This is a genomic window from Streptomyces sp. NPDC047000 (assembly GCF_040644295.1).
In the GTDB taxonomy this organism is placed as follows: Bacteria; Actinomycetota; Actinomycetes; order Streptomycetales; family Streptomycetaceae; genus Streptomyces.
On sequence record NZ_JBEYWE010000019.1, the window covers coordinates 115,344 to 167,090 of the forward strand.

Here is a 51,747-nt window from a genome sequence, read left to right on the forward strand (position 1 = left end):
CGGGACGCCGACGGCGTACGCCGGGGGTGTGAGGCGGCGTCCGTAAAACGGACCCGCGATCCGCATAGTGCACTTGTCCTGTGCAAGTCAAGGTCTGTCTTTTCTCCTAAACGTCTAGTCAAATATCGGCACTTGACTATCACGCGTTACCGCGCGCGGACCCAGCGCACCCGCAGGCCCCCTTCCGCGCGGCAGGTGCGTCAGGGGAGGACATCAAGTGACCAGCAGACCCTGGACGTTCAGAGCGGCAGCGATCACCGTCGCGTTCGCCGCGGCGACAGCCATGTTCTCGGCGGTCCCGGCCACCGCCGCCGGTACGACCGCGTCCGCGGCCGCGGACCGGCACGACCCGCAGCCGGTGAAGCAGCAGGACCACGACCTGGACGGTCCGTTGAGCCGGACCCAGGACGCCCAGCACCAGGAGGCGCTCAGCCAGGTCATATCCGGCCAGGCCGCCGTGCAGGACCGGGACGGCTCGCAGGTCGTCCGGCTCAAGGGCAAGGGCGGCCACAGCAAGTACGTCGAACTGGGCCGTGAGAAGACCGACAAGATCTTCACCATCCTGGTCGAGTTCGGCGACCAGGTCACCCCGGAGTTCGGCGGCACCCCCGGCCCGCTGCACAACCAGATCGCCGCGCCGGACCGCACCCAGGACAACTCCACCGCCTGGCAGGCCGATTACAACCAGCAGCACTTCCAGGACCTCTACTTCGGCACCGGCAGCGGCACCGAGTCGATGAAGAAGTTCTACGAGAAGGAGTCCTCGGGCCGCTACTCGGTGGACGGCAAGGTCAGCGACTGGGTCAAGGTCCCCTACAACGAGGCCCGTTACGGCAACGACGCGTGCGGCGACACCAACTGCCCCAGCGTGTGGAACGTCGTCAGCGACGGCGTCACCGCCTGGGTCGCCCAGCAGAAGGCGGCCGGCCGCACCGACGCCGACATCAAGGCGGACCTCTCCCAGTTCGACCAGTGGGACCGCTACGACTACGACGGCGACGGCAACTTCAACGAACCCGACGGCTACATCGACCACTTCCAGATCGTGCACGCCGGTGAGGACGAGTCCGCGGGCGGCGGCGTCCAGGGCGAGGACGCCATCTGGGCGCACCGCTGGTACGCCTTCGGCACCGACGCCGGTGCCACCGGCCCCGCCGGCAACAAGCTGGGCGGCGCGCAGATCGGCGACACGGGCATCTGGGTCGGCGACTACACCATCCAGCCGGAGAACGGCGGACTCGGCGTCTTCGCCCACGAGTACGGCCACGACCTCGGCCTGCCGGACCACTACGACACCTCCGGCGGCGGCGAGAACTCCACCGGCTTCTGGACGCTGATGTCCTCCGGCTCCTGGCTCGGCACCGGCAAGCAGGCGATCGGCGATCTCCCGGGCGACTTCAGTGCCTGGGACAAGCTGCAACTGGGCTGGCTGGACTACGACACCGCGCAGGCGGCCACGCGGTCCACGCACAAGCTGGGCGTCGCCGAGTACAACACCCGTGACAAGCAGGCCCTGGTGGTCACCCTGCCGGACAAGGCGGTCACCACCACCGTGGTCACCCCGGCGCAGGGTTCCACCCAGTGGTGGAGCGGCAGCGGCGACGACCTCAAGAACACGCTGACCCGTTCGGTGGACCTCACCGGCACGTCCTCCGCCACCCTCACCCTCGACGGCTACTACGACATCGAGGCGAACTACGACTACCTCTACACCGAGGTGTCCACCGACGGCGGCGCCGACTGGACCGCGCTGGACGGCACGGTGGACGGGCAGCCCGTCCCGCGCGACGCCAGCGGCAGCCCGGCGCTCACCGGCACCGCCGACGGCTACACGAAGCTGTCGTACCCCCTCGACGCCTACGCCGGCCAGAAGATCCAGCTCCGTTTCCGCTACCAGACCGACGGCGGGGTGGCCCAGAAGGGTTTCGCGGCCGACGAGATCACGGTGACCGCCGACGGCGCGCCTGTCTTCGCCGACGACGCCGAGAGCGCGGACCCCGCGTGGACCGCGAACGGCTTCTCCCGGGTCGGCGCGTCCTTCACCAAGGACTACGCGCAGTACTACATCGCCGAGAACCGTCAGTACGTGTCGTACGACAGGACGCTGAAGGTCGGCCCGTACAACTTCGGTTTCAGCACCACCCGTCCGGACTGGGTGGAGCACTTCCCGTACCAGAACGGCCTGTTGATCTGGAAGTGGGACACCTCCCAGGCGGACAACAACACCAGCGCCCACCCGGGCACCGGTCTCGTCCTGCCCGTCGACTCGCACCCGGCCGCGCTGAGGTGGTCCGACGGCACCGCGATGCGCAGCCGCATCCAGACCTTCGACGCGCCGTTCAGCCTCTTCCGCACGGACGGCATCACGCTGCACAAGGCGGATGTCGCGACGCGGATCCCGTCGTCGGGGGGAGTGCCGGTGTTCGACGACCACACCGGCGACTACTACGATCCGGCGACCCCCACCGCGGGCGTCAAGATCACTGACACCAACACCAAGATCCAGATCGTGCGGGAGGCCGCGGACGGCTCCACGATCCTGATCAAGGTCGGCCCCGCAGTGAAGTAGACAGGGTTATCGCAGGTCACACCCGTATCGGCGGCGACCCCCTGGCGGGTCGCCGCCGATCGTGTTTAGGTGCGTGCTGTGGATCGCTTATTGACACCGACCTCGACACCCACGCCGACGGGGGTATGACCGCATGGCCGCAGGAGGTTTCTGCAAGCTGCTGAACGGCACGGTGGTGGTGGCGCTGAACCTGCCGAGCCCCGTCGGCGGCGGCGCGGGCGGCGTGCGCGTCCTCGTCCACGCCCGCAACCGGGCACGTGCCCTGACCCGGCTGCGCAACCTGGGCCTGCGGGCCGTCTATCTGCGGGGCAACGCGGCCCCGCCGACCCCGGACGAGGTCACCGCGGTCCTGCATCACCCCGACGGCCTGGTCTGGCGCACCGCCCCTGACGGCGGCGCCCCGGTCCTCGAGCTGTGGCGCCCCATCCGCGCCCTCCTGGGCACCCCGGCCCACCAGCCCTGACGGCCCGCCCGCCGGGCTGAGGGGCGTGCCGAGTGGCCGGCGGCCTACTGCACGACGGGCTTGCCGGTCAGTTCCACGCCTGCCTCGAGCATCTCCTCCAGTGCCCGCTCGGTGGTCTCCGCCGCGACCCCGGCGGTGAGGTCGAGCAGCACCTGGGTGCGGAAGCCCTCGCGGACCGCGTCCAGCGCGGTGGCCCGGACGCAGTGGTCGGTGGCGATGCCGACGACGTCCACCTCGTCGATCTCCCGGGCCCGCAGCCAGTCGGCCAGCCCGGTGCCGCTCTCGTCGGTGCCCTCGAACCCGCTGTAGGCCGCCGAGTACGCCCCCTTGTCGAAGACGGCGTCGACGGCGCCCGAGGCGACGGTGGGCGCGAAGTTCGGGTGGAAGCCCACCCCCTCCGTGCCGGCCACGCAGTGCGCGGGCCAGGAGCGCACGAAGTCGGGGTTGTCGGCGAAATGGCCGCCGGGCGCGATGTGACGGTCGCGGGTCGCCACCACATGGCGGTACCCGGCCGGGGCCTGGGCGATCAGCTCGGTGACGGCGGCGGCCACATCGGCACCGCCGGACACCGCGAGGCTGCCCCCCTCGCAGAAGTCGTTCTGCACATCTACGACGATCAAGGCGCGGCGCATGACGGTGTCCTTCGACGAGGGGACGGGTCTCGGATCGGCGGAAGGCGCCGGTCCGGCGGAAGGTGCCGGCCCGGCCGTGAACTTCCGAGCCTACGGAGTTACGGCGGCGTAGGGGAGAGGGCGAGGGAGCCGGGACGGCACCCCTCTAACCGTCCGACCGCCCCTCCAGGTACTCCGTCGGGATCACCGGCTCCCCGCGGGACAGCTGGGTCGCGGACAGCGGCAGGCCGTCGCGGGCGGTGACGTGGCGGGTGCGGGCGGCCTCGAGGGGCTCACGGCCGACGACCTGGCCGCCCTTGACCAGCTCGACGAGCAGCTGCCGGTCCACGAGCTCCGGCGGGACCTGGCCGGTGCCGACGACCTCGGTCTCCGCGACGCCGTCGGCGTCCAGGCGCCGGGCGGCCCACTTGCGGCCGCCGACGGAGGTCTTGCCGCCGCTGGACCGTTTCGCCACCGGCAGCAGCGGCGCCTCCGGATCTCCGGACCCGGCACGCGCGACCAGCTTGTAGACCATGGAGCAGGTGGGGTGCCCGGAGCCGGTGACCAGCTGGGTGCCCACGCCGTAGGCGTCCACGGGCGCCGCCGCGAGCGACGCGATGGCGTACTCGTCGAGGTCCGAGGTGACGACGATCCGGGTGTGCGCGGCGCCCAGCTCGTCCAGCTGCTGCCGCACCCGGTGCGCGACGAGCAGCAGGTCGCCGGAGTCGATGCGCACGGCGCCCAGGTCGGGCCCGGCGACCTCGACGGCGGCCCGTACGGCCTCGGCGACGTCGTAGGTGTCGACCAGCAGCGTCGTGTCCCGGCCCAGCGACTCGACCTGGGCGCGGAAGGCGTCCCGCTCGTTGTCGTGGAGCAGGGTGAAGGCGTGGGCGGAGGTGCCGATCGTCGGTATGCCGTAGCGGAAGCCGGCGGCGAGGTCGGACGTGGAGGAGAAGCCGCCGACGTAGGCGGCGCGGGCGGCGGCGACCGCGGACAGTTCATGGGTGCGGCGGGCACCCATCTCCATCAGCGGGCGGTCCCCGGCGGCCGCGGACATCCGGGAGGCGGCGGCCGCGATCGCCGAGTCGTGGTTGAGGATGGACAGGATCACGGTCTCCAGCAGCACGCACTCGGCGAAGGAGCCCTCGACCCGCATGACCGGCGAGCCCGGGAAGTACACCTCGCCCTCCGGGTAGCCCCAGATGTCGCCCGAGAAGCGGTATCCGGCCAGCCAGTCCAGGGTCGCCCCGTCGACGACGCCGCGCTCCCGCAGGAAGTCCAGGACGGCCGCGTCGAAACGGAAGTTCTCCACCGCGTCCAGGACCCGCCCGGTGCCCGCCAGGACGCCGTAGCGCCGTCCGCCCGGCAGCCGGCGGGTGAAGACCTCGAACACGCTGCGCCGTCCGGCGGTGCCCGCCTTCAGCGCGGCTTCCAGCATGGTCAGCTCGTAATGGTCCGTGAAGAGCGCCGTCGACGGCACGCCCACCCGTCGCCCACCACCACCCTTCTGAGGAAGCGCCGCGCGCTCTTCTTCTTCCGGCAGCCCAAGGTCCGCTGTGCTCATGCCACGCATGCTACCCCACATTTCGTCAGTGTGACGATTTCCCGGGGGCGTGGCAGCATGGGCTGTGTGACGTCACCCGCTCCCGTAGAGATCGAACGAACCGAGTCGGCGGAGGAGGTCTTCGCCGTACCCGAGCCGGACGTCCCCTGGGTCACCATCGTGCACAACGACCCCGTCAACCTGATGAGCTACGTGACCTACGTCTTCCAGACGTACTTCGGCTATCCGAAGGACAAGGCCACCAAGCTCATGCTCGACGTCCACCACAAGGGCCGGGCGGTCGTCTCCAGCGGCTCGCGCGAGGAGATGGAGCGCGACGTGCAGGCCATGCACGGCTACGGTCTGTGGGCCACCCTCCAGCAGGACCGCAAGTAGCCCCTGTCGCGGGGCGGCCCCTTCCGCGGGGCCCGCTCGGCGCCCCCCAGCAGCGAAAAGACCCATGCCCGGACACTTCGAACCGCTTCCCGGCGGCGGCGCGGCCGTCGCGCTCGACGACGTCGAGATCTCCATCATCCGCTCGCTGGCGGTCCAGCTCCTGGAGCTGATCGGCCCCGGCCCGTCGGCGGACACGCCGGAGGACCCGCTCGCCGAGCTGTTCGCCGAGGGGCCGAGCGAGCCGCCCTCCGACCCGGTGCTCAAGCGGCTCTTCCCGGACGCCTACCGCGATCCGGAGTCGGAGCCCGACTCCCCGCTGGAGGCCGAGGAACGGCGGCAGCACTCCGCCGAGTTCCGCCGTTTCACGGAGAACGATCTGCGCGCCGGCAAACGGGAGAACGCCCTCGCGGTGATCCGCTCGCTGGACGCGCTCGGCTCGCCCGGGGACGGCAACGTCGTGCTGGAGCTCGATCCGGGCGAGGTGCGGCGCTGGCTCGGCGCCCTCAACGATCTGCGCCTGGCGATCAGCACCCGGCTGGACATCACCGGCGAGGACGACACCGACGTCCTCTACGGGCTCCCGGACGACGACCCGCGCAAGCCGCTGGTCATGGCGTACCTCTGGCTGGGCGGACTCCAGGAGACCCTGGTCACGACCCTGATGCCCTGACCGGGCCACGACCTTGACGCCCTTGACGCCCTGATGCCCCGACCCGGTCGCGGCGCCGGCGCCCCGGGCGGCGCCCCGGGTGGCGCGCCCGTGCCCCCCGTTGCGTGCGTTCCTACGACCGCGGGCGCCGTGTTCGCTCAGAGGATGCTCAAATCCGGATAACGATCGCGTTATCGATCCGGCCTGTTCTGTCCTTCGCGGACATTTTCCGTCCTTTATGTCCGTGCCGTGTGCCACAGCCGCTGGGGACGATCACGAATGCGACCGTGGTAAACCTTCACGATCACTCGGCACGGACACCACCCAGGTCCGGCCGGGTGCGCCTGTCGTGCCGGTGACCGCCGGCCAGGCACCGCTCCAGCAGTCCGGGGGGATCGAGATGCGGTCCGGAGCCGTTCGGCGGTCCGGTCCGGCATGGATGGAGAAAGGGCCACACACATGACCTCGGAGAAGGTCACCGAAAGAGCCGCGGCCACGCCGGAGGCGGGCACCTCGGAAGAGGGCTACGAACGCGGACTCGGCAGCCGCCAGGTACAGATGATCGCGATCGGCGGAGCCATCGGCGTCGGTCTGTTCCTCGGAGCCGGGGCGAACATCGCCAAGGCCGGTCCCAGCCTCATCGTGATGTACGCGGTGGCGGGCGCGATCGTCTTCTTCATCATGCGGGCCCTGGGCGAACTCCTGCTCTACCGCCCGGTGTCGGGCTCGTTCGCCGAGTACTCCCGGGAGTTCTGCGGCCCGTTCTTCGGCTTCTTCACCGGCTGGACGTACTGGCTGATGTGGGTCGTCACCGGCATGGCCGAGCTGACCGCCGCCGCGATCTACGTCAACTACTGGTTCCCGGGCATCCCCCGGTGGGTGACGGCCCTGGTCTTCCTGCTGGTCCTGTTCGCCGTCAACCTGATCTCCGTGAAGCTCTTCGGCGAGCTGGAGTTCTGGTTCTCGATGGTCAAGGTCACCGCGCTGATCGGCATGATCGTGATCGGTCTCGGTGTGCTGACCTTCGGCTTCAGCGCCGCCGGGGACACCGCCCACGTAGCCAACCTCTGGCAGTTCGACGGCTTCTTCCCCAAGGGCGTCGGCTCCTCCCTGATGACCCTTCAGGGCGTCATGTTCGCCTACCTGGCCGTCGAACTCGTCGGGGTGACCGCCGGGGAGTCCGAGGAACCGGAGAAGACGCTCCCCAAGGCGATCAACACCCTGCCCTGGCGCATCGCGCTGTTCTACGTCGGCGCCCTGACCGTCATCCTCTGCGTGGTCAAGTGGACCGAGTTCGCGCCCGGCGTCAGTCCGTTCGTGAAGGCGTTCGCCGTCATCGGCATCCCGGCCGGCGCCGGCATCGTCAACTTCGTGGTGCTCACCGCGGCGCTGTCCTCCTGCAACTCCGGCATGTACTCCACCGGCCGGATGCTGCGCACCCTCGCCGACAACGGTGAGGCCCCGGCCGCGTTCAAGAAGCTCTCGGCGTCCAGGACCCCGGCGTTCGGCATCACCGTCTCCGTCGGCTTCATGGCCATCGGCGTGGTCCTCAACTACGTCGTCCCGGAGAAGGCGTTCGGCTACGTCACCTCCGTCGCCACCGCCGCCGGCATCTGGACCTGGCTGATGATCCTGGTCAGCCACATCCTCTACCGCCGGGCGGTCAAGGCCGGCCGGCTGCCCGCCTCCGCCTTCCCGGCGCCCGGCGGTTCGGTGTTCAGCTGGGTCGCCGTCGCCTTCCTGCTCTTCGTCACCGGCGAGATCGCCTACGACGCCGACGCCCGCGTCTGCCTCTACGTCATGGCGGGCTGGGCCGCCGCCCTCGCCGTCGGCTGGGCCGCCCTGCGCGTCCGTCACCCCGAGGCCGCCGCCCGCCGGACGGCGCCGCTCCCGGCCGAGGTGGTCGTCAGGCCGGACGCCACCGACGACACCGTGACCGGCGCGGACGCGACCGCGACCGGGGCCGACGCCGGCGCGGAGGCCGCTGCCGAGATCCGCTGACCCCGTCGGCGCCGTCCGTCATCCGGGCCACCCCGTACCACCTGTCGGTACGGGGTGGCCCTCTGCTTATCCTGAGCGCATGCTCACCATCACCCGCGACCTCTACGACAGGATCGTCGCCCACGCGCGCAAGGACCACCCCGACGAGGCGTGCGGCGCCATCGCGGGTCCCGACGACGGCAGCGACCGCCCGGAACGTTTCATCCCCATGCTGAACGAGGCCCGCTCGCCCACGTTCTACCAGTACAGCTCGGACGGCCTGTACGCCCTGTACGAGGAGATGCGGGTCCGCGACGAGGTCCCGGTGGTCTTCTACCACTCCCACACCGGCACCGAGGCGTACCCGTCCCGCACCGACATCTCGTACGCGAACGAGCCGTACACCCACTACGTGATCGTCTCCACGGCCGACACCGAGGGCCTCGGCGAGTTCCAGTTCCGCTCGTTCCGTATCCAGGAGGGCGAGGTCACCGAGGAGGAGGAGGTCAAGATCGTCGACGCGTACTGATCCGTACCGGCGCCCACCGCGAAGCGCCGATTATCAGATCCCGTACGCCCCCGCAAGGGCCGGTCGTCTCGAACCGCGGATGAAAACCGTCCGAAGAATGAGATCACATTCCAGTACCCGGACCGGGAATCGATACGATGAGCCCATGGTTCTTCACGACGTGAGCGAGAACGCGCCGGGCATGCTGCTCGTGGCGCGGCTGCACGTCGATCTCTGCAGGATGAACAGCGCCATTTGACGTCCCTGCCGCCGTGCCGCCGTGAGGCCGCGGCGCTCCCCCGTGCCCGAGTCCGCGCCAGAATCCGTGCCCGTGCCCGCCCGGGTCCCCGGGGAACCCCGCACGCGCGCCCCAGAACCGCCGACGACCAGACGCCGCAGACGCCACAGACGACACCGGCGACACAGCCGAAACATCCGACAGGAGCCCGACACCATGGCCATCGAGGTCCGCATCCCCACCATCCTCCGCCAGTACACCGAGGGCCAGAAGGCGGTGGAGGGCACCGGTGCCACCCTCGCCGATCTCCTCGCCGACCTCGAGACCCGGCACGCGGGCATCCAGGCGCGCATCGTCGACGACGGCGAGCTGCGCCGCTTCGTCAACGTCTACCTGAACGACGAGGACGTCCGTTTCCTGGAGGGCATCAACACCAAGGTGGCCGACGGCGACAACGTGACGATCCTGCCCGCCGTCGCCGGCGGCATGGCCTGATCGGCCGCTGATCCCCGATGCGCTACGACTCTCCCCTGGCCGCGGTGGGCAACACCCCGCTGGTGCTCCTGCCGCGGCTGTCGCCGTCCGCCGACGTCCGGATCTGGGCGAAGCTCGAGGACCGCAACCCGACAGGCTCCGTCAAGGACCGTCCCGCCCTGTTCATGATCGAGCAGGCCGAGAAGGACGGCCGTCTCACCCCGGGCTGCACGATCCTGGAGCCGACCTCCGGCAACACCGGCATCTCGCTGGCGATGGCGGCCAGGCTCAAGGGTTACCGCATGGTGTGCGTGATGCCCGAGAACACCTCCCAGGAACGCCGTGACCTGCTGGGCATGTGGGGTGCGGAGATCATCCCCAGCCCGGCCGCGGGCGGTTCCAACACGGCCGTGCGCGTCGCCAAGGAACTGTCCGCCGAGCACCCCGACTGGGTGATGCTCTACCAGTACGGCAACCCGGACAACGCGGGCGCCCACTACGCCACCACCGGCCCGGAGATCTTCGCCGACCTCCCGTCCGTCACGCACTTCGTCGCCGGCCTGGGCACCACCGGCACCCTGATGGGCGTCGGCCGGTACCTGCGCGAGCACAAGCCGGACGTGAAGATCGTCGCCGCCGAGCCGCGCTACGACGACCTGGTGTACGGCCTGCGCAACCTCGACGAGGGCTTCGTGCCGGAGCTGTACGACGCCTCCGTGCTCACCACCCGCTTCTCGGTCGGCTCGGCCGACGCGGTCACCCGCACCCGTGAACTCCTCCAGCAGGAGGGCATCTTCGCGGGCGTCTCCACCGGTGCCGCCCTGCACGCGGCGATCGGCGTCGGCAGGAAGGCGGTCAAGGCGGGCGAGAGCGCCGACATCGTCTTCGTCGTCGCCGACGGCGGCTGGAAGTACCTGTCCACCGGGGTCTACACGGCGGCCACCACCGAGGAGGCCATCGAAACGCTGCACGGACAGCTGTGGGCGTGACCGGCGGCAGCGGACGGCCGGGCGTTCCGGTACCGGGCGTACGGAGGCCGCAGGCGCCGGTGAGCACCCCGGCGCCGGATGCGTGGGCGCCGTACGCGCGGATGCTGCGCGCGTAGACCCCTTCCCACCCGGTACGTCATCGACGCGCCAACCCCCTCCTACGAGGGGGCCAAGCGTCGCACATGGCGCGGTAAAGATGTCCTTCGCGGGGTGCCGGGGGACCGGCGGGCCGGGCTACGTTCGGCCCGTCTTGTCATGCCATGCTCAGCGGGGTGACAGGGCGTCTGAATGTCATGCTCATGATCGCGCACTCTGCCGCCGCTACGCGCGTCACGGGCTGGCCTGCCTTTCTACCCCACCGATGGAGGCAGCACCCCCATGACCCCCCAGCGTGAAGCACGCCCGAGCACACGCCGGCGCAGTCCGCGAAGACTCCTCGCCGCCGTACTCCCCGCCCTCGCCCTCACCGTCGCCGGCCTGATGGCGGCCCCCGCGGCCGGGGCCCAGCCCGCCGCCGCGACGGCCGGCCACACCTCCCGCACCACCCAGAACGCCAAGGCCCTCACCGCCCCGGACCGGCAGACCTTCCACGCCACCGGCAAGGCCGGCCAGAAGGTGCCCACCACCCACCTCTGCGGCACCCCGAGCGCCGGTCACGCCTCCTGCTTCGCCCAGCGGCGCACCGACATCAAGCAGCGGCTCTCCGCCGCCCTGGCCGCGGCGCCCTCCGGCCTCAGCCCGGCCAACCTGCACAGCGCCTACAACCTGCCCTCGACCGGCGGTTCCGGACTGACCGTCGCCGTCGTCGACGCCTACAACGACCCCAACGCCGAGTCGGACCTGGCCACCTACCGCTCCACCTACGGCCTGTCCGCCTGCACCAAGGCCAACGGCTGCTTCAAGCAGGTCAGCCAGACCGGCTCCACCAGCTCCCTGCCCTCCAACGACTCCGGCTGGGCCGGGGAGGAGGCGCTGGACATCGACATGGTCAGCGCGGTCTGCCCCAACTGCAACATCATCCTCGTCGAGGCCAGCTCCGCGAACGACTCCGACCTCGGCACCGCCGAGAACGAGGCCGTCACCCTCGGCGCCAAGTTCGTCTCCAACAGCTGGGGCGGCTCCGAGGCGTCCTCCCAGACCAGCGAGGACACCAGCTACTTCAAGCACCCGGGCGTCGCCATCACCGTCTCCTCCGGTGACAGCGGCTACGGCGCCGAGTACCCGGCGACCTCCCAGTACGTGACCGCCGTCGGCGGCACCGCGCTCTCCACGTCCTCCAACTCCCGCGGCTGGACCGAGTCCGTGTGGAAGACGTCCAGCACCGAGGGCACCGGCTCCGGCTGCTCCGCCTACGACGCCAAGCCGAGCTGGCAGACCGACACCGGCTGCACCAAGCGCATGGAGGCCGACGTCGCCGCGGTCGCCGACCCGGCCACCGGCGTCGCCGTCTACGACACCTACGGCGGCTCCGGCTGGGCGGTCTACGGCGGCACCAGCGCCTCCGCCCCGATCGTCGCCGGCGTCTACGCCCTCGCGGGCACCCCGGGCTCCGCCGACTACCCGGCGAAGTACCCCTACTCCCACACCTCCAACCTGTACGACGTGACGAGCGGCAACAACGGCTCCTGCTCCACCTCGTACTTCTGCACCGCCGCCACCGGCTACGACGGCCCGACCGGCTGGGGCACCCCCAACGGCACCGCCGCCTTCACCTCCGGCACCAGCACCGGCAACACGGTGACCGTCACCAGCCCCGGCAGCCAGTCCACGACGACCGGCGGCTCGGTCAGCCTGCAGATCTCGGCGAGCGACAGCGCGGGCGCGACCCTCACCTACAGCGCCTCGGGGCTGCCCACCGGGCTCTCCATCAGCAGCTCGACCGGCCTGATCTCGGGTACGGCGTCCACCGCGGGCACCTACAGCACGACCGTCACGGCCACCGACTCCACCGGCGCGACCGGCTCGGCGTCCTTCACCTGGACGGTCAGCTCGTCCGGCGGCGGCACCTGCACCTCCACGCAGCTGCTGGGCAACGCGGGCTTCGAGTCGGGCAGCACCACCTGGACGGCGTCCAGCGGTGTCATCACCAACTCCAGCAGCGAGGCGGCGCACGGCGGTTCCTACTACGCCTGGCTCGACGGCTACGGCTCCACCCACACCGACACGCTCTCCCAGTCGGTGACCGTCCCGTCCGGCTGCAAGGCCACGTTCACCTTCTACCTGCACGTCGACACCTCGGAGACCACCACCAGCACGGCGTACGACAAGCTGACGGTGACCGCCGGTTCGACGACCCTGGCGACGTACTCCAACCTCAACGCCGCCTCCGGCTACGCCCAGAAGTCCTTCGACCTGTCCTCCTACGCGGGCTCCACGGTCACGCTGAAGTTCAGCGGCGTCGAGGACTCCTCGCTCCAGACCAGCTTCGTCCTCGACGACACCGCGGTGACGACCGGCTGACCGCGTCGTACGACAGCCGACACGGGCTGAAGGGGCCCCGGCCGGGTGAGTCACCGGCCGGGGCCCTCGCGTCGCCGCCGTGCGACACGCCGTCACGGGGATCCTGATGCGGGGGAGACACGTCCAAGGGGCGACAACGGGCAACCCCGCGTGACAACGGGCAACCACGGGCAACAGGGAAACCCTTGACAGTCCGGGGCACAGCGCCCGGAGCACGGGGCGCAGGCCCGGGGCAACGGCAGAGAGGCGGCCGCACCATGCGTCGTACGACGTTCCTTCCGACCACCATGACCGCCGTGGCGGTGTCGGCGCTGCTGCTGACGGGCTGCGGCTCGTCGGGCGGCGGCGGTACGGCGGCTGACGGGAAGACGACAGTGCCACCGGCCTCGGCGTCACCGACCCCATCGCCCTCCCCGTCCCCGTCTTCTGCCACGCCGTCACCGTCCACCTCGGTGACACCCCCCGCCTCACCCACCCCACCGGTCTCCCCGAGCACCTCCACCGTTCCCGGCCACTGCGCCGATACGGTCACCCTGACCGCCGCCGACAACGGACACACCGTCTGCCTGACGGAGGGCGGCGAGGTCCGGGTGAACCTGGACGGCAGCAAGGACCGTCCCTGGTCGTCCGTCAGGGTGAAGGGCACCGCGACCCTGGAGGCGGTCAACGCCGGCTTCGCCGTCCTGCCGGGTGACGCGAACGCCGCCTACCGGGCCACCGGCACCGGCACCGCCCACCTCACCTCGTCCCGGCCGCTGTGCGCGAGCGGCCCGAACCGCATGGCCTGCAAGGGGATCGTGGAGTGGGCGGTCACCGTGACGGTGCGGGGGAGCTGACCTGGGCCCCCGTCCCGCTCACGCGGCCAGGTGCCGTACCCGGTCCCACAGCGCCGCGTCCACCACGCCCTCCCGGCGCCGGAACTCCCGTACCGGCACCTCGCGCAGCTCACCGGTCTGCAGGAAGCTCGCCCGCCCCTGCGGATCGCCCACCGAGCCGGGCGGCAGGGGGATCACCCCGGCCAGTTCCTCGTGACGGCGGCTGGTGATCTTCACGACCAGCGCCCGGTCACCCCGTACCGACAGCACCAGGCACGGCCGGTCCTTGGCGCCGGGACCGTCCTCGAAGGGGACGCAGGCCCACCAGATCTCCGCGGGCCGCGGCCGGCCGACGCCGCGTTCCCCCGCGCGTCCTCCGGGACGGCCGGGCGGGCGGGTCCGTCTGCCGCGCGGCCGGCGTCCCCGCCCCCAGCCGTCGACCAGTGTCGCGACGAGGGCGAGCAGTACCACCGCGGCAAGCGCCAGCCACCATGACCTGTCCATGCGGACGACGGTACCGGCGTGCGGAAGACCGTGCGCGCCCCCTGACGTACCTCACACACCCCGCTTCCAGCCGAACCGGTGACAGCACAGGTGAGTTCGCCCACAACGGCCCTTGACAGGGGAGCGACGCCGGGTTCCGCGGCTTAGGCTCGACGGACCGCACGACTTTCGCCATGGCCCGCGCCACGGCCCGCGCCATGGTCCCGTCACGACCCCCTCACACCCCCGAAACCCCTTGTCCAGCCCTCCGGGTCCGTCTCTCCGGCTCCGCCCGGTCGCCCGGTTCCTCTCATCCGCCAGCGGAGGTTTCTGCTTTATGAAGCTCACCGTCGTCGGCTGCTCGGGGTCGTTCCCGTCCGCGGAATCGGCCTGTTCGAGCTACCTCGTCGAGGCCGACGGCTTCCGGCTGCTGCTCGACATGGGCAACGGCGCCCTGGGCGAGTTGCAGCGCCACTGCGGTCTCTACGACCTCGACGCGATCTTTCTCAGCCATCTGCACCCCGATCACTGCATCGACATGTGTGCGTACTTCGTCGCGCGCTACTACCGCCACGACGGCGGCCGGGCCGCACCGCTCCCGGTCTACGGCCCCGAGGGCACCGAGCACCGGCTGACCACGGCGTACGCGGACACGCCGTCGGCGTCGTCCATGAGCGAGGTCTTCGACTTCCACACCGTCAAGCCGTCGGTCCTCGACATCGGCCCCTTCACGGTGCATGTGGACCGCGTGGCGCATCCCGTGGAGACCTACGGCATCCGGGTCGAGCACGGCGGCCGGTCGCTGACGTACTCCGGGGACACCGGCCTCTCCCCGGCGCTGGACGAACTCGCCCGTGACACCGACCTGTTCCTGTGCGAGGCGGCGTTCACGCACGGCAAGGAGGACATCCCGGGCCTCCACCTCAACGGCCGCGAGGCGGGCGAGACCGCCGCGCGGGCCGGGGCCCGGCGGCTGCTGCTCACTCACATCCCGCCGTGGACCGACGCCGAGGTCAACCTCGCCGACGCCCGCGCCGTCTTCGGCGGCCCGGTGGAACTGGCGGTGCCGAGGGCGACGTACGAGGTGTGAGACGCCGTACGAGGTGTGAGACACCGACCCCGGACACGGGAAAGCCCCCGGAGCGAGGCTCCGGGGGCTTTCGTCACGTGGGGCGCGGGGTCACGCCTTGGTGATGTCCTCGAGCTCCTCCTCGGGCTCACGGCCCGGGGTCTGAAGGTCGAACTTGAGGATGGCGAAGCGGAAGACGAAGTAGTAGATCGCCGCGAACACCAGGCCGATCGGGATGATCAGCCACGGCTTGGTCGCCAGGTTCCAGTTCAGCGCGTAGTCGATCAGACCGGCGGAGAAGGTGAAGCCGGCGTGGACACCGAGGGCCCAGGTGATCGCCATGGACAGGGCGGTGAGCACCGCGTGGATCGCGTAGAGCAGCGGCGCGATGAACATGAACGAGAACTCGATCGGCTCGGTCACACCGGTCACGAACGAGGTCAGCGCGACCGAGATCATCATGCCCATGACGGCCTTGCGGCGCTCGGGGCGGGCGGTGTGCGCGATGGCCAGGGCGGCGGCCGGCAGACCGAACATCATGATGGGGAAGAAGCCCGACATGAACTGTCCGGCGGTCGGGTCACCCGCGAAGAAGCGGTTGAGGTCACCGTGGACGACGGTGCCGGCGGAGTTCTTGAAGTCACCGATCTGGAACCAGGAGACGGCGTTCACGAACTGGTGCATGCCGACCGGGATCAGCGCGCGGTTGATGGCGCCGAACAGACCGGCACCCAGGGCGCCGAGGCCGGTGACCCACTCGCCGAAGTTGGAGATGCCCGTGCCGATCGGCTTCCAGACCAGGCCGAAGAAGACACCCATGGCGGTGCCGAGGAAGGCCATGATGATCGGGACGAGACGGCGGCCGTTGAAGAAGCCGAGCCAGTCGACCAGCTTGGTGCGGTGGAAGCGCTGCCACATCACCGCGGACAGCAGACCCATCAGGATGCCGCCGAGGACGCCCGGGTTGTTGTAGGTGGCGGCTATGTCCGCACCCGCCTGGACCTTGGCCTCGGTGACCGGGAACGCCTTGAGGACGTTGCTGTAGACGAGGAAGCCGACCAGGCCGGCGAGGGCCGTGGAGCCGTCCGCCTTCTTGGCGAAGCCGATCGCGACACCGATGCAGAACAGCAGCGGCAGGTTGTCGAAGATCGCTCCACCGGCGGTGGAGAACACCGCCGTGACCTTGTCGGGCAGGTTCCACTTGTCATGGATGTCGGCCTGGCCGAACCGCAGCAGGATACCGGCCGCCGGAAGGACGGCGATCGGAAGCTGCAGGCTGCGGCCCACTTTCTGCAGGCCCTGGATCAGGCCGGATCCCCGCTTCTTTGCGGGTGCCGCCGCTGGCGCGCTGGCGGTGCTCATAGCTCCTCCATCGGGTGGTGGTCTACACCACTCAGTGGTGTAGACCTGTTGTAGCACGATGAAGGCGAGATAAGGAACCCGTGCGGCCCACTACGGTTTGATTACGGTCTTCACGGGGAAAAATGGAGGATTCGCAGCAACTTCTCAAAGGCATTGAAAGCCGAGGTGAGGGGTGCTGTGGAGGGCCGAAGGGCGGGCCGGACGGAGGGCGTTCCGGGTCGCTCGGCCCCTCGTCCGCGGGGTGCCGGGATGCATGGCGAAGGCCCCGGTCCGGTCGACTTCCGGTCGACCGGACCGGGGCCTTGTGGTACGGCCGCGATGAGGCTTTCGGGCGTTTCGGTGAAGAGAGTCCCCTCTCAGACCCTGGTGGTGTCCTCGACCTCGTCCTCGGGCTCCCGGCCCGGCGTTTTCAGGTCGAATCTCGTGATGGCGAACCGGAAGACCGCGTAGTAGACCGCCGCGAACGCCAGCCCGATCGGGATGATCGCCCACGGTCTGGTCGCCAGGTTCCAGTTGATGACGTAGTCGATCAGACCGGCGGAGAAGCTGAACCCGTCGTGCACCCCGAGCCCCCAGGTCACCGCCATCGACACGCCCGTCAGCAGCGCGTGCGCGGCGTACAGCAGCGGGGCGATGAAGAGGAACGAGTACTCGATCGGCTCGGTGATGCCGGTCACGAACGACGTCAGCGCCACCGACAGCATCAGGCCGCCCACCTCCTTGCGGCGGTGCGGCCTGGCCGTGTGCGTGATGGCCAGGGCGGCCGCCGGGAGCGCGAACATCATGATGGGGAAGAAGCCCGACGTGAACTGGCCCGCGTGCGGGTCGCCCGCCAGGAACATGTTGATGTCGCCGTGCACCACCGTGCCGTCGGGCAGCGTGTAGCTGCCGAACTGGAACCAGATGGGCACGTTCAGGAACTGGTGCAGGCCCACCACCAGCAGCGCCCGGTTCGCGACACCGAACACCCCCGCGCCCCAGGAGCCCAGACCGCTCAGCCAGTCGCTGAAACTCTGCAACGCGTCACCGATCGGCGGCCACACCCACAGACACAGCACCGCGAATCCGATGGCCGCGAACGACATGATGATCGGCACGAGCCGCCGCCCGTTGAAGAAGCCCAGCCAGTCCACCAGCTTCGTCCGGTGGAACCGGGCCCAGAAGAAGGCGGACATCAGGCCGAGAACGATCCCTCCGAACACCCCCGGGTTCTGGAAGGTGAACGTCGACACCGAGCCGGCGCTCACCTGGCAGCCGACGCCGGGCAGCACCTTCGAGCCGGCGGGGCAGTCCTGTGGGAACTGGTGCAGCACGCCGTAGTAGACGAGGAAACCGGCCACCGCCGCCAGCGCCGTCGAGCCGTCCGCCTTCTTCGCCATCCCGATCGCGACGCCCACGCAGAACAGCAGCGGCAGCCCCACCGAACCGTCGAGCAGCGCGCCGCCCGCGCCCTTCATCACCTTGGAGACATCGGTCCACCCCAGCCCGTCGTCCCCGAACACATCGGGCTGGCCGAGCCGGTTCAGGATGCCGGCGGCCGGCAGCACCGCGATCGGCAGCTGCAGACTGCGGCCCATCTTCTGCACGCCCTGAAACAGCCGATGCCGCCACAGCTGCCCCGAACCGGCCGCAGCACCACCGGTGTTGCCTGCGCTCGCCGCGCTCATACACGTCCCTCCGGGCTGCCGCGGACCAGGGGCGGTTTGTCGACCGCCAGCAAGGTGGTGTAGACCAACCGTGGACGACGGTCGCCAGGTCGTGAACGCCATCCTTCGGCACCCGCGGCGAGACCGCTCGCAAAGTTGGGCCAACTGTGGGTTACTGCGTCAAAGCAGTTCGGATCAGGGAGACAGAACATGGCCACCAAGGCTGAGAAGATCGTCGCCGGGCTGGGCGGCATCGAGAACATCGAGGAGATCGAGGGCTGCATCACCCGGCTGCGCACCGAGGTGATCGATGCCTCCCTGGTCGACGACGCCGCCCTCAAGGCCGCCGGCGCGCACGGCGTCGTGAAGATGGGCAACGCCATCCAGGTCGTCATCGGCACGGACGCCGACCCGATCGCGGCGGAGATCGAAGACATGATGTGACCGGTATGACCGGACGGGGCGAGACCGCCCCCGGCACGCCGTAGGGCCCTCCCACCACGGGAGGGCCCTACGGCTTCCCTCCTACGAGTCCCTTTCCACAGGCCCGGACCACCCCGCCCACCGCGGGCACTAGGCTCGGCCGCATGTCACGAATCGACGGCCGAACCCCCCAACAGCTCCGCCCCGTCACCATCGAGCGAGGCTGGAGCAAGCACGCCGAGGGCTCCGTCCTCGTCTCCTTCGGCGACACCAAGGTCCTCTGCACCGCCTCCTTCACCGAAGGGGTCCCGCGCTGGCGCAAGGGCAGCGGCGAGGGCTGGGTGACCGCCGAGTACTCCATGCTGCCCAGGGCCACCAACACCCGCGGCGACCGCGAGTCCGTCCGGGGCCGGATCGGCGGACGCACCCACGAGATCAGCCGCCTGATCGGCCGCTCGCTGCGCGCGGTGATCGACTACAAGGCGCTCGGCGAGAACACCGTCGTGCTCGACTGCGATGTCCTCCAGGCCGACGGCGGCACCCGCACGGCCGCGATCACCGGCGCCTACGTCGCCCTCGCCGACGCGGTGACCTGGGCGCGGGGCAAGAAGCTGATCCGCGCGAGCCGCCAGCCCCTCACCGGCACCGTGTCCGCCGTCTCCGTCGGCATCGTCGGCGCGGTCCCGCTGCTCGACCTCTGCTACGAGGAGGACGTCAGGGCCGAGACCGACATGAACGTCGTCTGCACGGGCGACGGCCGCTTCGTCGAGATCCAGGGCACCGCGGAGGCCGAGCCGTTCGCGCGCGACGAGCTCAACGCCCTGCTGGACCTGGCCGTCGGGGGCTGCACCGAACTCGCGTCGCTCCAGCGCGAGGCGCTCGGCAGGACCCTGGGCGAGCCCGCCGAGCAGTGAGGCGCCCCGCGTCCGATGGCTTGAACCAGGCGTGATCCCGGGGCGCGGCATGGGTAAAGGGGACGCAAAAGAGAGTGATCGGTGCGGGCAACCGGGCCGACCGTCCTCGCGTCACTACCGGTACGGGCGCGCGGTTAGTCACCGCGCGCCCGGCCACCAAGGGGAGGGGACCCAGCCATGCCCGCGAGCCGACGCCGACACCCGGGACGCGACCGGGAACGCGATCGACGTCGTAGCACCACCCGTGCCGCCGCAGTGGCCGCCGCACTGGCGTTCACCCTGCTCACCGCCGGGTTCACCACCGGCTGCGACGCGGTCGGCAAGGCCCTGGACTGCGTACAGACCGCCGACTCCATCGCCGACAGCGTCACCGACCTCCAGCAGGCGGTGGAGAACGCGGCCGACGACCCCACCCAGACCGACCAGTCGCTCAACGCGATCGAACGGGACCTCGGCAAGATAGGCGACAAGACGGACAACGCCGACGTCAACAAGGCGGTCGACGATCTCCGGAAGGCCGTGGGAAACGTCCGCAAGGCCGTCGAGAACGGCGACGACACCCCCGACATCAGCCCCGTCACGGACGCGGCGGGCGAACTGACGAAGGTCTGCACGTCGTGACGGCCCGCGGCGCGGCGGAGAACCGGCGGCGCGCCGCCGGGATACTGGACGCATGACCCGTCTGATCCTCGCCACCCGCAACGCCGGAAAGATCACCGAGCTCCGCTCGATCCTCGCCGACGCCGGACTGCCCCACGAACTCGTCGGCGCGGAGGCGTACCCCGACATCCCCGACGTCAAGGAGACGGGCGTCACCTTCGCCGAGAACGCGCTCCTGAAGGCCCACGCCCTGGCACAGGCCACCGGCGTCCCGGCGGTCGCCGACGACTCCGGCCTGTGCGTCGACGTCCTGCACGGCGCGCCCGGCATCTTCTCCGCCCGCTGGGCGGGGAAGCACGGCGACGACCGGGCCAACCTGGAGCTGCTGCTGGCCCAGCTGTCCGACATCGCCGACGGACACCGCCGCGCCCACTTCGCCTGCGCGGCGGCGCTGGCCCTGCCGGACGGCCGGGAACGGGTCGTCGAGGGCCGCCTGGAGGGCACGCTGCGCCACACCCCGGCGGGCACGAACGGCTTCGGCTACGACCCGATCCTCCAGCCGGACGGCGAGCGGCGCACCTGCGCGGAACTGACCCCGGCGGAGAAGAACACGATCAGCCACCGGGGCAAGGCGTTCCGCGCCCTGGTCCCGGTGGTACGTGAGCTGCTGGGCTGACGCGTGGAGATGCCCCGCACCTCACGATCGAAGGTGCGGGGCCCTGTTTTTCCTGTGGGCCCGGTGGGACTTGAACCCACGACACACCGGACCTAAACCGGCGCCCTCTAGCCAGCTGGGGTACGGGCCCTCAGCGCTGCATACTCTACTGGGCGCTGCGCACCGCTCGTCGCCCTCCTCTGCACCACGTGCTGGTGATCGCGTGGCAATTGGGACACAGAAGCCGCAGGTTCTCACGCCGATCGTCGCACCGGTCCCCGTTGATGTGATCGACCTCCAGCGTCATGGGCCTCCCGAACCATTCGGGACCCACACCGCACGAGGCACACTCCTCCGGGAAGCCGATGGCGCGCAGCGCTCTGCGCAGCGCATGCGTCCGTGTGCGGGTCTCGCTGTCGTGCTTGATCAGGATGTCGTCGGGGGAGCGGGTGGTGCCCGGCTTTCCGCGCCGGTGCCCCTGCCCGAGGAAGTGGGAGAGATCGAGACCGTCTTCCGCCGCCCATTGACGGAACAGCGCGCGCTGCCGACCGCTGTACGGTGCCATGCCCAGCACGCGTAGCGCCTCCACCACCGATGCCGCCCGCTCGACCGCCCGCCGCAGAGCGTCGCAATCGGGTCTGCAGGGGACCGCATTGGACCGTGCCCGCGGCCGCGCCCCTTCACTCATGACGTCCTGTTTCGGGTCTGTGGCCGCTGCTTTCCCCGTCCCCTGTAGCTGTCGGTCGTCGAGTGGCAGTTGGGGCACAGAAGCCGCAGGTTCCCGATGCGGTTGTCCCGCCAGTTGCCGTCGATGTGGTCGACCTCGAGAGGCAGGGGAAAGCCCTGCCAGACCGCTTCCATGCCGCAGAGCGCACACAGCTCCGGCACACCGGCCGCTGTCATCGCTCGCTTGAGCCGGTCGCCCGGCACGCGCCGGGCCGACTCGGCAGGCTGCTGGACGAGCAGGCCTCCCGGGACTCTGGACCGCCGGACTCCGCTGCCGGGTGCTGACGCCCGGAAATGGGACGTGTCGATGGCGTACGCCTTGATCCGGCTGCTGATGTGGGTATGGTGCCCGCCGGTCACATCAAGCCCGAGGCGCCGCAGCACCTCGCACACACTGGCCGAGGCGGCTACGGCGGGATGAAGGATCTCCCTGGTCCATTTGACCCCGTCGCGTTCGAAGTGTGAAGTATCCACCCCGAACTCCTTCATCCGCTTGCGGATGTAGGCCCTCCGCGAGCTGCCCGGATCCACCCCGAGAGCACGGAGCGCCTCCGACATCGTCCTAGCCCCCCGGGCGGCCTCCGTCAGCCGCTCCCGGGGATACGCACTGGTCCCCATCACCCCTCCGGTTCCGTCCACACGTTCGTGATCTCGTACGGAGTAACGAACGGCGGTCCGGCGGGTTACGCCGGCGGAGGGTGTGACGGGGGAGGGGTCCGTGCCGGGGCCCGGTCAGACGCCCAGGTCTTTGATGATCTTGGCTACGTGGCCGGTGGCCTTGACGTTGTAGAGGGCTCGTTCGACCTTGCCCTCCTCGTCCACGACCACCGTCGAGCGGATCACTCCGACGACCGTCTTGCCGTAGAGCTTCTTCTCGCCGAACGCCCCGTACGCCTCCAGGACCTTCTTGTCCGGGTCGGCCACCAGGGTGACCTTCAGGTTCTCCTTCTCGCGGAACTTCGCCAGCTTCTCCGGCTTGTCGGGGGAGACGCCGATGACGTCGTAACCCGCTCCGGCCAGCAGCTCCAGGTTGTCGGTGAAGTCGCACGCCTGTTTGGTGCAGCCGGGGGTGAGGGCGGCGGGGTAGAAGTACACGATGACCTTGCGGCCCTTGTGGGCCGCGAGGGACACCTCGTTGCCGTCGGCGTCGGGCAGGGTGAAGTCCGGGGCCGTGTCCCCGGTCTCGAGTCGCTCGCTCATCCGGCTAGCGTATCGGGGGGGCCTGGCGATGCGACGGAACGCAAAGCTGACAGACTGTCCGGAACAGCAACAGATGACTTCGGAGGCCGTACGGTGGCGGACACGTCGAACACACCGGACACCAGAACACCGGCGCAGATCGAGGCGGACATCGAGCGCCGCCGTGCCACGCTGGCCGACACGCTCGACGAGATCGGGGTGCGCGTGCACCCGAAGACCATCGTCGGCGACGCGAAGGCCAAGGTCGCCGCCGATGTCGACCGCACCCTCGGGCGGGCCTACGTCCAGGTCAACCGGGTCGTCAGCGATGTCCGGCGGCAGTTCGTGGACGAGGAGGGCGCGCCCCGCCCGGAGCGGATCGTGCCGGCCGCGCTGGTGGTCGTCGGGGTCGTGGGCCTGCTCGCCCTGGGCGCGCGGCGCCGTGGCCGCGCGAAGTGACGGCCGACCCGGCGGCGTACGAACCCGGCAAAGGCAGGTAGGTTCGAAGGCGTGAGCGCCAAGAGAAGCGATACCAGCACCCAGCACGACAAGCTGCCCATCCGCATGCTCCACGACCGCGTCCTCGTGCGGCAGGAGACCGGTGAGGGCGAGCGTCGTTCGGGCGGCGGCATCCTGATCCCCGCGACGGCCGCCGTGGGCCGCCGCCTCGCGTGGGCGGAGGTCGTCGCGGTGGGGCAGAACGTACGGACCGTGGAGCCGGGCGACCGGGTCCTGTACGACCCGGAGGACCGTGCGGAGGTGGAGGTGCGGGGCATCCCGTACGTCCTGATGCGCGAGCGCGACCTGCACGCCGTGGCCGCGGACCGCTTCGAGGGCTCCGAGGACTCGACGGGCCTGTATCTCTGATCAGGCTTCTCTGATCAGGCTTCTCTGGTCAGAGTTCTCTGATCAGGTATCTCTGATCGGGCAGCACGTGGGACGGTACGGCGACGGGCCGGTGACCCCAGGGTCACCGGCCCGTCGCCGTACCGTTGCGTCAGCCGGTCACTGTCTGCGGTAGCTCGTGGTGGTCCCGTTGCCGGTGCCGCCGTTGAAGACGCCGCCCGAGAACCCGCCGTTCGTCGTGGTGCCGCCGCCCCCGGTGGTGGTGCCCCCGCCGGTCGTGCCGCCTCCCGTGGTGGTCCCGCCCCCGGTGGTGCCCCCGGTGCCGGTCCCGCCGGTCGTCGTACCGCCGTCGGCCGGCGTGCTCGGCTGGGTCGGGGTGCTGGGCTGCGAGGGGGTGCCGCCCGGCGTCGTACCGCCGCCGGTCGGGCCGGTGCTCGGCGTGGCGGTGTCCGTGGGGCCCGTGGACGCGCTGCCGCTCGGCGCGATGCTGGGCGGCGCGATCTCCTCGGCGCCGTCCTGGAGCTGGAGGTTGAAGTCCTTCACCGGCTCCCCCTTCAGCGCCGCCTTGGTGTAATCGGCCCAGATCTCCGTGGGCGCCCCGCCGCCGTTGATGCGCTCCAGGCCCATCACGCCGTAGAGCGACTTGTGCCGGGCGGTCACCGGGTCCTGGCCCATCACCGAGACCACCGTGGCGAGGTCGGGCGTGTACCCGGCGAACCAGGCCGCCGTGTCCAGCTCCGCGGTACCGGTCTTGCCGGCCGCCGGACGGCCCGCGGCCTGCGCGGCGATCGCGGTGCCGTTGTCGACGACGCTCTGGAGGACGGAGGTCGTGGTGTCGGCGGCCTCCCGGCTCACCGCCTGCTTGACCTTGGACGCGGGCAGCGGGACGTCCCTGGTGCCGTTCCTGGTGATCTTGTCGACCATCGTGTACGTGCCGTGCTCACCGTGGTTGGCGAGCGTCGCGTACGCCTCCGCCATGTCGAGCACGCTCGCGGTGGCCGTGCCGAGCGCGATCGACGGGTACGGCTGGAGGTCCTTGGTCCCGGCGGGGATGCCCAGGTCGACCGCGGTCTGCTTGACCTTCGACGGGCCCACGTCGACCGCCATCTGGGCGTACACCGAGTTGACCGACTTGTCGGTGGCCGTGCGCACGGTGATCTGGCCGTACGACTGCTGGTCCTCGTTCTCCGGCGCGTAGCCGCCGCCGCTCCAGCCCTGCACGGGGCGCTTGTTGGTGCCGTCGTAGTAGGTGTTCGGCGTGATGGCCTGCCCGGACTGGGTCGTCGAGCTGTTCTGCACCGCCGAGGTGAACACGAACGGCTTGAACGTGGAGCCGACCTGGAAGTCGCCGCGCGTCGCGTTGTTCGTGTACTGCTTCACGTAGTCGATGCCGCCGTACATGGCGACGACCTTGCCGGTCTTCGGGTCGACGGAGGCGCCGCCCGCCCGGACGTACGAGTCGACCTTGCGGTTCTTCTTGTCCAGCTTGGACATCAGCTTGTCGTTCACCGCCTTCACGAACGCGTCCTGCTTGTCCTTCTCCAGGGTCGTCGTGATGCGGTAGCCGCCCGCCGCGAGGGCGTCCGAGTCGAGGATCTTGTTGCTGGTCAGATAGTCCTTGATCGCGAGGACGAGGTACCCGCGCTGCCCCGACCAGCCGGTGGAGAGGGTCTGCTCCTTCGGCATCGGGAACTTCATCCCGGTCCGCTTCGACTCGCTCAGCCAGCCCTTGGTGACCATGCCGTCCAGCACGTAGTTCCAGCGGGCCATGGCCGCCGACTTGTTCTCCGGGTGCGCGACCACGTCGTACTCGCTGGGCGCGTTCACCAGCGCGGCGAGGTAGGCGGCGCGGGCCGGGTCGAGGGCGGTGGCGTCCATGCCGTAGTACGCCTGCGCGGCGGCCTGGATGCCGTAGGCGTTGCGGCCGAAGTAGCTGGTGTTCAGGTAGCCCTCGAGGATCTGGTCCTTCGACTTCTCGCGGTCCAGCTTGATCGAGATGAAGAACTCCTTCACCTTGCGGGTGACGGTCTGCTCCTGGGCGAGGTAGTAGTTCTTCACGTACTGCTGGGTGATCGTGGAGCCGGACTGCTTGCCCTTGCCCAGCGCGGTGTTCCACCCGGCGCGCAGCATCGCCTTCGGGTCGACGGCAGACTCGGTGTAGAAGTCCCGGTCCTCGGCGGCCAGCACGGCGTGCTGGGCGTCCTTGGAGACCTGCGCGAGCGAGACGTTCTCCCGGTTGATCTCACCGTCCCGGGCGATCTGGCTGCCGTCCGCGTACAGGTAGACGTTGGCCTGCTTCATCGCCAGCGCGTTGGCGGGCGGGATCTTGACCATCGAGTAGCCGAGGAAGAACAGCCCGAAGAGGAGCAGCACCCCGACGACCACGGTGACGAGCACCATCCGCCAGGTGGGGAGCAGCCGACGCCAGCCGGTGCGCTTGGGGCGCTTGGAGGCTTTGGCGTTCTTGCCGTCCGTGGCGGTCGCGGCGTCGGCGGCGTTCGCGGCGGTCGTGGCGCTGTCGGTGGTCTCCGTGCCGTTCGGAGGGGTGCCGTTGCCGGGCCGGGGGGTGGTGGGGACGGCCGGCAGGACGGTGGTGGGGGCCGCCGGGGATGCGGCCGCGGCGCCCGCGGCGGCCGCTGCTGAGCGCGCGGCGGCTGCGGCCGGGGTGGCGGCGCCGGCCGGGAGACGGCGGATCTGCTGGGTCTTGTGGTCCTGCGGCTCGTCCTGCTGCGGGTTCTGCTGATTCTGCCGGCGGTTCTTCCCGGTCGGCGGGGTGCGGCCGTTGTCGGGGATCTGGCGGATCTGGAGCGTCTCCGGGTTGTCCTGAGCGGCCGGGGACTGCCGCGCGGCGCCGGTTCGCGGAGCCTTGCGGGTGTCCTCGATCTTCCGGATCTGCAGGGTCTCAGGATTGTCCTGGCCCGCCTGGCCCGCCTGGCCCGCCTGGCTGCCCTGGCCCGCCCGGCTGCCCTGGCCCGCCCGGCCGCCGCCGGGTCCGGCCGGGGTGCCTCCGGACTGCCGGGCGTCACCCGCCGCGGGCTTCGGGGCCGGGGCCTGGGTCGGAGCCGGGGTGGGGGCCTTCGCCGCCCTCGGGGACCCGGGGCCCGCCGGGCCGGCGGGAGCCTCACGGCTCACCTCATCGCCGCCCCCGCCCGCACCCGTGTCCGCCGCACCGCCCCTGTTCCGGACGCCGCCCCCGCCCTCGCGCCGCCCGCGCTCCCCGCCCGAGTCCTCCGGCGTTCCCGTCTCCTCCGCCGCCTGCGGCTGTCTCGGTGCCGGACCCTCGGTCGGCTGCTGCGGCTGCGGCTCGTCGCTCATGTCGTGCACGGACTCCTGTTTCACCTCGTACGTTCCCGTACGATCTCGTAAGCCTTCTGCGCCCCCAGGTGAAGACTCTCCCACCAAGCGTTCCGTTCCCGGATTCCGGTGCGTGTCCGGGCGGAAAATGCGTGGCCCGCCGCGCCGCCCGGTACTAGGCTCCTGCGCTTCGGTGCCAATACGGCGGAAAGGCGGCAGGAGTGGGCGCGGGACGGTTGTACACGGCCGTCGCAGCAGGGGGTTTCAGACGGTACGCGACGTATCGGATGGCGACTGCGGCGGGGGTGTTCACGAACACTGTTTTCGGCCTCATCCTCGTCTACACCTATCTGGCGCTTTGGGACGTGAAGCCGCATCTGGGCGGCTACGACCAGGCCCAGGCCGTGACGTACGTCTGGCTGGGCCAGGCACTGCTGTCCACGCTGGCCATCGGGGGCGGCGGGGTGGAGGGCGAACTGATGGAGCGTATCCGGTCCGGGGACATCGCCGTCGACCTCTACCGCCCGGCCGATCTCCAGCTGTGGTGGCTGGCCGCCGACGTGGGACGGGCGATGTTCCAGCTGGTGGGCCGCGGCGTGGTGCCGTTCGTGTTCGGTTCGCTGTTCTTCCCGCACGCGCTGCCGACGGAGTTCGGTGTCTGGGCGGCCTTCCTGGTCGCGGTGGCGCTGGGCATGCTCGTCGGCTTCGGTATCCGGTTCCTGGTGGCGCTGAGCGCGTTCTGGCTGCTGGACGGGGACGGTGTGATGCAGATGGCGTGGATCCTCGGGTACTTCTTCTCCGGGATGCTGCTGCCGCTGAACGTGTTCCCGGGGGTGTTCGGTGAGATCGCCCGGGTCCTGCCGTGGTCGTCGCTGTTGCAGGCGCCCGCCGACGTCCTGCTCGGCCGCGGCGACCCGTGGGGCACCCTCGCCCTCCAGGGCGTGTGGGCGGTGGTGCTGCTGGGACTCGGCCGGGTGGTGCAGGCGGCGGCGACCCGGCGGGTGGTGGTGCAGGGTGGCTGATACGAGCCGTGTCCTCACGGGACTGCGCACCTACCGGCTGATCGCCGCGATGTGGATCCGCTCCACGATGGCGTACCGGGCGTCCTTCGCCATGACCACCGTCGGGAACTTCGTCGCGACCATCCTCGACTTCGTGGCGATCCTGCTGATGTTCTCCCGGGTGGACGCGCTCGGCGGCTGGTCGCTGCCCCAGGTCGCCTTCCTCTACGGTTTGGCGAGCATGGCGTTCGGGGTCGCGGACCTGGCGATCGGCTCGATGGAACGCCTCGGCCGGCGGGTGCGCGACGGCACGCTGGACATGCTGCTGGTGCGCCCGGCGCCGGTGCTCGCGCAGATCGCGGCGGACCGCTTCGCGCTGAAGCGCCTCGGCCGCATCGCGCAGGGCACGCTGGTGCTCGGCTACGCCCTCACCCGCCTCGACATCGACTGGACCCCGCTGAGACTGCTGCTGATGCCGGTGACGGTGGCGAGCGGCGGCGCGATCTTCTGCGCGGTGTTCGTGGCGGGCGCGGCGTTCCAGTTCGTGGCGCAGGACGCGGCGGAGGTGCAGAACGCGTTCACCTACGGCGGTACGACGCTGTTGCAGTACCCGCCGACGGTGTTCGCGCGGGAACTGGTGCGCGGGGTGACGTACGTCCTGCCGCTCGCCTTCGTCAACTGGCTGCCCGCGACCTATGTGCTGGGGCTGCCGTATCCGCTGGGTCTGCCGCACTGGACGGCGTTCCTGTCGCCCCTGGTGGCGGTGGGGTGCTGCGCGCTGGCCGGACTGGCGTGGCGGACGGGCCTGCGTTCGTACCGGAGCACGGGGAGCTGAGAATGCAACTGCTGGACACGGACGGCGACTTCGTGACGCCTGCCGACGGATTCATCGAACTCGACGGTGTCGAGAAGGTCTTCGAGGTGCGCCGCAGGACGGGCCCGCTGCGGCGGGAGCGGCGCGAGGTGCGGGCGGTCGACGGGCTGTCGTTCCGGGTGGCGCGCGGCGAGATGGTCGGCTACATCGGTCCGAACGGCGCGGGCAAGTCGACGACGATCAAGATGCTGACGGGCATCCTCACCCCCAGCGGCGGCCGGCTGCGGGTCGCGGGTCTGGACCCCTCCCGTGAACGGACCCGCCTGGCGCACCGCATAGGGGTGGTGTTCGGGCAGCGCACGACGCTGTGGTGGGACCTTCCCCTGATCGACTCGTACCGGCTGATGCACCGCATGTACCGCATCCCGGACGCCCGTTACCGCGAGAACCTGGACCGTCTCGTGCAACTCCTCGAACTGACCGACCTGCTGGACGTCCCCGTACGCCAGCTGTCGCTCGGTCAGCGGATGCGCGGCGACATCGCGGCGGCCCTGCTGCACGACCCGGAGATCCTCTATCTCGACGAGCCGACGATCGGCCTGGACGTCGTCTCCAAGGCGAAGGTACGGGAGTTCCTGCGCGACCTGAACGCCGAACGCGCCACGACCGTGCTGCTGACCACGCACGACCTCCAGGACATCGAGCAGTTGTGCTCCCGCGTGATGGTCATCGACCACGGCCGCCTGATGTACGACGGCCCGCTCGCCGGGCTGCACGAGGCGGGGGACAGCGAACGGACCCTGGTGGTCGACCTGGAGCGGGAGTTGCCCCCGGTGGAGGTGCCCGGGGCGAGGGTGGTGCGGGTGGAGGGTCCGCGGCAGTGGCTGGCGTTCCCGGCGGGGGAGTCGGCGGCGCCGCTGGTGGCCCGGATCGCGGCCGGATACCCGCTGGTCGACCTTTCGGTGCGGGAACCCGACATCGAGGCGGTCATCGCCAAGATGTACGCGGGTAGGGCGGTCTCGTAGGCTGCTGTCCATGACCGACGACGCAGTCCCGGACCGCCCGGACCGCCCGGATCTCCCCGACCCCACGGACCGGCCCTCCCCGCCTCAGCCGCCCTCCCCGCCGCGGTCCGAGCAGCAGCCGCAGCCGCAGTCCGAGCCGCAGCCCGGGCCTCAGTCCCAGCCCCGCCCGGCGGACCCGCTGCACCCGGCGGAGCTGCGCGCCTCCGACGCCGACCGTGAGCGGGTCGCCGAGGTCCTGCGGGACGCCCTCGCGGAGGGCCGCCTCGACATGGCGGAGTTCGAGGAGCGGCTGGAGACGACGTACGGCGCGCGGACCTATGCGGAGCTGGCGCCGATCACCCGCGACCTGCCGGCCCCCGGTGTGACACCCCCGTCCCCGGTGGCTCCCACGTCCCCCGTGTCGTTCACCAAGGAGCCGGTGGACGACGGGACTTGGGCGAGCCGGATCGTGGGCGGCGAGGGATCGGGCAACTGGGCCGTGGCCGTCATGTCCGGGTTCGAGCGCAGGGGCCGCTGGACCGTGCCGAGGCGCTTCAACTGCCTCGCCTTCTGGGGCGGCGGGGAACTCGACCTGCGCGAGGCGAACTTCGCGGACCGCGAGGTCGAGATCAACTGCGTCGCGATCATGGGCGGGGTGAATGTGATCGTGCCGCCGGGCGTGGAGGTCGTGGTGCGGGGCTTCGGCCTGATGGGCGGCTTCGACCACCGGGAGCAGGGCGAGCCGGGCGCGCCGGGCGCACCCCGCGTGATCGTCACCGGCTTCGCGCTGATGGGCGGCGTCGGGGTGGAGCGCAAGGTCACCCGGGCCGAGCGGCAGCGGCTGAAGGAGGAGCGGCGCCGCGAGAAGCTGGAGCGCAGGCAGGGCCGCCGTGAGCTGGGCCCCGCCGGGCGGGGCGACCGGCGCGAGGTGTGGGACGAGCACCTGGACATGATGGACGAGCACCTCGAGCAGCGGCGCGAGCAGATGGAGGAACGGCGCGAACGCCAGGAGGAGCGCCGGGAACGGCACCGGGAGCGCCGCGAGCAGCGCCAGCGCCGCAGGTACGGGGACTACTGAACCGCCGGTGCGGGCCGGTACGTACCACCGGCCCTCGCCCCCGCCGGTACGCGCCGGGCCGGGCCCTACAGCTCGGTCTGCCCGGCGCCCTTCAGCTCCCGCAGGTCGAAGACGGCCGCCATCCTGGCGTACCCGAGGTCGCTGGGGTGGAGGTGGTCGCCGGAGTCGTAGTCGGGCAGCAGTTGGCGCGGGTCGTACGGGTCGCGGAGCGCCTTGTCGAAGTCGACGTACGCGTCGAAGACCCGGCCCGCCCGGATCTTGGCGTTGACCTGCTGCCGTACGGTGTCGCGGGCGGTGGTGCAGCGTAGGTGGCCCTTGCAGGGCATCAGGGTCGCGCCGATGACCTTGAGGCCGTGGGCGTGGGCCTGGCGGACCAGGGTGCGCAGTCCCGCCGTGACGTGCTGCGGGTCGGGGCGCCGCGGGCTGCTGAGGATGTCGTTGATGCCGAGGTCGATGACGACGACCTTGACGTTGGTGCGGGAGAGCGCGTCGCGTCCGAAGCGCAGGAGGGCGCTCTGGTTGTCGGCGGGCCGCCCCAGGCCGCTGCCGAAGACCTGGTTCCCGCTGATGCCCTCGTTGACGACGGAGTAGCGGGGGAGTTTCTCGCCGGAGGCGACCGCCTTGCGGAGCCGGGCGGCGAGGCGGTCGGTCCAGCGGTGGTTGGCGTTCTCGGTGGAGGTGATGCCGTCGGTGAGGGAGTCGCCGAGGGCGACGACGGTGCCGTCGGAGTCGCCGCTGAGCACGTCCACCGCCGTCAGATACCGCCAGTACACGACCTCTTCGGTGTACGGGGCGCCGGTCACGTCCTCGGCGCGGTCGCCCCGGGCGGAGTAGGAGACCTGGCGGGCGTGGGGATGGTAGGTGACGGGGCCGGAGGGGGTGGGGGAGTAGGTGGTGACGAGGAGGTCCGCGCCGTCGGTGACGTCGACGCGGACGGCGTCGCTCAGCACCTGGCCGCCCGGCCGTACGACGACGGAGGCACTGCCGCCGAAGGTGATCCTCCGCATGCTCCCGCTGACGGCTGCCGCGCCGTCGCCCGTGCGGTCGGTGGCGACGGCGAGGGTGGCGTGGGTGACGGTGAGCGGGGACTGGCCGTAGAGGTTGGACAGCGTGATCCGGGCGCTGGTGCCGGAGGCGGTCGCGTGGACGACGTTGCGCAGGGAGCGGTTCGCGAGGGCGCCGGTCTCGGTGCCGGGTTCGGCCCCGACCGGGGAGGCGGCCCAGGCGCCCACCCAGGTGCCGACGGAGGCGGGGGCGGCGGTGCTGTGCGGGGCGCGGGCGTCGGGCGCGGTACCGCGGTGCGCGGTGCCGTTGTCGGCGGCTGCACCGACGTATATGGCGGCTGATATCGCCACCGTGAGCGCGGTGAGCGCACTGAGCATGGCATAGCCATGAGGCCTGGTCATGCGGTGTTCTCCTCGGGCGACGGAAGCGCATGGCTCCCGTCTGATGATCTCATGATCCGTCTGGGGGTGCAGGCCCCCGCCGTGTCACCCGTCAGAGAGACGCCGGGAACTCCTGTTCCGTTCCGGGAGTCGGACAGGAAGGGACAATTGTGTGAGGGATCACGGGAACACGAGAACAAGAGCGACAAGGGACCACGGGGAGCGGAACGGGTGGAGCGGATGGCAGACACAGAGACCCAGACCCAGGCGGGGCCCGGGACGGAACCGAGTGCGAAGGCCGGTCCCCCGCCCGCCACGGCTGCCCCCACACACCGCACGATGACCGCCTTCACCCCCGCCGACGAGGAACGCCGACGCGGGGTGGTGCGCATGAAACTGACGGCCACCGGCCTCCTCCTCTTCGTCGCCGTGGTGTACGTCGTCGCGAAGTGGGCGGGGGACGCGGGGGCCGGAGCCTGGGCGGACTACGTCGCGGCGGCGGCCGAGGCGGGCATGGTCGGCGCGCTGGCCGACTGGTTCGCGGTGACGGCCCTGTTCCGTCACCCCCTGGGCCTGCCGATCCCGCACACCGCGATCATCCCCACGAAGAAGGACCAGCTCGGCGTCTCGCTGGGCGAGTTCGTGGGCGAGAACTTCCTCTCCGCCGACGTCGTACGGCAGCGGCTGCGCGCCGTGGGCATCGGCGGCAGACTCGGCGCCTGGCTGGCGGAGCCGGACCACGCGGACCGGGTCACGGCGGAACTGGCGGCGGCGACCCGCGGCGCGCTCACGGTCATGCGGGACTCCGACGTCCAGGCGGTCGTCGCGGAGGCGATCACCCGCAGGGCCGACACCCAGGAGATCGCGCCGGGGATAGGCAAGATGCTGGAGAGGATCGTCGCCGACGGCGGCCACCGACGCGCCGTGGACCTGGTGGTCACGCGGGCCCACGACTGGCTGATCAGGCACGACGCCCAGGTCATGGACGCGGTGCAGGGCGGCGCCCCCGGCTGGACCCCGCGCTTCGTGGACCGGAAGGTGGGGGAGCGCGTCTACAAGGAGCTGCTCCGCTTCGTGACCGAGATGCGCGACATGCCGTCCCACCCGGCCAGAGCCGCCCTGGACCGCTTCCTCACCGACTTCGCCTCCGACCTCCAGTCCGACACGGACACCAGGGCCAGGATCGAACGCCTGAAGACCGAGATCCTGGGCCGCTCCGAGGTCCAGGACCTGATCACCTCGGCATGGACGGCGATCCGCTCCATGATCGTCGCGGCGGCGGAGGACGAACGCAGCGAACTGCGCCTCCGTGTGCGGGCCTCCCTGCTCTCCCTCGGCGCCAGGATGAAGACGGACCCCAAGATCCGGACCAAGGTGGACGGCTGGCTGGAGAGCGCGGCGGAGTACGTGGTCACGACCTACCGCACCGAGATCACCTCCCTGATCACCGACACGGTCGCGAGCTGGGACGCGGACCACACCACCCGCAAGATCGAGGCCCACATCGGCCGTGACCTCCAGTTCATCAGGATCAACGGCACGGTGGTCGGCTCCCTGGCCGGCCTCCTGATCTTCACGGTGTCCCGAGCGGTGGGCGTATAGCCCCGCCGCGCAGCCGCGGGCGACTTCCCCCGCCACCCCGCCGCCCCGCAGACAGTCGGGCAGCCGGGCGCCCGACCCGACCTCAGGCGCCGGTGGTCGACCCCGGCCGTACGATCATCAGCACGGTCACCGAGGCCCACAGCAGGTTGAACACCCCGGTGAGCATGGCGAGGCGGACGGTGTCCTCCCGGGTCCCGCCACCTCCACCACTCCCGCCGCTCCCGCCACCGCCGTCCGCTTCCACGAACGCCCCCTGCCGGGGCAGGACGAACACGGCCAGCACCACAGCGGCAAGCGCCGTGAGCACGATCGACGCGATCAGCCAGGCATCCCCGAGCACCCCCATGCTGCCGGCGGTCCCGAACCCGAACACGGGGACGACGACGCCGACGACGGCGTAGACCTTGCATATCTGGTGCAGCAGTCGTACGGAGTGCGCGGCCCCGGGATCGCCGGGCGCGGCGAGGGCCCGCCGGGCGGCGGGCGGAAACATGCTGGCGGCGACGGTGACGGGCCCGACGGCGACGATGGCGGCCAGGACATGGACGGCGAGGAGGAACTTGGTCACGGAGGTGACCGTAGGCGCCGGGCGGACCGTGCAGAAGTGGCGGAACTGCCACCCCCCGACGGATTCCCGCCACGCCGCTGGGGCTAGCTTCTGCCCATGCACACCGTGGCGGTACTGGCACTGGACAAGGTCGTCCCCTTCGATCTGTCCGTCCCTGTGGACACCTTCGGCCGCACCCGCCTGCCGGACGGCGGCAAGGCGTACGACATCAGGGTCTGCGCCCCGCACCCGGAGCTGAGCGCGGGCGCCTTCACGCTGCGTGCCCCGTACGGCCTGGCGGAACTGCCGGCGGCGGACACGATCGTCGTACCCGGCACGGAGGACCCGGCGGCCCCGCTCCCGCCGGGTGTGGCGGACGCGCTCCGCGAGGCGGCGGCGAACGGGACCCGCATCGCGTCGATCTGCGTGGGAGCGTTCGTCCTCGCGGCGACGGGCCTGCTGGACGGCATGCGCGCGACGACCCACTGGGTGGCGGCCGAAGCCCTCGCGGCCCGCCACCCCCGCGTCACGGTCGACCCGAACGTCCTCTACGTCGACAACGGCAGCGTGCTGACCTCGGCGGGCGCCGCGGCGGGGCTGGACATGTGCCTGCACATGATCCGCAAGGACTACGGCTCGGAGGTCGCCGCGCACACCGCCCGCCTGTCGGTGATGCCGCTGGAACGGGAGGGCGGCCAGGCCCAGTTCATCGAGCACCCGCTGCCCCCGGCCCCCGCGGGCGCGACGCTGGAGCCCCTCCTCGACTGGCTGGGCGCACACTGCGACCGTGACCTGACCCTCGACGAGATCGCGGCCCGGGCGGGCATGAGCGCCCGCACCCTGAACCGCCGCTTCCGCGAACAGACCGGCACGACACCGCTCCAGTGGCTGCACCGGGCGAGGGTGCGCAGGGCGCAGCACCTGCTGGAGACGACGACGTACCCGGTGGAACGGATAGCGGCCCAGGCGGGCTTCGGCTCCCCGACGGCGTTCAGGGAACGCTTCCGCAGGGTGGTGGGCACGAGCCCGCACCTCTACCGCAAGTCGTTCCGGCCCCGCTGACCGCCAGGCCGGGACCGCCGTCACCCCTGCCGCTGCCGCCGGTCGACGAGGGCCCAGGAGGCCAGACCGACCCCGGCGGCGACGCCGAACACGGACGGCCAGGCGCCGACCCTCCTGGCGAGCGGATGCGACCCGGCGAAGGCCCCCAGATACGCGGCGGACAGCACACCGGCGGCGAGATCACCCCCGCGCGCCCGCCACTGCCGCCCGGCGACGATCCCCGCACCGGCCAGCACGACCCCGCCGAGGGCCCGCTGCCCGCTCCACCGGGCGACGCCGTACCCGCCGACGAGCCCACCGGCGGCGATCAGGGAACTGGGCACCGCAACCTTCTTGACCATGCCAGGAGGCTAACTCCCACCTGCCCCGCCCGCTGAAGTTGAGTCGTAGCTTGTCAATTTTCCTCTCCAGAGCTATACAAGAAGTCGTAGGGCATCGCACTGCAGATGACGTGAAAGGAAGTGACCCGTGATGCTCATGCGCACCGACCCGTTCCGTGAGTTCGACCGGCTCGCGCAGCAGGTGATGGGCGCCGCACGCCCGGCCGCGATGATGATGGACGCCTACCGCGCAGGCGACGACTTCATCGTCCATTTCGACCTCCCCGGCATCGACCCGGAGACGATCGACCTGGACGTCGAGCGCAACGTCCTGAACGTCCACGCCGAGCGCCGCAACCCCGCCCCGAAGGACGCGGAGATGATCGTGGCGGAGCGCCCGACGGGCGTCTTCAGCCGGCAGCTCTTCCTCGGCGACACGCTCGACACGGAGCGCATCGACGCGTCGTACGAGGCGGGCGTCCTGACGCTGCGCATCCCGGTGGCCGAGCAGGCCAAGCCCCGCAAGATCCAGATCACCGGCGGCACCGACCGCAGGCAGATCAGCTGACCCGTTCCGAAACCCCCGCGACAGACGTCCCGCGGACCGTGTCCATACAGCGGTCCGCGGGACGCGCCATGCTTGCCCCGCCACGCAAGAAGAGGACGAGGACGAGTACGAGGACGGGAAGCATGCCCGACGGACCCCCCGAACACCGCCCCGCAGCCGCAGCCGCAGCCGCAGCCGCAGCCGCAGCCGCAGCCGCAGCCGCAGCCGCAGCCGCAGCCGCAGCCGCAGCGGGAGCCGGAGACCCGCTCCCCGCCGACCCGGACCTGGCCCGAGCCCTCGCGGTGGCCGAGGAGTTGGCGGAGTGGGCGACGGCCCGCATCCGCCTCCCCCGGAGCCGGCAGAGCCAGGGGACGGTACGCGAGAAGGCGAGCCCGGCGGACATCGTCACGGAGACGGACGAGGCGGTCGAGTCCCACGTCCGAGCCGCCCTCGCCACCGCCTTCCCGACCCACGGCATCGAGGGCGAGGAGTACGGAACGAAGGCCCCGGCCACCCCGGACGCCCCGCACTGGGTGATCGACCCGGTGGACGGCACGACGAACTACGCGCACGGAATCGGCTGGTGCTCCTTCTCCCTGGGCCTGGTGGCGGCGGACGGCACCCCGCTCCTCGGCCTGGTGGCGGACCCCTGGCGCCACGAGACCTTCACGGCCACCCGGGGCGGCGGCGCCCACCTGAACGGCACCCCCATCCACGCCGCGGACCACACCACCCTCACCGGCCACGTCTTCCTCACCGAATGGGCGGCCCACGCCCACTGGCCCGGCCTGGACCAGTTGATGACCCGCCTCGCGGCCCGCCACTGCACCACCCGGGTGATGGGCTCCACAGCCCTCTCCCTCACCCAGGTGGCGGCGGGCCGGGCCACAGCGGCGGCGATCGGCGAGTTCCACGCGGTCGACGGCCTCCCGGCGTACCTGATCGCGCTGGAAGCGGGAGCGGTGGCCACACCCCGGTTCCCCCGCTACGACGCCCCGTTCCTCCTGGCGGCACCAGGAGTGGCGGACGAGATGGGGGAGTTGTGGCGGCAGGCCGGCCTGTAGCTCAGCCGCCGAGCCCGAGCACGGGCCCGACGCCGTAGAGAGCGGGAAGATCGACCAACAGCAGATCCCGTCGCCGCGCGGCGAGCCGCACGACGTCCGGGTAGAACCCGTGCAGCGAGAACAGGACGAGGACGGTGCCGGAAGTCCCGTAACCCTGCGCGCCGAGCAACTCGCGGATGTGCTCCAGCCGTTCGAGGTCCCCCGTCCCCCGGCGGGCGAGGGTCGCCTTGGCCTCCCCGAGCAGAGCGATCCGCGCCCGCGGAGCCTGCGGCCGCTCACCGAGGGCGAGGGCGAGGACGTCGACCTCGTGCTTGGTCCGGGCGGCGGGATCCGGGACTTCGGTGGTACCGACGGGCCCCGGGAGCCCGTCGGGCAGTACGGCATGCGCGTACCGGAGAGCCCAGATCCTGGCCAGCTCCTCGAAATGAGGCCCGAGGATCTTGGAGCTGAAAGTGGGCGCGGAGGCACGCCATGCCTGCTCGGCGAACCCCTGCTCGATGGTGTCGGCCTGCGGAAGGGTGATGAGCTGATTGAAACGGATGACGGGATCGGTGAGCGTGATCACGGGATGACGGGCCCGGAGAACATCCTGCTCCCGCCGCACATACCCCGTGGACTCCAGCACATCGAGCGGATGACTGACGGCGTTGCGCTGCCGGGCGAGGGCGGAGCCGATCTTGGTCGGGGTGGAGGCGCCCTGGGCGATGGCGGTGAGGATGTCGTAGTAGAGGGTGTGCTGAACGATCCGCGGGTCCTCACGCAGCAGAGATCCGGTCTCGATACGTGAGTGGACGGTGCGCCCGGGGTCGAGCACGGTACCGGTGATCCACCGGGAGAAGCCGTCGCCACCGGGCGCGGGCCGGGAGGCGATGGACCGGTACCCGGGCGCGCCCCCGAGGACCGCATGAACGCGCAGCGCGGTGCAGGGGTCCTCGATCTCCCAGAACGTACGGCTGGCGCGGTAGTCGAAGGGCGCGAGCCGCAGATCGACGACGGCCCGCCCGCGAAGTGGTGCGGCACCGGAGAGCAGTTGGTGCATGACTCCCATGGCTGACCCGCAGAGGATGACCCGGCCCCCGTTGCCGGTGCTGCCGCGCTGCCGCTCGTCGTAGATCTGCTGGAGGACACCAGGCACTTCGGGGGAATGTTGGAGCAGGTGAGGCAGTTCGTCGATGACGAGAAGCGGTGTCACGGCCCGGCGAGCCACGACATCGAGCGCGTTGTTCAGCACCTGGTACCAGTTGGTGAGCCGCAACACCCCCGGTCGCAGCCCGGCGTGGGCGGCGATCGCGTCGGAGAACCGCTGAAGCGCGGCAAGCCGCCCCTCCTCCCGGACGACGGTGACGTACAGCCCGCCGACGGCCTCGGTGAGGGCCCGCAGCAGATACGACTTCCCGTGCCGCCGCCGCCCGGACACCACACCGAGCCGCAGGGCCGGAGCCGGGTCACGGACGAAGTCCGCGAGCAATCGCCACTCGCGCTCGCGGCCGACGACACCAGGAGGTCGGGACAGCACATCGGCCATGAGGGGCTCCAGGGTCTCCAGGACGTACGAGGTGCCGGAAGAAGGCAGGAAGCCTGATGGGCACCCGAACCACACCCGGCAGAGCTCCTTTCAATAGCGGACAGGATCAGTCCTATACAACCCGGAGACTCCTTCCACCGGCGGCCACAGGGGCTGCCCGTCCGTAAGGAGCCGCGCGTGTTCTCCGTCCTCGCCGACATCAACTGGCTGGCCCTGGCGATCGCAGTGGTCGCGTCGTTCGTGATCGCAGGAGTGTGGTTCGCCGTGGTGATCACGAAGCCCTACGCCGTGGCCCTCGGCCGGGAAGGCGCACCGGCCCCCGCGCAGACCCCGGTCACGATGCTGGGCCCGCTGCTGTGCATCCTGGTCACGGCGCTGACGAGCGCGGTCCTGATAGAGGCACTGGACATCACGAGCACGGGCGACGCCATCGCCTTCGGACTGATAGTCGGAGTCGGCTACCTGACGGCGATGACGTTCCAGATAGCCATCAACCCCAACTTCCCCCGCCCGCTGTACTACGGCGCCCTGAACGCCCCGTACTTCGTGGCCACGAGCGTACTGACCAGCGTCGTACTGGTCGCGATGCGCTAGCGCGAACGGCGGCGGGTACCGCCGCCGCGCCGGCCTCGGTGGCCGCGGTCAGGACAGCACTAGTACGGCACCGGCGGCGGCCATGAGCGCGGCGGTGCCGCCGTGGATGCCGTAGTACGCCGTGGCGGGTCCGCCGCTGAACTTGGTGATGAGCGCGTCGCCGAGCGCCGTCAGCGAGCCGGCCAGCATCATCCAGCCGCGCAGGTGGCTTCCGGCGCCGAGCAGCACGATCAGCAGGAAGAGCCCGGAGCAGATGTCGCGGACGCCCTTGACGGACAGCCATGCGCGCGAGCCGCGGTCGGTCGTGCCGGTGCCGGGGAGCCCGAAACCTGCCGCGGCCTGCTGCGGGGCCCACAGGAAGCGGGCGCCGATGAAGATGATCCCGACGGCGATCGCCCAGGTGACGGCGGTGGCGGTGGTGGTGACGGCGGTAGGCATGACGGTCCTCTCCTCTGCCTGCGGCACCGACACATTGCCGAGCGCCGCTCATTCTTCTAGCGATGCTAGAAGTAGCGTCGGCCTGATGTCTAGCGGTGCTAGAATTTTTTCATGTCAGTCACCCGGAATCGCCGTGAGCGGGAGCGCGCCCAGCGCCACGACCTGATCCTCGCGGTGGCCCGCGAGTTGGCCGAGGCCGAGGGCTGGGAGGCGGTCACCACCCGCCGTCTGGCCGAGCGCGTGGAGTACAGCCAGCCCGTGCTCTACAGCCACTTCAAGGGCAAGGACGCCATCGTCGCGGCCGTCGCCGAGGAAGGCTTCGCCGAACTGGCCGAGTCGCTGCGCCATGCGCGGCAGGCCGCCGGGGGCCGTGAACCGGTGACCGGCCTGCGGGCCCTGTGCCGGGCCTATCTGCGCTTCGCCGTCGACCACCCGGCCCTCTACCAGGCGATGTTCGTCATGCCCACGCCGCTGAAGTTCGCCAGCGAGGAGACGCCCGCGGCGCTGCGGTCGGCCTTCGACGCCTTCGTGGAGGCGCTGCCCGAGGAGACCGCTGAACGCGAGGCGCGCGCCGAACTCCTGTGGGCAGCCCTGCACGGCATCTCGGCCCTGTCGGCGACCGGCCGCGTCCCGGCACGCGGCGAGGAGACACGACTGGAACTGCTCATCGAAGGCATCGCCCTCGGCGCCTAGTGTCGTGATCGCATGGGTTCGCCGGGTGTGATCCGGCAGGATCTTGTGCATGTTCGAAGAGAAGCTCGACGCGCTCTCGCGGATGATGGCCGAGCACATGGCCATGCCGTTCCCGGCAGGCTTCCGCGGCCTGGACGTCGAGGACCAGGACATGGTGATGCTTGATGCAGATGCCTACGGCTACGCCCAGGGTGTTCTCCATGGCCCGCTCGACGAACAGCGCGGGAGAGGCTTGATCCTGCTGACGGCGGTCTTCGAAAGGGTCCTCCCGGCGATCGACGACGAGTACGCGACGAGGTATTACACCCACGTGCGCGACCTGGCTGTGCTGGCCACCGAAATCGAGACTCTGCGCGAGAAGTGGTCCTCCGATGAGGAAGGCTCGCCCGGCTCGCGGTAACTGCGGCTGGATGTGTGGTGACCGGCCCACCGGCGGGTTGTGCCGGGCCGAGCAGGGTCGGCCCGAGCGGCACCCAGCGACCTACCACCGCACCTACGGCGTCCGCTCCTTCCACGGCTGCTACTCGATCGGCGACGACAAGCTCTGGGGCGTCAACCGTCGCAAGAAGGGAGTCGCGAACACCCTGGCTGCGTTGAGATCGATCCGCGTGGTCCGGCCGGACGGCGCCCCGATCTACGTCATCCTGGACAACCTGTCCGCTCACAAGGGCGAGATGATCCGGCGCTGGGCGCGGAAGAACCGTGTCGAGCTGTTTCAGCTCAGGACCATGGTTGGTCCGGGCTTCTCCTGGTCCTCTCATCAAGCGCAACGGTGCTGCGCTGGTTCCGCGAGCACCGATGGGCCGACGGCGGCCCCTTCTGAAGCAGGCGGCGTATACGGCGTAGTCGGCCTCGCAGGCTTCCACGCCCCCTGTCCTCGGACGACCCAGCTCGGTGAAGTGAGGCAGGCCTCCTTACCAACCAACGTCACTGCAGGTTAGCGTTTCACTACGCATACGACTACGAGACGTCGGGAGCAGCATGGAACCATTGTCGGTAGCGACGCTGATGGCACTGGCCGGCGGTCTTGGAGGCGCTGCAGGGACCGAGGCATGGCAACGGCTCAGTGCTCTCGTGCGCCGTCCCTTTCGACGAGGCACAACCACCCCGGCGAATCCTGACGAGAACGAAGCTGAACCGTTGGTGCGGGCGCTTCTGGCGCTGCAGGCTAGCCCGGACCCCTCGGCAGCACAGACACTGCTCGGCGCGCTGCAACGACGCGCTGCCATCGATAGTGAGTTCAACGATGCTCTCGCCTCGTGGGCCACGCAGGTACAGACCGTCCACATCCGAACTGGTGATGTGAGCAACGTTGTCAGTGGTGGCACACAGGGCACTGTGCTGCAGGCAAGGGACATCAGCGGTCCCATCACCTTCGGCGCAAGTGCACCCTCGCGGGCTGATAACGCGTGAGTCTGCGGTGATCGGCATGTCCATTCAGGTTTGATTCGGCCAAGATTTACATCCTGATTCTAACCTGGCGGACTCCTGTGCGAGTCGTAACTGAAACGCAAGTAACTGCATCACGCACGTGCCTCAGTCTCCCCAGGTGTATTGCTGTCGAACTCCTCTGCGATATTAGTCTTTGTGGCCTTATCCTGACCCGATGTCGCCTTGACGGGCGATCGCTCCAAGACCACGCTTTCTGTAAGACCTTCCTTGGCTGAAGGAGTGTGGAAGCAGTGGCGTTACGTTTCGTCGGGATCGACCCGGAGACGAATGGTGCGAACTGCCCTTCCGTGTGGGTGGACGAAGGGACGGGCGACCTTCTGATCCAGGGTTGGGAGGTAACAGAGACCGCTATCCTGAGCGAGGTGGCGGCACGGAGCCCGATCGCGGCGCACGAGAAGATCGTGCGACTGCCGGCGCGCATGCGTGCAATCCTTCAGGAGGCATGTGATGACGGAGCGGCCGACCATCGATGAACTGTTCGGTCGGTGCGTAAGTTCGGCTGTACATCTTGAAATGCGAGACATGTACACCCCTGAGGATCCTACCTATCTCGATTGGAAATCGGGCGTCAATTATGACCCCGTGGAGAGGTTTCGGGACTGGTACGACCTCATGGTGAGGACGGTTGCGCGAGGAGTACGCGTCCGCCGTGCCCGCATCGTCTCCGAGCCGATCACCGACTTCATTCGCCATGAGTTCGAGACAACACCTGCTCTTAACCTTCCAGCGGGCGAAGAAGTGCGCTGGCTGGGCCGGAGCAGGGCCTCGGACCTCGCCTTACCAGGAAATGACTTCTGGGTGTTCGACGAGAAGTTGGTGCGTTTCGGCTTATTCGCTGGTGACGGCACCTATCTTGGTCAGCAGATTTCGGAAAACCCATCCGTGGTAAGGCTCTGCCTGGCTGCCTTTGACGCGGTGTGGGAGCGAGCGGTGGACCACGACGACTATCAGCCTGCGTGGGTGTAGAAGTGGAAAAGGACATCTCGATGGCTGAGGTAATTCCCGTGGAAAATGAGTTCTCCGGCGGCCGAGCTGAGAACGTTGTGCAAGCAGGGGTGGTGCATGGCGGAATCCACTTGGTCCCGGCGGACCATTCCTTTCCACCTCCGCGGCAGCTTCCGCTGCGGCCGAGTCGATTCGTCAATCGTCGCAGCAGTATGGCCGTACTCAGCACCATGCTGACGTCGCCCAGTTCTGAGACGGAGAGCAGGGAGGCCCGAATCGCAACCGTTATCGGTCCTCCTGGTATCGGGAAAACGGCTTTTGCGCTGCACTGGTCGTATATAAGGCGCGATAATTTTCCCGATGGTGACCTGTATGTCGACATGCAAGGGTATGGCGCCGGAGAAGTTGTCAACGCTTTCCAGGCTCTTGATAGTTTTCTGCGTTCTCTCAATATTCCGGCGGACAGAATTCCGGAAACCCTGGAAGAGCGTTCATCCTTGTTCCGGTCGTTATTGTCCGGCAGAACAATGCTGCTGGTCATCGACAACGTGTCGACATCGGCCCAGGTCCGCCCTCTGCTTCCTGCCGCCCAGAACTGCTTCACCGTAGTGACCAGCAGGAGCGCTCTCCCCGGCCTCGTAGCGCGAGATGGAGCGTCCCGATTGACTTTAGATGTCTTGAACCCGCAGGAATCAGTGGATCTGCTCGCCCAGTTCGTCGATCCAGTAGCCGTACAAAGAGAGAAGCCGGCCGCAGCGCGCTTGGCCGAGCTGTGCGGTTATCTTCCGATTGCGCTCAGGGTTGTCGGTGAGCGTGCCGCTCGGAGGACCCATGTGTCACTGAGGGACCTGGTGGATGAACTCGAAGGTGAGCTGGAGAGGCTCGACGCGCTGCAATCGGCGGAAGACGAGCTCAGTGACACACGAGCGGTTTTCTCCTGGTCCTATCGCGCGCTCGATGTAACACAACAGGGAGCTTTCAGGAAGTTGGGCTTGCATGCGGGCGCCGAATTCGGGGTAGGCGCGGCAGCATCCCTTCTCGGCGTGTCGGTGCGTGAGGCGAAGAAGTTACTTCTCTCGCTGTCAAGCGTCAGCCTAATCCAAGAGGTTCATGCAAACAGATTCAAGCTCCATGATCTACTGCACTCTTACGCGGTTGAACTGTCATCTGCCGAAGACAGTCTGAAAGACCGTACCGACGCTGTGAGGCGGATGCTCACGTGGTACCTACTGACGGCTGACCGATGCCGCCAAGTGGTCCTTCCTCACTCCGCTGAAGTTCCCCTGGTCCCAGCGCGAGGCATTGACGAGCCGGATGACTTCGGCGGTCGTGCCGAAGCGTGGGACTGGTTTGAGTGCGAGCGCCTCAACCTTCTCACCGCTCTGGAGACAGCAAACGAACTTGCTCAGCTGGATATCGTCTGGAAGCTCGCCCTCGTGATCAGCGGGCCACTCGAATTACGATCGTACTGGGCTGATTGGGAATCAAGCGTCAGAGCCGGACTGCTGGCTGCCCGGACTCTGGGAGATGAACTCGGTGAAGCAGCGAGCCTGCTGGTCCTCGGAGATGCCTCCTGGCGGATCGGTCGGCTCGACGACGCTTTTGCCCAGTACGAGAGCGCGGCTCTCATCGGCAACAGTCTGAAGATCCCGTGGATCGAGGGCTTCGCCCGCCGAGGGATGGGGCTCCTGCGGGCTGAGGGTGGCGACGCGGAAACCGCCCTCACCTACTTCACGGAAGCTCTGAATATCTTCCAAGAGGTGGATCACCGCCGTGGCGCAGGCATGTCCCTGCTGTCCCTGGCGAAGAGCCACCAGGCATTGAACGACGAGGCAGCGGCGATGGAGTGCGGTGCTCGCGCCCTCCGTGTCTTCGAGACAATTGAAGATCCCTGGACGCTCGCCTGGGGTCGGCTCACACAGGCGTCGATCCTCACTGCGGCAAGCCTGGATGATCAAGCACTGGAGTTGCTTCGTCAGGCCTTGGCAACCTTCAGGGAGAGTGGCGATCGGCGGAGCGAAGCCATGGCTCTGACAGAGATGGCAGAGATCAGCTACAGGCACAGCAACACTGCTGCTGCGAGCACTCATTGGCTGGAAGCAGCTGAGGCGCTTGAGGCGATCGGCGATCCCCAGTCCGATGAACTTCGGCAGCGGGTTGCCGAGATGTCGGGGGACTGATCAGGTACGAGAGCGGTGCGGACGGACTTGTGGAGCCCCCGCGCCGCACTGTGGCCGTGTCGCGCCGCCGGTGCGCGGTGGTTCATGCCTACGGGATCGCTGGCCGTAGGCGGTGAGCATGACGGCGTCGGGCTCGAGGCCGCCCCGCCGCCCCGTCACGAGCACGTCGAGGGCGGCGAGTTCACCGACGGTGAGTCCGAAGCCGAAGACGTCGAGGTTCTCCGTGATCCGCTCGCGCCGGGTGGACTTCGGGATGACCGAGCGGCCCTGCTGCAGCCCCCACCGGAGCAGCACCTGGGTGGGGCTCTTGCCGTGGGCCTCGGCGATATGCGTGACGGCCAGCTCATCGAGGACGCTCCGTCGGTTCGCGTCGCAGCCCGGGTAGAAAGTGATCTCCCCGATGCGTGACCGACCGGCGCCCCTTCCCGGGCCGTCTCCAGGAGAACCCAAACCGACGCGCAGGTGGGAGCCACTGCTCTTCCAGGTAATGGCAGTACCTCGCAGACCTTCGTCGGCGGGCCTACGGTGAAGTGGCCGGCTCGGACCTCACGCCGTTCGAAAGGAGTCACCGGTGCCCTTGGACCCCTGGACCCGCCTGGACTCCCTGACCTCGCTGGACTCCCCGCACCCCTCCGGTACGCACCCCGCCGACCGACCACGTCCTGCCCGTCGCCAGGCAGGCACACCGCGTCCCCCCACGCAGCCGACGGGATCTGATGCGACCATGACCGACACCCCGAAGCAGAACCTGGCCGCAGAGGTCCGCGAGTTCCTCAGCACCCGCCGCGCACGGATCACCCCGCGGCAGGCCGGCCTGCCGGTCTACGGCGGCAACCGCCGCGTCGCGGGCCTGCGCCGCGAGGAGGTCGCGCTGCTCGCCGGAATGAGCGTGGACTACTACATCCGGCTCGAACGCGGGAACCTCAGCGGCGCCTCGGACTCCGTCCTCGAAGCCCTCGCCCACGCCCTGCAACTCGACGAGGCCGAACGCACCCACCTCTACGACCTGGCCCGCGCGTCGACCCCCTCGGGCAGACGGCCCACGGTGACCGCCTCCCGCGTACGGCCCACGATCCTGCGGCTGCTCGACGCGATGACCGGCGTACCGGCGTACGTACGCAACGCACGCTTCGACGTCCTGGCCGCCAACCAGCTGGGCCGCGCCCTGTACGCCCCGGTCTACGACTCCCCGCTGTTCGGCCGGCGCGGCCCGGTCAACACCGCCCGCTTCCTCTTCCTCGACCCCGCGGGCAAGGACTTCTGGACCGACTGGGAGAAGGGCGCCGACGACTCGGTCGCCTTCCTGCGCACCGAGACCGGCCGGGCACCCCACGACAGGGCGCTGACCGACCTCATCGGCGAACTCACCACCAAGAGCGACGACTTCGCCCGCCGGTGGGCCCGCCATGACGTGAAGTTCCACCGCTCCGGTGTGAAGAACCTCCACCACCCGCTGGTCGGCGATCTCGCCCTGCCCTACGAGGCGATGGACCTGCCGTCCGACCCCGGCCTCCGCCTCAACTTCTACACACCCGAGCCGGACTCCCGCGAACAGGAGGCCCTCGCCCTCCTCGCCAGCTGGACGACCACCGCCGCCGCCCCCTCCGGCAACGGCTGAAGACCACCGACGTATCCCTGTACCAAGATTTCGAGGAGAACAGCCTCATGCAGTACCGACCGCTCGGCCGCACCGGCGTCCAGGTCAGCCCGCTCTGCCTGGGAGCGATGATGTTCGGCCCCTGGGGCAACGAGGACGAGGCCGACTCGGTGCGGATCATCCACCGTGCCCTCGACGCGGGCATCAACTTCGTCGACACCGCCGACGTGTACTCCGCCGGAGTCTCGGAGGAGATCGTCGGCAAGGCGCTGAAGGGCCGCCGCGAGGACGTGTTCCTGGCGACCAAGTTCTTCATGCCGATGAGCCAGGACGACCCCAACCAGCGCGGCGGCTCACGGCGTTGGATCATCCGCGAGGTCGAGAACTCCCTGCGCCGCCTCGGCACCGACCACATCGACCTCTACCAGGTGCACCGCCCCAGCCCCGACACGGACGTCGCCGAGACCCTCGGCGCGCTCTCCGACCTGGTCCACCAGGGCAAGGTCCGCTACATCGGCTCGTCCTCCTACTCGGGCTCGCAGATCGTCGAGGCCCAGTGGACCTCCCGGGAACGGCACCTGGAGCGGTACGTGACCGAGCAGCCGCCGTACTCGATCCTGGTCCGCGGCATCGAGGAGGACGTACTCCCCACCGCGCGCCGCCACGGCATGGGCACTCTCACCTACAGCCCCCTCGCCGGCGGCTGGCTCTCCGGCCGCTACCGCAAGGACACCTCGGCCGCACCGGCCTCCGCCGCCCGCCCCCGGGCCCGCTTCGACATGGACACCGCCGCCAACCAGCGCAAGCTGGAAGCCGCGGAACAACTCGCGCAGCTGGCGGAGAAGGCGGGCCTGACCCTGATCGAACTGGCCGTGGCCTTCGTCATCAACCACCCCGGCGTCACCTCGGCGATCATCGGCCCCCGCACGATGACCCAACTGGAGGCGTTCCTCCCCGCGGTCGACGTCACCCTCCCGTCCGACGTCCTCGACCGCATCGACGAGATCGTCACCCCGGGCGTCACCCTCAACCCGGCCGACAACAGCTACGGCGACTTCGAACTCCGGACGGACCAGCGACGGCGGTGACGCGCTGGCCCCGGCCGAGGCACCATCCGCAGAGCCCTGCAGACTGCGCTGATCTGGCTGATCGCTCAGCTAGGCGGCGAGTGAAGCGCGGATGTGCTCGGAGAGATCCCGTGCCGCACTGTGCTGAAGCGGCAGCAGGTCGCTGAGAGCGGCCAGCCGCTTCCGTCCGATCGTCGTGGGATTGGCCGTTGCGGCCTCGACGAATCGCCTGCCCACTTCCACTCCTTGGTCCACCTCGCCGGACACCACGTAGCCGGTCGCCGCGTCCGACAGCACCGCGACGGCTGTCATTGAGGTGTCGTCGCCGAGGTGGTCGAGGGAGTCCTGCGCGGCCCGTTCGAGGTCGGGATGGCACAGCCGTGCGTATGTGGAGACCATGAGGGAGTCCAGCCTGGGACGTCGGCAGAAACGGACCCACGCCTGCTCGGCATCCGGATCGGCGTAGTCGTAGGCCGTGTTGGCCCGGTCCAGTGAACGCAGCGCGCCCTCCCGGTCGCCGACGGCTGCGGCCTCCTCGGCCTCGCGGCCCGCGAGCCAGGTGCGTGCGGTGGCGTACCCGGGCCCGCGTACATGGGACTGGGCTGCGGCCAGCATCTCCCGTGCCTTGCCCGCGTCGGTGGCGTACGAGGCGTATCCCATCGTCAGGGCCATGACTGGAGGATGCCCGGCTTCACGGCCCGCGAGTGCGGCCGCCTTGTAGTAGTGCAGAGCGGTCTTCACGTTTCCCGTGTCGTACGCGGCCCAGCCCGCCAGCGCCGCAGTCTCACCGGCCGCCACCAGCAACGCCGTACGGTGGGCACCGGCCCTGGGGATCAGCGCGGTCAGTGTCTCCAGATGACCGGCCAGACGCTCGGCAAGCAGCTGGGCAGGCAGATGGCGTCCCCGGACGAACATGTCGGCCGTCGTGTCCACCAGTTGGCTCGTCATCTCACTGCCCACCCGAGGACCGGTGACGGCAGCGGTGAGCCGTCCCCAGGGCTCGATCACAGCTCCGGCGGCCAGCGCTGAGACACCAAGGAATTCACGTCGCTCCACGGGAAGAACCTCCTGGTCGTCTTCCAACAGTGTCGCCATCGACGCGAGCCTGCGGTGCCGACGGCTGGCGGCCACCGCCTTGCGGACCTCGTCCACAGAAATCCCGTACCCACAGGCAATCAACTCGTGCCAGTCCGGGATCGGGAGCCGCTTCTCCGTCTCCCACCGCTTGATGTTGTCCGGATCGACGAACCGATCACCGATCCGCTCCAGCAGAGCCGCCTGCTCGGCCCTGGTGTATCCGGCGGCCTCCCGGAGACCACGCAGCAGGTGACCGACTCCGTCCGGACTAATCATGCGCTGCCCCAAGCCTCGTTCCTATGCCGGATTTCAGCCTGGCCCCCCGATTCGGCCCCGCGCCGCAAAACGCACCTCGATTCGGCCCTTTGAGTGATGCCCATGCGGCCGTTGAACTGGTCACACGCCCACTTCCCACGAGGGGATGCGGCGCAGACCAGCCCACACGACCGACAAGGCCCCAAGCACCATGACCACTTCTGCCCGCCCCACCGGCCACCCCGGGTACACGGAAACCCTTCCGTGCGAGGCCGCCGGCGTTGCTGCAGCCCGCAGATTTGTCCGAACCGCGTTCTCTGTCTGGCGCTTGGACTACTTGGCGGACGACGGCGCCCTGATCGTCTCGGAGCTGATGACCAACAGCGTGCAGCACACCGAGTGCCGCAACGTTCGGGTCATCGTCACGCTTCCGGCGCCGGACCGGGTCAGGGTGGCGGTGGTGGACACGTCCCGCGTGCTGCCCGCCCGCCGCTCGGCCTCCGACATGGACACGGACGGACGGGGTCTGGCCATCGTGGAGGCCCTCGCCGACCGGTCGGGAGTCGACCTGCTGCGATGGGGGAAGCGGGCGTGGGCGGAACTGTGCACGGATTCCGGACAGTGACGGCACCCCAGCCGGATGAACCGCCCCGTGCTCGGTAGAGATCTCGGACTGTCCCGAGTCGGTTCACCTTGAAGGTACCCTTCCCTGCGGTCAAGCGGCCGCAGGGAGCCTCCGTGGCGCTTTGCGCACGTGGGACACCTTTGCGGAATGCGGGGCTTGCAGCTCCTTCTGAGCGAGCAGTAGCGGGGCCAAGTGTTCGGCGATGGCGTGTCCCAGTCCCACGGGCACGGCGTTACCGATCTGTCGAGCGATCTCGCTTCTACTCCCGCACCACGTGAAGGTCTTTGGGAAACCCTGCAGCCGGGCCGCCTCCAAATGAGTGATGGGACGATGCAGCCACGGGTGAAGGTAGCGGCCCTTCTCCGGCTTGAAGAATTCCGTACGGATAGTGACCGACGGCCTGTCGCGATGGAGGCGACCCATGACATCCGCGGAGCCGGTCTTGTGCTTCTTCCAGCAGTTGGAGAGGAGCTCGAAAGGAATGTCGAACCGGTTACCCCCTTCGGGAATGGACCGGTAGCGCGCGATCGAAATCGGCTTTATTCCATTCCGGCTAAGATGTAGCTCATCCATGGAGAAAGGTCCTGAGATTTCCTTTCCGTTTATAGTCTTCCGTCGCGAGGGGAGGTCCGGGGAAAGCTTTCGTAGCACGAGGTCTGCGATCGTCTGCCATACGGTCCGCTGAGGGCCGCCTGAAGGAGTAGGAATGAGTCTGGCCTGCAATTCAAGGTCCGTCAGCTCCTCGATACGATGAATCGAGCCCGGCTTCGACTCCACCATCAGATCCTTTCGGATCCCGATCGCGATGGTGCGGAAGCGCCGCTGAGGCACGCCGTAATCAGCAGCGTTGAGGAGATCATCGAAGATGAGATAATCGGAGAGGGTGCGGCCCTCGCGTGTTTCATCAAGCAGGAGTCGGAATTCCGGGGACTTTCTGAAAGCATCGACGTTCTCCATAACGAACACCATCGGTCGGACGGTCGAGACGACTTTCAGATAGTGGCGCCAGAGCTGATTCCGCTCGTCATTCGGATCCTGGTTGCCGAGTCGTGAGAACCCCTGGCACGGCGGCCCTCCCAAGACGATGTCGGCTTCCGGGATCGCCCCGGGGCGATCGACCCACTCGGCGATGTCCCCTTGGTGGATGTGCGCCCCGAAGTCCTTTCCGAAATTCACGGAATAGGTCGCCGCTGCGGCTCGGTCTAGTTCGACCGCAGCGACAGGACGATAAACGGCGCGACCATCGTGCCGGGCGTCTACGAACCCCTGCGTCAGCCCTCCGCAACCCGCGAAGAGATCGATCGTCCGTAGCGGGGGGAGGCAAGTGTCGCCGCCGACTGCCTCCCGGGAGACGCCGACTTCTGGGTGTACGTAGCTCATTGGCGCACTGTAGCCGGCCAGCCGGCTTGAGGGCAATCTCCTCAGCCTACAGCCCGACAGCGTTCTACGCCGGCCCCTAATTGGGCCACCCACACGGCTCCTTCCTGGTACGCGTCTACTAACCTCAAAGGGTGGCCAGCACACTCACGGTCGGCGCAACCGCCGACGACCCGGGGAAGGGGCGGCGTACCTCCGTCGAGCACCCACCCGCCCGCGCTTGGCGTCCCAGGGCCGAGATGACGCGGGCCGACCGTATACGCGAGCAGGACAGGGCCGCTGGCGGAGCCTTCAAACGGTTCGTCGCGGGTGATGACGGTGAAAAAGTGCCCGCCACCGTCGTACTGGCTCCGGTCCGCAGAACGGGACGTGTCAATGCCAGGCTTCAGTGGACACTCGCCGGACGAAGGCATAGTCATCCCCTCGGTGAGGTTGTTCACCCCACCCGGACTGCGAACCTCCGCGCCGCCTGGCGCCTGGCAGGGGAGGTTGGCCTACTGGCGGAGGACGACCTAGTGTCCTGAGTCGTTAATTCGTGTGCAGTATGCGGCGAGGGTGTCGAGGATGTCGTCGGCGGTCTTCGTCCAGACGAACGGCTTGGGGTTC

General features: G+C 69.5%; 52 protein-coding genes, 1 tRNA gene and 1 pseudogene. 36 read left to right on the forward strand and 18 right to left on the reverse strand.

The genetic code is table 11. The features are described 5' to 3' along the window. Positions 1 to 217 precede the first annotated feature (217 nt). Both ABZ862_RS26440 and ABZ862_RS26445 read left to right on the forward strand, forming a co-directional pair. Positions 218 to 2,569 (forward strand): immune inhibitor A domain-containing protein, encoded by a 2,352-nt coding sequence (locus ABZ862_RS26440; protein WP_360962713.1) that lies wholly within the window; start codon positions 218 to 220, stop codon positions 2,567 to 2,569. Between the two features lie 133 nt (positions 2,570 to 2,702). Then, positions 2,703 to 3,032: a hypothetical protein gene (locus ABZ862_RS26445; protein ID WP_360962716.1), complete on the forward strand. Its 330-nt coding sequence runs from the start codon at positions 2,703 to 2,705 to the stop codon at positions 3,030 to 3,032. 44 nt (positions 3,033 to 3,076) lie between these two features. Here the strand turns inward: ABZ862_RS26445 and ABZ862_RS26450 are convergent, their stop codons facing one another. Further along, positions 3,077 to 3,664, reverse strand: a complete 588-nt coding sequence (locus ABZ862_RS26450) for a nicotinamidase (RefSeq protein WP_360962719.1) — start codon at positions 3,662 to 3,664, stop codon at positions 3,077 to 3,079. 145 nt (positions 3,665 to 3,809) lie between these two features. Further along, positions 3,810 to 5,207 carry a nicotinate phosphoribosyltransferase gene (locus ABZ862_RS26455; RefSeq protein WP_360962721.1) on the reverse strand — a complete coding sequence of 466 codons (1,398 nt, stop codon included), beginning with the start codon at positions 5,205 to 5,207 and terminating at the stop codon, positions 3,810 to 3,812. Between the two features lie 57 nt (positions 5,208 to 5,264). On the opposite strand from ABZ862_RS26455, the gene clpS reads away from it, so the two are divergent. From clpS to ABZ862_RS26500, 9 genes are all read left to right on the forward strand, one after another. Further along, a complete protein-coding gene (clpS, locus tag ABZ862_RS26460) occupies positions 5,265 to 5,582 on the forward strand; it encodes an ATP-dependent Clp protease adapter ClpS (RefSeq protein WP_360962866.1) in 318 nt (105 codons plus the stop codon). A gap of 64 nt (positions 5,583 to 5,646) precedes the next feature. Beyond that, the gene (locus ABZ862_RS26465) at positions 5,647 to 6,252 is read left to right on the forward strand and encodes a DUF2017 domain-containing protein (protein ID WP_360962724.1); all 606 of its coding nucleotides are present in this window, start codon (positions 5,647 to 5,649) and stop codon (positions 6,250 to 6,252) included. Between the two features lie 438 nt (positions 6,253 to 6,690). Further along, on the forward strand, positions 6,691 to 8,232 hold the full coding sequence (locus ABZ862_RS26470; RefSeq protein WP_360962727.1) for an amino acid permease: 1,542 nt from the start codon (positions 6,691 to 6,693) through the stop codon (positions 8,230 to 8,232). A 79-nt stretch (positions 8,233 to 8,311) separates the two neighbouring features. After that, entirely contained in the window at positions 8,312 to 8,740 is a 429-nt protein-coding gene (locus ABZ862_RS26475) for a M67 family metallopeptidase (RefSeq protein ID WP_360962730.1), read from the forward strand. Between the two features lie 145 nt (positions 8,741 to 8,885). Next, positions 8,886 to 8,978 carry a putative leader peptide gene (locus tag ABZ862_RS26480; protein ID WP_360962733.1) on the forward strand — a complete coding sequence of 31 codons (93 nt, stop codon included), beginning with the start codon at positions 8,886 to 8,888 and terminating at the stop codon, positions 8,976 to 8,978. A gap of 195 nt (positions 8,979 to 9,173) precedes the next feature. After that, positions 9,174 to 9,452: a MoaD/ThiS family protein gene (locus ABZ862_RS26485; protein ID WP_360962736.1), complete on the forward strand. Its 279-nt coding sequence runs from the start codon at positions 9,174 to 9,176 to the stop codon at positions 9,450 to 9,452. A gap of 17 nt (positions 9,453 to 9,469) precedes the next feature. Then, complete coding sequence (locus tag ABZ862_RS26490; protein WP_360962739.1) at positions 9,470 to 10,420, forward strand: cysteine synthase; 951 nt, start codon at positions 9,470 to 9,472, stop codon at positions 10,418 to 10,420. A gap of 378 nt (positions 10,421 to 10,798) precedes the next feature. Beyond that, positions 10,799 to 12,880, forward strand: a complete 2,082-nt coding sequence (locus ABZ862_RS26495; RefSeq protein ID WP_360962741.1) for a putative Ig domain-containing protein — start codon at positions 10,799 to 10,801, stop codon at positions 12,878 to 12,880. A gap of 257 nt (positions 12,881 to 13,137) precedes the next feature. After that, a complete protein-coding gene (locus tag ABZ862_RS26500) occupies positions 13,138 to 13,716 on the forward strand; it encodes a hypothetical protein (RefSeq protein ID WP_360962744.1) in 579 nt (192 codons plus the stop codon). A gap of 18 nt (positions 13,717 to 13,734) precedes the next feature. Here ABZ862_RS26500 and ABZ862_RS26505 read toward each other — a convergent pair whose 3' ends face one another. Beyond that, positions 13,735 to 14,199 carry a type II toxin-antitoxin system PemK/MazF family toxin gene (locus ABZ862_RS26505; protein ID WP_360962746.1) on the reverse strand — a complete coding sequence of 155 codons (465 nt, stop codon included), beginning with the start codon at positions 14,197 to 14,199 and terminating at the stop codon, positions 13,735 to 13,737. A 316-nt stretch (positions 14,200 to 14,515) separates the two neighbouring features. Between ABZ862_RS26505 and ABZ862_RS26510 the strand changes: the two genes are divergently transcribed. Then, positions 14,516 to 15,268, forward strand: coding sequence for an MBL fold metallo-hydrolase (locus ABZ862_RS26510; RefSeq protein ID WP_360962748.1), 753 nt, complete (start codon positions 14,516 to 14,518; stop codon positions 15,266 to 15,268). 90 nt (positions 15,269 to 15,358) lie between these two features. On the opposite strand, the gene ABZ862_RS26515 is transcribed toward ABZ862_RS26510, so the two are convergent. Beyond that, positions 15,359 to 16,609, reverse strand: coding sequence for a PTS transporter subunit EIIC (locus ABZ862_RS26515; protein ID WP_360962751.1), 1,251 nt, complete (start codon positions 16,607 to 16,609; stop codon positions 15,359 to 15,361). 356 nt (positions 16,610 to 16,965) lie between these two features. Then, entirely contained in the window at positions 16,966 to 18,186 is a 1,221-nt protein-coding gene (locus ABZ862_RS26520) for a PTS transporter subunit EIIC (protein ID WP_360962869.1), read from the reverse strand. A gap of 279 nt (positions 18,187 to 18,465) precedes the next feature. Between ABZ862_RS26520 and ABZ862_RS26525 the strand changes: the two genes are divergently transcribed. From ABZ862_RS26525 to rdgB, 4 genes are all read left to right on the forward strand, one after another. After that, complete coding sequence (locus ABZ862_RS26525) at positions 18,466 to 18,699, forward strand: PTS glucose/sucrose transporter subunit IIB (RefSeq protein WP_360962754.1); 234 nt, start codon at positions 18,466 to 18,468, stop codon at positions 18,697 to 18,699. Between the two features lie 143 nt (positions 18,700 to 18,842). After that, complete coding sequence (gene rph, locus ABZ862_RS26530) at positions 18,843 to 19,592, forward strand: ribonuclease PH (protein WP_360962757.1); 750 nt, start codon at positions 18,843 to 18,845, stop codon at positions 19,590 to 19,592. 177 nt (positions 19,593 to 19,769) lie between these two features. Next, on the forward strand, positions 19,770 to 20,213 hold the full coding sequence (locus tag ABZ862_RS26535; RefSeq protein WP_360962760.1) for a hypothetical protein: 444 nt from the start codon (positions 19,770 to 19,772) through the stop codon (positions 20,211 to 20,213). 52 nt (positions 20,214 to 20,265) lie between these two features. Then, positions 20,266 to 20,868, forward strand: coding sequence for an RdgB/HAM1 family non-canonical purine NTP pyrophosphatase (gene rdgB, locus ABZ862_RS26540; protein WP_360962763.1), 603 nt, complete (start codon positions 20,266 to 20,268; stop codon positions 20,866 to 20,868). A 55-nt stretch (positions 20,869 to 20,923) separates the two neighbouring features. Here the strand turns inward: rdgB and ABZ862_RS26545 are convergent. The 4 genes from ABZ862_RS26545 to bcp all read right to left on the reverse strand — a co-directional run bounded on the left by ABZ862_RS26545 (position 20,924) and on the right by bcp (position 22,773). After that, positions 20,924 to 20,998 (reverse strand) — tRNA-Leu (locus ABZ862_RS26545). 15 nt (positions 20,999 to 21,013) lie between these two features. Next, entirely contained in the window at positions 21,014 to 21,412 is a 399-nt protein-coding gene (locus tag ABZ862_RS26550) for an HNH endonuclease (RefSeq protein WP_360962872.1), read from the reverse strand. 119 nt (positions 21,413 to 21,531) lie between these two features. After that, the gene (locus tag ABZ862_RS26555) at positions 21,532 to 22,191 is read right to left on the reverse strand and encodes an HNH endonuclease signature motif containing protein (protein WP_360962766.1); all 660 of its coding nucleotides are present in this window, start codon (positions 22,189 to 22,191) and stop codon (positions 21,532 to 21,534) included. Positions 22,192 to 22,305: 114 nt separating this feature from the next. Beyond that, on the reverse strand, positions 22,306 to 22,773 hold the full coding sequence (bcp, locus tag ABZ862_RS26560; protein ID WP_360962769.1) for a thioredoxin-dependent thiol peroxidase: 468 nt from the start codon (positions 22,771 to 22,773) through the stop codon (positions 22,306 to 22,308). A 93-nt stretch (positions 22,774 to 22,866) separates the two neighbouring features. Between bcp and ABZ862_RS26565 the strand changes: the two genes are divergently transcribed. Both ABZ862_RS26565 and ABZ862_RS26570 read left to right on the forward strand, forming a co-directional pair. After that, on the forward strand, positions 22,867 to 23,211 hold the full coding sequence (locus tag ABZ862_RS26565) for a DUF3618 domain-containing protein (RefSeq protein WP_360962772.1): 345 nt from the start codon (positions 22,867 to 22,869) through the stop codon (positions 23,209 to 23,211). A 51-nt stretch (positions 23,212 to 23,262) separates the two neighbouring features. Next, positions 23,263 to 23,619 (forward strand): co-chaperone GroES, encoded by a 357-nt coding sequence (locus tag ABZ862_RS26570; RefSeq protein WP_360962775.1) that lies wholly within the window; start codon positions 23,263 to 23,265, stop codon positions 23,617 to 23,619. A 138-nt stretch (positions 23,620 to 23,757) separates the two neighbouring features. Here ABZ862_RS26570 and ABZ862_RS26575 read toward each other — a convergent pair whose 3' ends face one another. Then, positions 23,758 to 26,490: a transglycosylase domain-containing protein gene (locus tag ABZ862_RS26575; protein WP_360962875.1), complete on the reverse strand. Its 2,733-nt coding sequence runs from the start codon at positions 26,488 to 26,490 to the stop codon at positions 23,758 to 23,760. Positions 26,491 to 27,113: 623 nt separating this feature from the next. Between ABZ862_RS26575 and ABZ862_RS26580 the strand changes: the two genes are divergently transcribed. From ABZ862_RS26580 to ABZ862_RS26595, 4 genes are read left to right on the forward strand one after another with little or no spacing between them, the layout of a single operon-like run. Continuing rightward, entirely contained in the window at positions 27,114 to 27,914 is an 801-nt protein-coding gene (locus ABZ862_RS26580) for an ABC-2 family transporter protein (RefSeq protein WP_360962777.1), read from the forward strand. Next, the gene (locus ABZ862_RS26585; protein WP_360962780.1) at positions 27,907 to 28,728 is read left to right on the forward strand and encodes an ABC transporter permease; all 822 of its coding nucleotides are present in this window, start codon (positions 27,907 to 27,909) and stop codon (positions 28,726 to 28,728) included. Before ABZ862_RS26580 ends, ABZ862_RS26585 begins: the two co-directional genes overlap by 8 nt. A gap of 2 nt (positions 28,729 to 28,730) precedes the next feature. Beyond that, on the forward strand, positions 28,731 to 29,732 hold the full coding sequence (locus ABZ862_RS26590; protein ID WP_360962783.1) for an ATP-binding cassette domain-containing protein: 1,002 nt from the start codon (positions 28,731 to 28,733) through the stop codon (positions 29,730 to 29,732). Positions 29,733 to 29,742: 10 nt separating this feature from the next. Further along, a complete protein-coding gene (locus tag ABZ862_RS26595; RefSeq protein ID WP_360962785.1) occupies positions 29,743 to 30,789 on the forward strand; it encodes a DUF1707 domain-containing protein in 1,047 nt (348 codons plus the stop codon). Positions 30,790 to 30,854: 65 nt separating this feature from the next. Here the strand turns inward: ABZ862_RS26595 and ABZ862_RS26600 are convergent, their stop codons facing one another. After that, entirely contained in the window at positions 30,855 to 32,195 is a 1,341-nt protein-coding gene (locus ABZ862_RS26600) for an SGNH/GDSL hydrolase family protein (protein WP_360962788.1), read from the reverse strand. Between the two features lie 318 nt (positions 32,196 to 32,513). Here ABZ862_RS26600 and ABZ862_RS26605 point away from each other — a divergent pair, with 318 nt between their 5' ends. After that, positions 32,514 to 33,776, forward strand: a complete 1,263-nt coding sequence (locus ABZ862_RS26605; protein WP_360962791.1) for a DUF445 domain-containing protein — start codon at positions 32,514 to 32,516, stop codon at positions 33,774 to 33,776. A gap of 82 nt (positions 33,777 to 33,858) precedes the next feature. On the opposite strand, the gene ABZ862_RS26610 is transcribed toward ABZ862_RS26605, so the two are convergent. Beyond that, on the reverse strand, positions 33,859 to 34,344 hold the full coding sequence (locus ABZ862_RS26610) for a hypothetical protein (RefSeq protein ID WP_360962794.1): 486 nt from the start codon (positions 34,342 to 34,344) through the stop codon (positions 33,859 to 33,861). A gap of 96 nt (positions 34,345 to 34,440) precedes the next feature. On the opposite strand from ABZ862_RS26610, the gene ABZ862_RS26615 reads away from it, so the two are divergent. Then, positions 34,441 to 35,385, forward strand: a complete 945-nt coding sequence (locus ABZ862_RS26615) for a helix-turn-helix domain-containing protein (RefSeq protein WP_360962797.1) — start codon at positions 34,441 to 34,443, stop codon at positions 35,383 to 35,385. Between the two features lie 20 nt (positions 35,386 to 35,405). Here the strand turns inward: ABZ862_RS26615 and ABZ862_RS26620 are convergent, their stop codons facing one another. Continuing rightward, positions 35,406 to 35,726, reverse strand: coding sequence for a hypothetical protein (locus ABZ862_RS26620; RefSeq protein ID WP_360962800.1), 321 nt, complete (start codon positions 35,724 to 35,726; stop codon positions 35,406 to 35,408). 130 nt (positions 35,727 to 35,856) lie between these two features. On the opposite strand from ABZ862_RS26620, the gene ABZ862_RS26625 reads away from it, so the two are divergent. Beyond that, entirely contained in the window at positions 35,857 to 36,273 is a 417-nt protein-coding gene (locus ABZ862_RS26625) for an Hsp20/alpha crystallin family protein (protein WP_360962877.1), read from the forward strand. A 122-nt stretch (positions 36,274 to 36,395) separates the two neighbouring features. Then, positions 36,396 to 37,316 (forward strand): inositol monophosphatase family protein, encoded by a 921-nt coding sequence (locus tag ABZ862_RS26630; RefSeq protein ID WP_360962803.1) that lies wholly within the window; start codon positions 36,396 to 36,398, stop codon positions 37,314 to 37,316. A gap of 1 nt (position 37,317) precedes the next feature. Here the strand turns inward: ABZ862_RS26630 and ABZ862_RS26635 are convergent, their stop codons facing one another. Beyond that, complete coding sequence (locus ABZ862_RS26635) at positions 37,318 to 38,841, reverse strand: ATP-binding protein (protein WP_360962806.1); 1,524 nt, start codon at positions 38,839 to 38,841, stop codon at positions 37,318 to 37,320. Positions 38,842 to 39,018: 177 nt separating this feature from the next. Between ABZ862_RS26635 and ABZ862_RS26640 the strand changes: the two genes are divergently transcribed. Next, entirely contained in the window at positions 39,019 to 39,435 is a 417-nt protein-coding gene (locus tag ABZ862_RS26640) for a DUF1761 domain-containing protein (RefSeq protein ID WP_360962809.1), read from the forward strand. 48 nt (positions 39,436 to 39,483) lie between these two features. Here ABZ862_RS26640 and ABZ862_RS26645 read toward each other — a convergent pair whose 3' ends face one another. Next, positions 39,484 to 39,873 carry a DUF4267 domain-containing protein gene (locus ABZ862_RS26645; RefSeq protein ID WP_360962812.1) on the reverse strand — a complete coding sequence of 130 codons (390 nt, stop codon included), beginning with the start codon at positions 39,871 to 39,873 and terminating at the stop codon, positions 39,484 to 39,486. A gap of 111 nt (positions 39,874 to 39,984) precedes the next feature. Between ABZ862_RS26645 and ABZ862_RS26650 the strand changes: the two genes are divergently transcribed. The 6 genes and pseudogenes from ABZ862_RS26650 (at position 39,985) to ABZ862_RS26675 (ending at position 45,143) form a co-directional block, all read left to right on the forward strand. Continuing rightward, the gene (locus tag ABZ862_RS26650) at positions 39,985 to 40,566 is read left to right on the forward strand and encodes a TetR/AcrR family transcriptional regulator (protein ID WP_360962815.1); all 582 of its coding nucleotides are present in this window, start codon (positions 39,985 to 39,987) and stop codon (positions 40,564 to 40,566) included. Between the two features lie 49 nt (positions 40,567 to 40,615). Then, the gene (locus ABZ862_RS26655) at positions 40,616 to 40,966 is read left to right on the forward strand and encodes a hypothetical protein (RefSeq protein ID WP_360962818.1); all 351 of its coding nucleotides are present in this window, start codon (positions 40,616 to 40,618) and stop codon (positions 40,964 to 40,966) included. Between the two features lie 16 nt (positions 40,967 to 40,982). Further along, positions 40,983 to 41,279 (forward strand): annotated as a pseudogene (locus tag ABZ862_RS26660) (IS630 family transposase); the annotation flags it as partial. A 268-nt stretch (positions 41,280 to 41,547) separates the two neighbouring features. Continuing rightward, positions 41,548 to 41,979 carry a hypothetical protein gene (locus ABZ862_RS26665; protein WP_360962821.1) on the forward strand — a complete coding sequence of 144 codons (432 nt, stop codon included), beginning with the start codon at positions 41,548 to 41,550 and terminating at the stop codon, positions 41,977 to 41,979. Between the two features lie 486 nt (positions 41,980 to 42,465). Further along, the gene (locus ABZ862_RS26670) at positions 42,466 to 42,984 is read left to right on the forward strand and encodes a DUF6879 family protein (RefSeq protein WP_360962824.1); all 519 of its coding nucleotides are present in this window, start codon (positions 42,466 to 42,468) and stop codon (positions 42,982 to 42,984) included. Continuing rightward, complete coding sequence (locus ABZ862_RS26675; protein ID WP_360962827.1) at positions 42,975 to 45,143, forward strand: tetratricopeptide repeat protein; 2,169 nt, start codon at positions 42,975 to 42,977, stop codon at positions 45,141 to 45,143. The genes ABZ862_RS26670 and ABZ862_RS26675 overlap by 10 nt, the downstream gene beginning before the upstream one ends. Here ABZ862_RS26675 and ABZ862_RS26680 read toward each other — a convergent pair whose 3' ends face one another. Then, positions 45,144 to 45,593, reverse strand: coding sequence for an aldo/keto reductase (locus ABZ862_RS26680; RefSeq protein WP_360962830.1), 450 nt, complete (start codon positions 45,591 to 45,593; stop codon positions 45,144 to 45,146). A gap of 274 nt (positions 45,594 to 45,867) precedes the next feature. On the opposite strand from ABZ862_RS26680, the gene ABZ862_RS26685 reads away from it, so the two are divergent. Together ABZ862_RS26685 and ABZ862_RS26690 are read left to right on the forward strand one after the other, a co-directional pair. Further along, the gene (locus tag ABZ862_RS26685; protein ID WP_360962833.1) at positions 45,868 to 46,761 is read left to right on the forward strand and encodes a helix-turn-helix transcriptional regulator; all 894 of its coding nucleotides are present in this window, start codon (positions 45,868 to 45,870) and stop codon (positions 46,759 to 46,761) included. Between the two features lie 47 nt (positions 46,762 to 46,808). Further along, a complete protein-coding gene (locus tag ABZ862_RS26690; RefSeq protein WP_360962836.1) occupies positions 46,809 to 47,828 on the forward strand; it encodes an aldo/keto reductase in 1,020 nt (339 codons plus the stop codon). Positions 47,829 to 47,897: 69 nt separating this feature from the next. On the opposite strand, the gene ABZ862_RS26695 is transcribed toward ABZ862_RS26690, so the two are convergent. Then, positions 47,898 to 49,160: a helix-turn-helix domain-containing protein gene (locus ABZ862_RS26695; protein WP_360962839.1), complete on the reverse strand. Its 1,263-nt coding sequence runs from the start codon at positions 49,158 to 49,160 to the stop codon at positions 47,898 to 47,900. A 190-nt stretch (positions 49,161 to 49,350) separates the two neighbouring features. Between ABZ862_RS26695 and ABZ862_RS26700 the strand changes: the two genes are divergently transcribed. Continuing rightward, on the forward strand, positions 49,351 to 49,764 hold the full coding sequence (locus ABZ862_RS26700; protein WP_360962842.1) for an ATP-binding protein: 414 nt from the start codon (positions 49,351 to 49,353) through the stop codon (positions 49,762 to 49,764). Between the two features lie 90 nt (positions 49,765 to 49,854). Here the strand turns inward: ABZ862_RS26700 and ABZ862_RS26705 are convergent, their stop codons facing one another. After that, positions 49,855 to 51,144: a DNA cytosine methyltransferase gene (locus ABZ862_RS26705; protein WP_360962845.1), complete on the reverse strand. Its 1,290-nt coding sequence runs from the start codon at positions 51,142 to 51,144 to the stop codon at positions 49,855 to 49,857. Positions 51,145 to 51,747 lie beyond the last annotated feature (603 nt).

What these genes read in the sequence shown, in the direction of transcription:
- ABZ862_RS26670 (WP_360962824.1), top strand. Translation starts at nt 42,466, where the DNA reads ATGACGGAGCGGCCGACCATCGATGAACTGTTCGGTCGGTGCGTAAGT.
- ABZ862_RS26665 (WP_360962821.1), top strand. Translation starts at nt 41,548, where the DNA reads ATGGAACCATTGTCGGTAGCGACGCTGATGGCACTGGCCGGCGGTCTT.
- ABZ862_RS26450 (WP_360962719.1), bottom strand. Translation starts at nt 3,664, where the DNA reads ATGCGCCGCGCCTTGATCGTCGTAGATGTGCAGAACGACTTCTGCGAG.
- ABZ862_RS26505 (WP_360962746.1), bottom strand. Translation starts at nt 14,199, where the DNA reads ATGGACAGGTCATGGTGGCTGGCGCTTGCCGCGGTGGTACTGCTCGCC.
- ABZ862_RS26655 (WP_360962818.1), top strand. Translation starts at nt 40,616, where the DNA reads ATGTTCGAAGAGAAGCTCGACGCGCTCTCGCGGATGATGGCCGAGCAC.
- ABZ862_RS26625 (WP_360962877.1), top strand. Translation starts at nt 35,857, where the DNA reads ATGCTCATGCGCACCGACCCGTTCCGTGAGTTCGACCGGCTCGCGCAG.
- rdgB (WP_360962763.1), top strand. Translation starts at nt 20,266, where the DNA reads ATGACCCGTCTGATCCTCGCCACCCGCAACGCCGGAAAGATCACCGAG.
- ABZ862_RS26705 (WP_360962845.1), bottom strand. Translation starts at nt 51,144, where the DNA reads ATGAGCTACGTACACCCAGAAGTCGGCGTCTCCCGGGAGGCAGTCGGC.
- ABZ862_RS26620 (WP_360962800.1), bottom strand. Translation starts at nt 35,726, where the DNA reads ATGGTCAAGAAGGTTGCGGTGCCCAGTTCCCTGATCGCCGCCGGTGGG.
- ABZ862_RS26445 (WP_360962716.1), top strand. Translation starts at nt 2,703, where the DNA reads ATGGCCGCAGGAGGTTTCTGCAAGCTGCTGAACGGCACGGTGGTGGTG.
- ABZ862_RS26525 (WP_360962754.1), top strand. Translation starts at nt 18,466, where the DNA reads ATGGCCACCAAGGCTGAGAAGATCGTCGCCGGGCTGGGCGGCATCGAG.
- ABZ862_RS26515 (WP_360962751.1), bottom strand. Translation starts at nt 16,609, where the DNA reads ATGAGCACCGCCAGCGCGCCAGCGGCGGCACCCGCAAAGAAGCGGGGA.
- ABZ862_RS26690 (WP_360962836.1), top strand. Translation starts at nt 46,809, where the DNA reads ATGCAGTACCGACCGCTCGGCCGCACCGGCGTCCAGGTCAGCCCGCTC.
- ABZ862_RS26630 (WP_360962803.1), top strand. Translation starts at nt 36,396, where the DNA reads ATGCCCGACGGACCCCCCGAACACCGCCCCGCAGCCGCAGCCGCAGCC.
- ABZ862_RS26695 (WP_360962839.1), bottom strand. Translation starts at nt 49,160, where the DNA reads ATGATTAGTCCGGACGGAGTCGGTCACCTGCTGCGTGGTCTCCGGGAG.
- ABZ862_RS26650 (WP_360962815.1), top strand. Translation starts at nt 39,985, where the DNA reads ATGTCAGTCACCCGGAATCGCCGTGAGCGGGAGCGCGCCCAGCGCCAC.
- rph (WP_360962757.1), top strand. Translation starts at nt 18,843, where the DNA reads ATGTCACGAATCGACGGCCGAACCCCCCAACAGCTCCGCCCCGTCACC.
- ABZ862_RS26520 (WP_360962869.1), bottom strand. Translation starts at nt 18,186, where the DNA reads ATGGGCCGCAGTCTGCAGCTGCCGATCGCGGTGCTGCCGGCCGCCGGC.
- ABZ862_RS26595 (WP_360962785.1), top strand. Translation starts at nt 29,743, where the DNA reads ATGACCGACGACGCAGTCCCGGACCGCCCGGACCGCCCGGATCTCCCC.
- bcp (WP_360962769.1), bottom strand. Translation starts at nt 22,773, where the DNA reads ATGAGCGAGCGACTCGAGACCGGGGACACGGCCCCGGACTTCACCCTG.
- ABZ862_RS26605 (WP_360962791.1), top strand. Translation starts at nt 32,514, where the DNA reads ATGACCGCCTTCACCCCCGCCGACGAGGAACGCCGACGCGGGGTGGTG.
- ABZ862_RS26510 (WP_360962748.1), top strand. Translation starts at nt 14,516, where the DNA reads ATGAAGCTCACCGTCGTCGGCTGCTCGGGGTCGTTCCCGTCCGCGGAA.
- ABZ862_RS26635 (WP_360962806.1), bottom strand. Translation starts at nt 38,841, where the DNA reads ATGGCCGATGTGCTGTCCCGACCTCCTGGTGTCGTCGGCCGCGAGCGC.
- ABZ862_RS26590 (WP_360962783.1), top strand. Translation starts at nt 28,731, where the DNA reads ATGCAACTGCTGGACACGGACGGCGACTTCGTGACGCCTGCCGACGGA.
- ABZ862_RS26700 (WP_360962842.1), top strand. Translation starts at nt 49,351, where the DNA reads ATGACCACTTCTGCCCGCCCCACCGGCCACCCCGGGTACACGGAAACC.
- ABZ862_RS26555 (WP_360962766.1), bottom strand. Translation starts at nt 22,191, where the DNA reads ATGGGGACCAGTGCGTATCCCCGGGAGCGGCTGACGGAGGCCGCCCGG.
- ABZ862_RS26645 (WP_360962812.1), bottom strand. Translation starts at nt 39,873, where the DNA reads ATGCCTACCGCCGTCACCACCACCGCCACCGCCGTCACCTGGGCGATC.
- ABZ862_RS26500 (WP_360962744.1), top strand. Translation starts at nt 13,138, where the DNA reads ATGCGTCGTACGACGTTCCTTCCGACCACCATGACCGCCGTGGCGGTG.
- ABZ862_RS26470 (WP_360962727.1), top strand. Translation starts at nt 6,691, where the DNA reads ATGACCTCGGAGAAGGTCACCGAAAGAGCCGCGGCCACGCCGGAGGCG.
- ABZ862_RS26535 (WP_360962760.1), top strand. Translation starts at nt 19,770, where the DNA reads ATGCCCGCGAGCCGACGCCGACACCCGGGACGCGACCGGGAACGCGAT.
- ABZ862_RS26475 (WP_360962730.1), top strand. Translation starts at nt 8,312, where the DNA reads ATGCTCACCATCACCCGCGACCTCTACGACAGGATCGTCGCCCACGCG.
- ABZ862_RS26550 (WP_360962872.1), bottom strand. Translation starts at nt 21,412, where the DNA reads ATGGCACCGTACAGCGGTCGGCAGCGCGCGCTGTTCCGTCAATGGGCG.
- ABZ862_RS26495 (WP_360962741.1), top strand. Translation starts at nt 10,799, where the DNA reads ATGACCCCCCAGCGTGAAGCACGCCCGAGCACACGCCGGCGCAGTCCG.
- ABZ862_RS26490 (WP_360962739.1), top strand. Translation starts at nt 9,470, where the DNA reads ATGCGCTACGACTCTCCCCTGGCCGCGGTGGGCAACACCCCGCTGGTG.
- ABZ862_RS26615 (WP_360962797.1), top strand. Translation starts at nt 34,441, where the DNA reads ATGCACACCGTGGCGGTACTGGCACTGGACAAGGTCGTCCCCTTCGAT.
- ABZ862_RS26480 (WP_360962733.1), top strand. Translation starts at nt 8,886, where the DNA reads ATGGTTCTTCACGACGTGAGCGAGAACGCGCCGGGCATGCTGCTCGTG.
- ABZ862_RS26465 (WP_360962724.1), top strand. Translation starts at nt 5,647, where the DNA reads ATGCCCGGACACTTCGAACCGCTTCCCGGCGGCGGCGCGGCCGTCGCG.
- ABZ862_RS26485 (WP_360962736.1), top strand. Translation starts at nt 9,174, where the DNA reads ATGGCCATCGAGGTCCGCATCCCCACCATCCTCCGCCAGTACACCGAG.
- ABZ862_RS26685 (WP_360962833.1), top strand. Translation starts at nt 45,868, where the DNA reads ATGACCGACACCCCGAAGCAGAACCTGGCCGCAGAGGTCCGCGAGTTC.
- clpS (WP_360962866.1), top strand. Translation starts at nt 5,265, where the DNA reads ATGGGCTGTGTGACGTCACCCGCTCCCGTAGAGATCGAACGAACCGAG.
- ABZ862_RS26455 (WP_360962721.1), bottom strand. Translation starts at nt 5,207, where the DNA reads ATGAGCACAGCGGACCTTGGGCTGCCGGAAGAAGAAGAGCGCGCGGCG.
- ABZ862_RS26600 (WP_360962788.1), bottom strand. Translation starts at nt 32,195, where the DNA reads ATGACCAGGCCTCATGGCTATGCCATGCTCAGTGCGCTCACCGCGCTC.